Origin of the sequence: Pseudomonas sp. R11-23-07 (genome assembly GCF_003852295.1) — a bacterium.
Classification (GTDB): Bacteria; Pseudomonadota; Gammaproteobacteria; order Pseudomonadales; family Pseudomonadaceae; genus Aquipseudomonas.
Map to the genome: position 1 here is coordinate 3,136,141 of NZ_CP027761.1, position 56,325 is coordinate 3,192,465.

Below are 56,325 nucleotides of genomic sequence, written 5' to 3' on the forward strand. Positions count from 1 at the left end.
GGACAACCTGGAGGTGGGACGCTTCGCCAGCCAGATCCTCAAGGATCTGGGTTACCAGACCACCTGGGCCACCAACGCCGAACAGGCGCTGACGCTGGCCGGCAACGACGCCCAGGCCTTCGACGCGGTGTTCTCGGATGTGGTGATGCCTGGGATGACTGGCGTCGCCATGGCCAAGCTGATGCGCCAGCGCCGGGCGGACCTGCCGGTGGTGCTGGTCTCCGGATACAGCGAAGAACTGGCGGACAGTGGCTATGAAGGCTTTGAATTCCTCGCCAAACCCTACTCCGCCGAACAGGTTGCGCGCGCGTTGGCCAAGGCCATGGCCAAGGATCAGCCCGCCACGGCCACCTGATTGCGGCCCAGCGCCTTGGCCCGGTACAGCGCCTTGTCGGCGCTGTCCATCAAGCCATACAAGTCCAGCGCCTGGGTATGGGTCGAAGCCAGGCCCAGGCTGGCACTCAACCCCTGCACCGGGTCGGCCCGCAAATCGCCAATGGCCTGGACCAGTTGCTCGGCGATGCTGCGCGCGGTCTCCAGGGAGGTATTGGGCAGCAATATTGCGAACTCTTCACCCCCCAGGCGACCGTACACATCGACCTGGCGAAACGAGGTGCTGATCACACTGCCAATCTGGCGCAACACCTGATCACCGGCCTGGTGACCGTAGGTGTCATTGATGTTTTTGAAGTGATCCATGTCCAGCATCAGCACACACAGCGGCTGCTGCTCACGACGGCACTGGGCATAGAGCGCCTGGGCCTGTTCGAAAAAGGCCCGACGGTTCATCAACCCGGTCAGCTCATCGGTCTGGGAGGCGTGGGTTGAAATGGTGTGGGCGCGCTCCATTTGCCGGGTCAGGCGAAAAGCTTTTTCCAGGGCGTCGGACAGTTTGTGCGTGGCGGCTACCACAAAGGACGAGAACACCAATACCGCCAGCGCCACACCCACCTGCATCGGCGACGGCTGGAACAGCAGCCACAGGGCACAGGGCAACAGCACCAGGCCCATGGACCCCAGCGACATGTAGCGATACGCCGAATAGCAGGACACCGCGCCGACCGACATGCCCACGGCGAACAGCATGACCAGCACCTGGGACACACGGTCATCGACCGGCATCACCGCCAGCGCCCCGCCCCCCCAGATGCCCGCCGACAACATCAGTGTCACCCAGTAACGCCGCTCCCACCGCGCCGGCGTGCGCTCGCTGTCGGGGCAGCGGAACCATTCAAGGAACAATTGCAGGCGCAGCAGTGAGGAACCGGCCAGCAGCACCAGCCATATCAGGATCAGCTGCTGGTCGAAGCGCTCCCAGCACAGCCAGCACAGCATGAGAGCGGCCAGGTAGCTGCCAAACAGCGCCGGGAAGGACTGGCGAAACAGCTGGTGCAAACGGTCGGTGCGCACCTGCTGTTCGATAACACGGTCCGGGTCTTGCCCAAGCCCATGGCTATTCATGCGATTCGCCTGTCTGAGTGCTACGACAAAGGTGCCATTGTGGCACCCTGCCAGTAGCCCGGACAACAGCATCCGTCGCGCCAGGCGCGTTTAACTCTCCTGTGGTCGCAGAATCAACACACCCAAGGGTGGCAGGTTCAGCGACAGCGACACCGGCTGCCCGTGGCGGGGCTCATCCAGGGTCTGTACCGCACCGCCATTACCGAAGTTGGACCCGGCATACATGTCGGCGTCACTGTTGATCACTTCGCTCCAGCGTCCGGCGAAAGGAACACCGACCGCATAGGCCTCACGGGGCACCGGGGTGAAGTTGGCGACGACCAGCACTGGTTTGCCGTCCTTGCTCCAGCGCAGCCAGGCATAGACGCTGTTGATCGCATCGTCGCCAATCAGCCACTGGAAGCCCTGGGGCGCGTCATCCTGCTGGTGCAGCGCCGGTTCCTCGCGGTACAGGCGGTTCAAGTCGCCCACCAGCTTTTGCACCCCACGGTGCTCGGGGTATTGCAACAGGTACCAGTCCAGTTGCTGGTCGTGGTTCCACTCGCGCCACTGGCCGAACTCGCAGCCCATGAACAGCAGCTTCTTGCCGGGGTGCATCCACATGAAACTCAGGTAGGCACGCAGGTTGGCGAACTTCTGCCAGCGGTCGCCGGGCATCTTGTCGATCAGCGAGTGCTTGCCGTGCACCACTTCGTCGTGGGAAATCGGCAGGATAAACCGCTCGGACCAAGCATACACCAGGCCGAAACTCAGCTCGTTGTGGTGATGGGCGCGGTACACCGGGTCTTGCTGGATGTAATGCAGCGAGTCGTGCATCCAGCCCATGTTCCATTTGTAGTTGAAGCCCAGGCCACCTTGCTGGGTGCTTTGGCTCACCCCCGGCCACGCGGTGGACTCCTCGGCGATCACCAGGGCGCCCGGCGCCTCCAGCGCCACCACGTCGTTCAAGTGGCGCAGGAAATCGATGGCTTCCAGGTTCTCGCGGCCACCGTGACGGTTGGGCACCCACTCACCGGCTTTGCGCGAATAGTCGCGATACAGCATCGACGCCACCGCATCCACGCGCAGGCCGTCGACGTGGAAGTGCTTGAGCCAATGCAATGCCGAGGCGAGCATGAAACCGTGCACCTCGGTGCGGCCCAGGTTGTAGATCAGCGTGTCCCAGTCCTGGTGGAAACCTTCCAGCGGGTTGGCGTATTCGTACAGGGCGGTGCCGTCGAATTGGGCCAGGCCGTGGGTGTCCGTTGGGAAATGCGCTGGCACCCAGTCGAGGATCACGCCGATGTCCGCCTGGTGGCAGGCGTTGACGAAATACGCGAAATCTTCCGGCGAGCCAAAGCGTGCGCTCGGCGCGAACTGGGACAAGGCCTGATAGCCCCACGAACCGCCGAAGGGATGCTCCATGATCGGCATCAGCTCGATATGGGTGAAGCCCAGTTGCTGCACATAGGGAATCAGCCGCTCGGACAGTTCGCGCCAGCCGTACTGGCGTGACACTTCCCCGGCCTCGTCCAGCTCGCACTGCCAGGAGCCCACGTGCAACTCGTAGATCGACAGCGGCGCGGTGGATTTCTGTTTGTCACCTCTAGCCTGCATCCACTCATGGTCCTGCCAGTCCACCTGCAACGGTGCGGCGACCTTTGAGGCGGTGTCCGGCGGCAGTTGGGTGGCCAGGGCCATCGGGTCAGCCTTGAGCGGCAAAATGCCGTGGGCACCGAGAATCTCGTACTTGTAGGCCGCCCCCGGTTGCAGGCGCGGGATGAAAATCTCCCACACGCCCGACGGATGGCGCAAGCGCATTGGATGCCGGCGACCGTCCCAGATGTTGAAGTCGCCCACCACCGAGACCCGCCGGGCATTCGGCGCCCACACGGAGAAACGTACGCCCTGCACGCCGTCGACCGTGGTCACTTGAGCGCCCAGGCAACTGCCCAGGTCGCGGTGGTTGCCTTCGGCAAACAGGTACAGGTCCATTTCACCGAGCAGCAATTGGTTGAAGCTGTACGGGTCTTCGGTGATCTGCTCGCCACCGGCCCACTGGATCTTGAGCAGGTAAGCCTGGCGCGTGCTGAAGTGCCCGACGAACAGCCCCGGCACCTGGCTGGCGTCGAGGCTGCCGATCGGCTCGCCACTGTCACGTGCCAGTACCTGGACACTCAAGGCTTCGGGCAGGAACGCGCGGATAAATTGCCCGCCCTGCTCATCATCATGCGGCCCAAGGATCGAGAATGGATCGTGGTGCTCGGCGCGTACCAGCGCCTCGACGTCCTTGGACGCCGGCATTGCAGTCAACTTGGGCTGCAGCGGTTCTCTATGCGTAAAACTCATGACGTCTCCCCACCGCGTGCAGTTTTCGATTCAGGTGTAAGCCCGCTGAGCAAACCGTGCAACCCTTGCAAGGGCACCGGCAACCAGCTCGGGCGATTTTCCGCTTCGTAGGCCACTTCATACGCGGCCTTCTCCAGGCTGAACAACGTCAGCGCGGCGTCCTGGCCGTTGGCATCCTGCCAGTCATGCGCCAGTGTAGCCGTCGCCGCCTGATAAGCCTGGGTAAATGCCTGGCGGGCTTCACTCAGGTAACGCTCGGTCACGCGACGACGCGCGGCGTCGGCTTCCGGCGATTGATCAACCCCTTGCACATTCAGGGCCATGGCCGCTGCGTAATCGAAGGAGCGCAACACCCCACTCACGTCCTTGTAGGGGCTGTGCTTGCCGCGTCGTTCATGCAGCGGGCGCGCCGGTTCGCCTTCAAAGTCGATCAAATAGGCATCGCCCTTGACCACCAGCACCTGGCCCAGGTGCAAGTCACCGTGGACGCGAATCCGCAACCCGCCCAGCGTGGCTTTCGCCAGCGCCTGGACATGGCTGCCGATGGCTTTTTTCTGCGCCAGTAATTCACTGACCAACGCCTGATCGGCGGGGTTCAACTGGCTTTGATTTACTTTGAGCAACTGCAGGGCCCGCTCGATCTGCGCCCCCACGTCCTTGGCCCAGGCCTGGGTGTCCTTGACCGAAGTGACTTCGGGCTTGAAGTCCTTGTTCTGGGTAGGCGCGCCCAACACCATGTGCATCTCGCCCAGACGCTGGCCGAGCAGGCCGGCAAAGTCGGCCAGCTCGCCCAGGGCGTTGTAATGCTGCTCCTGTTCGGAAATCGCCTCGGCCAGTTCGTCGCGAATGGCGCGTTCGAGGTTGTTCTGGGTCCAGCTCCAGGCGTCGCCCTGGTTGCTCAGGTAGCCCTGGGCAATCATCAGCAGGTTGTCCTGGCCCTCGGCGTCGCGCCGGCTCATCGAGCCCATCAACGGCGAAATGTTCGGGTATTCGGCCGCGGTCAGGTAGGCGCTCATTTCCAGTTCCGGGTGCACCCCGGCACTGACTTTGCGGATCAGCTTGAGCACCAGGCTCTCGCCGACCACCACCGAACTGTTGGACTGCTCGGCAGACAAGTAGCGCACCGCTGATTCATCCGTCAGTTGCAAGGCTGCCAGGTGCGGTGTGGCTTCAAAGCGCAGGTCACCCTCGCTGCTATTGAGCACGGTACCGGCCTGCAGGCTTTGAATCACGCTGCGCACGAAATGCTCGAGGCTGAACGCGTCGGTGACCAGCCCTACCTGGCGGCTGCGCCGTACGCGGGCCATTGCCAATTGCTGCGGCAAGGCGCTGGTGAGCTGGTCTTCGCCAAGGAAGCCGAACGGCAGTTGATACCGGCTGGTCTGGCCCGCGCTGGTGACGTCGATCTCGCTGAGCAGCACCGGGTGTTGGGCGTCGCCGAAGCGCACGCCGTAGGCGATATGCACGCTGTCGATGGTGGCGTCCTTACCGGCGAACCAGCGGCGCTTGGGCAGCCAGGCCGGCAACGAAGTGTGCTCCAGGGTGGTGCGGCAGGGTTCTTCCAGTAACTCTTCCATACGTTTTTTCAACACCAATGTCGTGAAGTCAGGAATGCTCTGGGCCGGTTCCACATGCCAGCTCGGCATCTGGTTTTCCGCCGCCAGCACGAACCAATAAAAGCCATAGGGCGCCAGGGTCAGCAGGAAATTCAGTTGGCCGATGGGCGGGAACGCGTTACCGCCGAGCATCTCGACCGGCACCATGCCGGCGAACGCCGACAGATCCAGCTCCGCCGCCTGGGCGCTGCGCGAGACGTTGGCCACGCACAGGATGGTTTCAGTGCGGCCGTCCTCCCCGGTGTATTCACGGGTATAGGCCAGGATGCGGCGATTGCTCGGCGACAGCATTTTCAGGCTGCCCCGGCCAAACGCCTTGGATTGCTTGCGCACCGCCAGCATGCGCCGCGTCCAGTTCAGCAGTGAATGCGGGTCCTGGGCCTGGGTTTCGACGTTGACCGACTGATAGCCGTATTGCGCGTCCATGATCGGCGGCAGCACCAGGCTGGCCGGGTCGGCGCGGGAGAAACCGCCATTGCGGTCGATGGACCATTGCATCGGCGTGCGCACGCCATCGCGGTCGCCCAGGTAAATGTTGTCGCCCATGCCGATTTCGTCGCCGTAGTAGAGGGTCGGCGTGCCGGGCATCGACAGCAACAGGCTGTTGAGCAGTTCCACGCGGCGCCGGTCACGCTCCACCAACGGCGCCAGGCGCCGGCGAATGCCCAGGTTGATGCGCGCGCGACGGTCTGCGGCATAGTAGTTCCACAGGTAGTCGCGCTCTTTGTCGGTGACCATCTCCAGGGTCAGTTCATCGTGGTTGCGCAGGAAAATCGCCCACTGGCAATTGGCCGGAATTTCCGGGGTCTGGCGCAGGATGTCGGTAATCGGAAAGCGATCTTCCTGGGCCAGGGCCATGTACATGCGCGGCATCAACGGGAAGTGGAAGGCCATATGGCATTCATCGCCGTCGTCGCCCTTCCTGTCACCGAAATAGAGTTGGGTGTCTTCGGGCCATTGGTTGGCTTCGGCCAGCAGCATGCGGTCTGGGTAATTCGCGTCGATTTCGGCGCGGATCTGTTTGAGCACCCCGTGGGTTTCGGGGAGATTCTCGTTGTTGGTGCCGTCCCGCTCGATCAGGTAGGGAATCGCATCCAGGCGCAGGCCGTCGATGCCCAGGTCGAGCCAGTAGCGCATCACCGACAGCACGGCTTTCATCACCTGGGGGTTGTCGAAGTTAAGGTCGGGCTGGTGCGAGTAGAAACGGTGCCAAAAGTACTGGCCGGCCACCGGGTCCCAGGTCCAGTTGGACTTCTCGGTGTCGAGGAAGATGATCCGCGTACCGTCGTATTTCTGGTCGTCATCCGACCACACGTAGAAGTCCCGCGCCGCCGAACCCGGTTTGGCCTTGCGGGCGCGTTGGAACCAGGGGTGCTGGTCGGACGTGTGGTTAATCACCAGCTCAGTAATCACCCGCAGCCCACGCTTGTGGGCCTCGGCTATGAAGCGCTTGGCGTCGGCCATGGTCCCGTAGTCGCTGTGTACGCCACGGTATTCGGCGATGTCGTAGCCGTCATCGCGGCGTGGCGAAGGGTAGAACGGCAGCAGCCAGATGGTGTTCACGCCTAGGTCGGCAATGTAGTCGAGCTTGGCGATCAGCCCCGGAAAATCGCCGATGCCGTCGTTGTTGGAATCGAAATAGGATTTGACATGCACCTGGTAAATCACCGCGTCCTTGTACCAGAGCGGGTCCTTGATAAAGGTGGCAGCCTTGGGTTTTTTCGCCATTGGAAACTCCTGAAATGCTCAAACTCTTACAGACTGAACGCGTTCAATGTGGGAGGGGGCTTGCTCCCGATGGCGGCGCTTCAGATAGATGTTCAGTGACTGACACACCACCATCGGGAGCAAGCCCCCTCCCACAGTTGATCTGCGCAAGATTCAGGAAGCAGTGATGCGCCAGATCCCGAACGGCATCTGCGGCTCCAGCCGAGTCCATTGGGTCTTGCCATACCAGGTCCAGCGATGGCCGTTCATCAAGTCTTCACCCTGGGTCTGGGAGTCGTCCGGCAAGCCCATCTCCCATAGCGGCAACTCGAAGTGCGCTTCCTGGGCGTTGTGCGGGTCGAGGTTGATGGCCACCAGCACGAAATTGCTGCCGTCCTCGCTGCGCTTGCCGAAGTACAGGATGTTGTCGTTCCAGGCGTTGTAGAGCTTGAGCCCCAGGTGCGTCTGCAACGCCGGGTTTTGCCGGCGGATGCGATTGAGCTGGGCGATCTCGGCAATGATGTTGCCGGGCGCGGTGAAATCGCGCGGGCGGATCTCGTATTTCTCCGAGTCCAGGTATTCCTCTTTACCCGGCACCGGCGCGGACTCGCACAATTCGAACCCGGAGTACATGCCCCACAGGCCCGAGCCCATGGTGGCCAGCGCGGCGCGGATCAGGAAGCCTGGGCGGCCGGACTCGTGCAGGAAGCCAGGGTTGATGTCCGGCGTATTGACGAAGAAATTCGGCCGGTAGCATTCGCGCCACGGCGACTGGTTCAACTGGGTGAAATACTCACTCAGTTCGGCCTTGGTATTGCGCCAGGTGAAGTAGGTGTAGCTTTGGGAATAACCGACTTTACCCAAGCGCGCCATCATTGCCGGGGTGGTAAAGGCTTCGGCCAGGAAGATCACTTCCGGGTATTTGGCCCGCACGTCGCTGATCAACCATTGCCAGAACGGCAGCGGCTTGGTGTGTGGGTTGTCCACGCGGAAGGTCTTCACGCCCTCTTCCACCCAGCCCACCACGACGTCGCGCAGTTCGGTCCACAGGCCGGGAATCGCATCCGCCGCGTAAAAGTCGACGTTGACGATATCCTGATACTTTTTCGGTGGGTTTTCCGCGTATTTGATCGTGCCGTCCGGACGCCAGTTGAACCAGCCTGGATGCTGCTTGAGCCACGGGTGGTCCTGGGAACACTGGATAGCGAAGTCGAGGGCGATTTCCAGGCCGTGGTCGGCAGCGGCCTTGACCAGACGGCGGAAATCCTCGCGGCTGCCCAGTTGCGGGTGGATCGCCTCGTGCCCGCCCTCTTCGCTGCCGATTGCGTAGGGGCTGCCGGGATCATCGGGGCCGGCGTTCAGGGAGTTGTTCTTGCCCTTGCGATGGCTGCGGCCGATGGGATGGATCGGCGGGAAGTACAGCACGTCAAAGCCCATGTCATGGATCATCGACAAGCGTGAATGCACATCGTTGAAGGTGCCATGGCGGGCCGGATCGTCGGTGATCGAGCGGGGAAACAGCTCATACCAGCTGGCGAACTGGGCGCGCTCGCGCTCCACGTCGATCGGGTACACGCGACTGATGCTCAAATAGGCACGGTGGTCGGCCTGGGTCATCAGGTGTGCACTGTCTTCGTGCAGGAACTGCGCGACCTGCTCGGTTTCCAGCAGGCCGGAGAGTTCGTGATGCAGCAGCATCAAGCGGTCGCGCAGTTCGTTGTCACTGCGTTCGGCGGCCTGCAGCACCAGGCTGCGGCCTTCCTGCAGTTCCAGGCTGACCGGCACCCCGGCTTCGTGCTTTTTGCGCAATTCATAGCAGAAGCTGGCGAAGGTATCGATCCAGGCCTCGATGCAGTATTCATGGGGCCCCTGGGTGGTGACGGTGAATGCACCTTCCCAGCCGTTGTTGCCCACATCGCTCATGACCACGCTGTGCCAGTTTTCCTGCCCGCGCGGGCGCCAGCGCACCAGCACCGCCAGCTGGTCATGGCCATCGGCGAATACTTTACTGGTCACGTTGACGCGCTGGCCAACGACCGCCTTGACGGCAAACTCGCCACCATCGATCACCGGCATGGTGCTTTCAATCGCAATTCTGGGTAATAGCAGCGCCTGGGACAACGGCAATAAAGACTCTTCTGGAACCAGTGTTTCAGCAGTCATCGAGCATATTCCCCTTACGCCCTGTGGACGCTCTGTGCTTGATCCGAATTCTTGAGATGGCGGCGCGCTCGCTGAGCAGGCCCGTATTAGGTCCGAGCCTGGGCTTCGGGCAAAAGTTCAGGTGAATATGCCGCCACCCGGCGGGGAATCAATTCCCACCGACGGCTGTCCACCCATAGAGCAAAGCACAAAGGAGGCCACACCGATGAATATCCCCATCCCGGCTGAAACCCCGGACCCGAACATCGACAACCCGACGCTGCCCCCCACGGAGCCAGAACCGATTCCGGAAAAAGAACCGCCGGAGAACGAGCCGCCACCGGTGCAGGAACCGCCGACCACGATGCCGCCTGTGATCGTCAGTCCTTCTCGAAACGCTTGACGATTTTCGGCATCACGCTGAACACCGCCAGGGCCAGCAAGGTACTGAGTACCGCTGTCGATTCCCGGCCCAGACCGGCCGAGACCCCAATCGCAGCGGTCATCCACAAACCGGCGGCGGTGGTCAGGCCCTTGACGTGTCCGGCATCGTCATCCTTGCCCTTGATGATGGTGCCGGCCCCCAGGAAGCCAATCCCGGCAATCACACCCTGGACCACCCGGCTCATGGCATCGGCCTGATTGCCGGACATCTGCGGCACCATCACAAACAGTGCTGCGCCCAACGCCACCAGCATATGGGTGCGCACCCCGGCGGCCTTGCCCTTGCTCTCCCGCTCAAACCCGAGAATGCCACCGAGTAGCGCGGCCATCAGCAGGCGCACGGTCATCTGGGTGAGCTGTCTGGCGTCGCCGATATCGGCAAATTCAGCCTGCAATGTTCGCCACGCTTCATGCAACCAAGCGTCCATGGATGCCCTCCTGTGTTTTTTATAGGTAAAGGATGGACAGCGGCGACCGCCAGTCAGTTGCGCGGAACCTGCATACAACCGCAACACCCTAACCTTCATCGCCCATGAACAAAGGAGACCGGCATGTCCCTACGTATCGAAGATCAGCTGTGCTATTTCACGCTCGGTGACAATGCTCAGGAACACAGCGTGCCTGCGACCCGAGTCAATATCGCGACCGACACCGAAAAATCCATGTCGTATGTGGAATTGGCGGCTGAACGGATCTACATCACCGAAGCTGAGGCCGACGCCCTGACCGTTGCGGGGGCCCATGATGGGCGTCAGCATGTGAAGGCTGATGCACCTGGCTCGGTGATTTGACTGAGGTAATTTAACTGAGCTGTGCAGTACCTGTGGGAGGGGGCTTGCTCCCGATAGCGGAGGGTCAGTTATCTGATGTATCAACTGACCCAGCGCTATCGGGAGCAAGCCCCCTCCCACATTTTGAGTCGGTTTCGTCAGTGAGCGCTCGGCTAGTCGAGCCATCTGATCCGCTTTTTGTCGCACTACATGATTCTGTTATGCAATCAGAGGTGCGGGTATAGTCCCCGGGGGAAATCAGCACCAAGGCCCCCATGAAACGCTACGAAAAATTCGCCGAAGACATCGCAGAACTGATCCGCTCCGGCGTGCTCGGCCCCGGCCAGCGCGTGCCTTCGGTGCGTTACGCCAGCCAGACTTACGGCGTCAGCCCGTCCACGGTGTTCCAGGCCTACTACCTGCTGGAGCGCCGTGGCCTGATCCGCGCGCGACCGCGCTCCGGCTACTTCGTCAATACTCATGCGCCCAGCCCGTTTTCCGAACCGGTGGTGAGCGCGCAGGTGCACGAGAGCACCGAAGTCGATGTGAGTGAGCTGGTGTTTTCGGTGCTGGATTCGATCAAAGACCCGAACACCGTGCCCTTCGGCTCGGCCTTCCCCAGCCCGATGCTGTTCCCCTTGCCGCGCCTGGCCCGCTCCCTGGCCAGTGCCAGCCGTGCGATGGACCCGCGCCTGGTGGTCACCGACATGTCTCCCGGCAATCCGCAACTGCGCCGTCAGATTGCGCTGCGCTACATGGTCGGCGGGCTGATGCTGCCCATGGAAGAACTGCTGATCACCAACGGCGCCCTGGAAGCGCTGAACCTGTGCCTGCAGGCCGTCACCGAGCCGGGCGACCTGGTGGCGATTGAAGCCCCGGCGTTTTACGCCTGCCTGCAAGTGCTGGAGCGCCTGAAGCTCAAAGCCGTGGAAATTCCGGTGCACCCGCGCGACGGCATCGACCTTGACGCCCTGGCGCAGAGCCTTGCGCGTTACCCGATCAAAGCCTGCTGGAGCATGACCAGCTTCCAGAACCCCATGGGCGCCACGGTGCCGGAAGAAAAAAAGCGCGCCTTGGTCGAGCTACTGCGCAGCCACCAGGTGCCACTGATCGAAGATGACGTGTATGCCGAGCTGTATTACGGGCAGCATGCGCCGAAACCGGCCAAGGCTTTCGATACCGAGGGGCTGGTGCTGCACTGCGGCTCCTTTGCCAAGAGCCTGGCGCCGGGTTATCGCGTTGGCTGGGTGGCGGCTGGTCGCTTCGCGCAGAAGGTCGAGCGCTTGAAACTGATGACCTCGCTGTGCCCGTCGATGCCGGCCCAGGCCGCGATTGCCGATTACCTGCAACACGGCGGCTATGACCGGCACCTGCGCAAACTGCGCTATGCCCTGGAAGAACAGCAAAGCGCGATGCTCGCGGCGATCGGCCGTTACTTCCCGGCGCAGACCCGGGTCAGCCAACCGGCCGGCGGGTATTTCCTATGGCTGGAATTGCCGGAGCACACCGATTCATTGAAGTTGTTTCAGATGGCCCTGGCGCAAGGCATCAGCATCGCACCGGGGCCGATCTTTTCGGCAACCCGGCGCTTTCGCAACTGCATCCGGTTGAACTACGGCAGCCCGTGGACCGAAGCGTCGGAGCAGGCGATGGAGACCCTGGGCCGGATCGTACGCTCGTTTTGAGTTGCACAATGGCGCTCCGGCCAGTCAAGGCTCTTTGTAGGAGCGAGCTTGCTCGCGAAGAACGTCTAGGCAACGCATTCATTCTGAATAACCGCGGGGGCCCTGAGTTCTTCGCGAGCAAGCTCGCTCCTACAGTCGGCATGCATCGGTTGGGGAAACGCGCGATCAGCGTCCGCCGCCCAAGTCGATAAACGTGCCGGTAGCATACGAGGCCTTGTCCGACAGCAACCAGATAATCGCCTCTGCCACTTCATCCGGGCGCCCGCCACGGGCCATGGGAATGCCGGACTCCAGCTTGCTGACCCGGTCCGGGTCGCCACTGAGGGCGTGGAAGTCGGTGAAGATATAGCCGGGGCGCACCGCGTTGACGCGAATGCCCTCGCCGGCGACTTCCTTGGACAGGCCAAGGGTGAAGGTGTCGAGCGCGCCCTTGGACGCGGCATAGTCGACGTATTCCCCCGGCGAGCCCAGGCGCGCCGCCACCGAAGAGACGTTGACAATACTGCCGCCCTGCCCGCCATGCCTGGGCGACATACGCAGCAGCGCATGCTTGGCGCAGAGGATCGGGCCCAGTACGTTGGTCTTGAGGATTTTCAGGATACGGAATTCGGACATTTCATCGACCCGCGACTTATGGCCGACAGTGCCCGCATTATTCACCAGCGCCGTGACACGGCCCAGCTCGGTATCGACACGGTTGAACAGGGCGATCACTTCATCTTCGCTGCTGACGTCCGCGCGTACCGCAATTGCCTGTGCACCAAGGCCGCGCACCTGTTCCAGTACACGCTGGGCGGCGTTTTCGTCGGACTGGTAGTTGATGCAGATGCGATAGCCCTGGCGAGCGGCCAGCAAGGCTGTTTCGGCGCCAATCCCGCGACTGCCTCCGGTAATGATGACGACTCTGTCCATGTGCAGTCTCCTGACTCAACCTGATGTTTGGGGTTGAGTTGAAGAATACCCGTCACGCAGGGCTTTTGTCAGGCGCGTGCGCGTGTTGGGATCGTTCCCACGAGAAGCGTGGCAACGATATTAAAACACCGACCACCCAATCCGCTCACTCAACAATTCCAACGCCTTCATCCCCGCCAGTGAATTCCCCGCCGCGTTCAATTCCGGCGACCACACGCACACCGTAAACTGCCCCGGCACCACCGCGACAATCCCGCCGCCTACCCCGCTCTTGCCCGGTAGCCCGACCCGATAGGCAAAATTGCCGGCCTCGTCATACAGTCCACTGGTGGCCATGATCGAGTTCACCTGCTTGGTCTGGCGCGCCGTCAGAATCTGCTCGCCACTGTGGGCGCTCACGCCCTCGTTGGCCAGGAAGCTGAACGCCCTGGCCAGGTCCAGGCAGCTCATTTGCAACGCGCAGTAATTGAAGTAGCTGTGCAGCACCGCGTCCACATCGTTGTGGAAGTTACCGAAAGCCTTCATCAGGTAAGCCATGGCCGCGTTGCGCGCACCGTGCTGCGCTTCCGAATCGGCGACAACGCTGTTGACCAGAATCTGCGGGTTACCCGACAGGCGTCGTACGAAATCGCGCATCGACAGAATCGGCACGGCGAAGCGTGATTGGTTGATGTCGCAGATCACCAGCGCGCCGGCGTTGATAAACGGATTGCGCGGTCGGCCGCGTTCGAACTCCAGTTGCACCATGGAGTTGAACGGTTGCCCCGACGGTTCGTGGCCCAGGCGCTCCCAAATGGTTTCGCCGCCGTGGTCGATGGCCTGCACCAGGCTGAACACCTTGGAAATGCTTTGCACCGAGAACAGCGTGTCGGCATCACCGGCGCAGTAGGCCGCGCCGTCGTTGCCGTAGACCGCGATGCCCAACTGGTTGGCGGGCACGTCGGCCAGGGCGGGGATGTAGTCGGCGACTTTGCCGAGGCCGATCAGGGGGCGCACTTCGTCGAGGATCGACTCCAGCAGCGCCTGCATGTCTTGTCCTGTCATCTTCTTTGGATCAGTGGTGAGCGAGGCGCGGAGGATACTTCAATGGGCGCGATAGCCCCACACAATCTCCACGACCCGCTCGGCAACCATCCGATAAATCAGTATCAGCAACTCGCAGCGCCAAGTGAAAGCGTACGAGGGACCGCCGGATAAATGCAATCTACTGATAATAATAAAAACTATAATTCCATAATTTAATAATTAGGTTAGAACTAATCGGCCTTTTACAGACGCGCCCGTGCGCCCTACTTTCACGCTACGGACCGACCCCTTGCCCGGTGGAGGCTTGTTTATCGACTTCAACAAGGACCTGACCATGAGCATCGAATTCATCGGCTACATCGGCGGCCACCATGCCTCCGAAATCCACCCGCGCAGCGGCCCGACGCTGCAGCCAGACTACGTTGAGCGTGTGGCACGCGCCCATGAAGAGGCCGGCTTCGACCGCGCCCTGGTGGCGTTCCACTCCACCAGCCCGGACAGCACGCTGATTGCCGCCCATGCTGCCAGCGTGACTCAGCGCCTGAAATTCCTGATCGCCCACCGCCCAGGCTTTGCCCAACCCACCTTGGCCGCGCGCCAGTTCGCCACGCTGGATGTGTTCAACGGTGGGCGTACCGCCGTGCATATCATCACCGGCGGCGACGACCGCGAACTGCGCGCCGATGGCAGCCATATCGGCAAGGACGAGCGCTACGCGCGCACCGACGAATATTTGAGCGTGGTGCGCCAGGAATGGACGAGCGACAAGCCCTTCGACTTCGCCGGCACCTACTATCAGGTCGAAGGCGCGCACTCCACGGTGAAGTCGCCGCAACAGCCGCATATCCCGCTGTACTTCGGCGGTTCGTCGGCGGCGGCGATCGCGGTGGCGGGCAAGCATGCGGATGTGTATGCGCTGTGGGGCGAAACCTATGAGCAAGTGCGCGAGGTGGTGACCCAGGTGCGTGCCGAGGCGGCCCGGCATGGGCGTACGATTCGCTTCAGCTTGTCATTGCGCCCGATCCTGGCCGAGACCGAGGAACTGGCGTGGCAGCGGGCAGACACTATTTTGCAGCAAGCCACGGCGCTGGCCGAACAGAGCGGCTTTGTGCGGCGCGAACCGCCCAATGAGGGCTCGCGCCGATTGCTGGCGGCGGCAGCGCAAGGCTCACGGCTGGATAAGCGCCTGTGGACCGGGATTGCCGCCTTGCTCGGCGCACAGGGCAATTCCACAGCGCTGGTGGGCACGGCCGAGCAAGTCGCGCAGGCGTTGCTCGATTACTACGATCTGGGTATCACTACGTTCCTGATTCGTGGGTTCGATCCGCTCAATGACGCGATCGACTATGGCAAGGCGCTGATACCGCTGACCCGCCAGTTGGTCGCTGAGCGCGAGCGGGCCAGGCAAGTCGCTTGAGAAAAGCTGGGAGGACGTTCGCGCCTCCCACATTTCTGGCGACTAACCTGGCGACTAACTCAATCTCAATTCCCGCGCCAGGAACGGCGCCGTGCGGCTGGTTTTGCTGCTGGCAACTTTTTGCGGCGTACCACTGGCAACCACCTTGCCGCCCGCGTCCCCGGCACCCGGGCCGATGTCGATCACCCAGTCACTCTGCGCCACCACGCGCATCTCATGCTCGACCACCACCACCGTATGCCCCGCCTCGACCAATTGGTTGAGCTGGCTGAGCAAGCGGTCGACATCCCTGGGGTGCAGGCCGGTGGTGGGTTCGTCCAGCACGTACAGCGTGGCGCCCCGCGCATTGCGTTGCAGCTCGGTCGCCAGCTTGATGCGCTGCGCTTCACCGCCCGACAACTCAGTGGCCGGTTGGCCCAGGCGCAGATAGCCCAGGCCGATATCGCGCAGCACCTGCAGAGCGCGCAGCACACCCGGTTGTTCGGCAAATACGTCGACGGCCTGCTCCACCGTCAAGCCTAGCACTTGGGCGATGTTCAAGCCTTGCCATGTGATCGCCAGGGTCTCGGGGTTGTAGCGCGCACCGTGGCAGGTCGGGCATGGCGCATACACGCTGGGCATGAACAGCAATTCGACGCTGACAAAGCCCTCGCCTTCGCAGTTCGGGCAACGGCCCTTGGCCACGTTGAAGGAGAACTGCCCCGCGTCGTAACCGCGCTTCTTCGCGGCAGGCGTGGCGGCGAACAGTTTGCGCACGTTGTCGAACAGCCCGGTATAGGTCGCCAGGTTGGAACGCGGCGTACGGCCGATGGGTTTCTGGTCCACCTGCACCAGACGGCGGATATGCTCCAGCCCGGCGCTGATACGGCCCTCGCTGGCGGACGGCGCAGCGTCTTCCAGGCTGGGCTCTTCGACGTTTTCCAACACGCGCCCGAGGCCGCTGCTGACCAGTTCCAACAGCGCCTGGCTGACCAGGCTGGACTTGCCCGAACCGGAAATCCCGGTCACTGCCGTGAAGCAGCCCAGCGGGAAATCCACCGCAAGATCCTTCAAGTTATTGCGCGTCACGCCTTGCAGCTTCAGCCAGCCGCTGGGTTGACGCCGCGCCGGGTTCGCCGGGCGCGGCTCGGCAAACAGGTATTCGCGGGTCTGCGACGCGGCAATATCCGCCAACCCCGCTGGCGGGCCGCTGTACAGCACTTGCCCACCGTGTTCGCCAGCGGCCGGGCCGACGTCGATCAGCCAGTCGGCGCGGCGCATGGTTTCCAGGTCATGCTCCACCACAAACAGCGAATTGCCGGCCGCTTTCAACCGCGCCAGTGCACTGAACAAAGCCTCGCCGTCAGCCGGATGCAAGCCTGCGGACGGTTCGTCGAGCACGTAGATCACACCGAACAACTGCGAGCCCAGTTGCGTGGCCAGGCGCAAGCGCTGCAACTCTCCGGACGACAGCGTCGGCGTGCTGCGCTCCAGGGCCAGATAGCCCAGCCCCAGCTCGATCAACGTACTCACACGTTCGAGCAGGTCCGCGGCGATGCGTTGGGCGGCCAGGCGTTTTTCCACTGACAACTTCATCTTGTCCTGCCCCGCCGCCACCGGCCGCAGCAACTCGGCCAGGCGGGTCAGGGACAGTTGCGACAACTCACCGATATCCACCCCGGCAAACTTAACCGACAGCGCCGCCTTGGTCAGGCGCTTGCCCTCGCACAACGGGCAGGCACTGCCTTGCATGAACTGCGACACGCGCTTTTTCATCAGCGCACTTTGGGTGTGGGCGAAGGTGTGCAGGATGTAGCGCCGCGCGCCGCTGAAAGTGCCCTGGTAACTGGGCTCCAGCTTGCGTTTCAAGGCATCGCGGGTCTGCGCCGGGGTGAAGCCGGCGTACACCGGTACGGTGGGGGTTTCTTCGGTGAACAGGATCCAGTCGCGCTGTTTTTTCGGCAGGTCGCGCCACGGGATATCCACGTCGTAGCCCAGGGTCACGAGAATGTCGCGCAGGTTTTGCCCCTGCCAGGCCAGCGGCCAGGCTGCCACCGCGCGCTGGCGAATGGTCAGCGACGGGTCGGGCACCATCAGCGCTTCGGTCACTTCATACACGCGGCCCAGGCCATGGCATTGCGGGCATGCGCCCTGGGGCAGGTTCGGCGAAAAGTCCTCGGCATACAGCATCGCCTGCCCCGGCGGGTAACTGCCGGCGCGGGAATACAGCATGCGGATCAGGCTCGACAGAGTGGTCACACTGCCCACCGATGAGCGTGCACTCGGCGTGCCACGCTGCTGTTGCAGGGCCACGGCGGGTGGCAAGCCTTCGATGCTGTCGACATCCGGCACGCCGACCTGGTCGATCAAGCGCCGCGCATAGGGCGCCACCGACTCGAAATAGCGGCGCTGGGCCTCGGCGTAGACGGTGGAAAACGCCAGGGACGATTTGCCGGAACCGGACACGCCCGTGAACACCACCAGGGCGTCCCGGGGAATATCCACATCGACGTTACGCAAGTTGTGTTCGCGGGCGCCGCGCACCCGCACGAAGCCGGTGTGCTGGGCGGTCGGTGCGGGGGTGTTGCGTTGTGAAGTCATGGACAACCTTGTCTGGCGGTGAGAACGCTGCGCACCCGTTGCGTGAGGGCATCGGGACTGTAGGGCTTGCTCAGGAGGTGAATATCAGCGCTCAGCAGATGATTGGAGGAAAGAATGTCGCGGGTGTGGCCGGAGGTGAACAGCACCGGGATCGGCGGCACCTGCTCACGCGCCCAGTTGGCCAGGTCGATGCTCTTGATGCGGCCGGGCATCACCACGTCGGTAAAAATCAATTCCGGCTGCAGGCCGGCCTGCAGCTTAGCCATGGCCTGGTCGCCGTCTTCGGCCGTCAGCACCGTGTAGCCCGATTGTTGCAGCAGCTCCACCACGGCCAGGCGCACGCCTTCATTGTCTTCCACCACCAGGATGGTTTCCTGGCCGGTGCAAGGGCTCTCCTGGCCAATGTCCGGCTCCAGATGCTCCGGTTCCAGGCTGCGCGGGAAATACATCTGCACCACCGAACCTTTGTTTTCCTCGCTCCAGATGTCCACATGCCCGCCGCTTTGCCGGACAAAGCCAAACACCATGCTCAGCCCAAGGCCAGTGCCCTGCCCTTCGCGCTTGGTGGTAAAAAACGGCTCGAACGCACGCTTGAGCACGGTCGGCGGCATTCCAGTGCCCGTGTCGGTGACAGCCAGGCGCACGTACTCGCCGGGCTTGATGCTTTTGCCCGCGCATTCGGCCGGGTTGAGAATGATGTTTTCGCCGGTGATACGAATCACGCCCTCGCCGTGCATAGCATCGCGGGCATTGATCGCCAGGTTGAGCAGCGCGTTTTCCAGCTGGTTGCGGTCGACGTTGATGCACCAGGAATCCTGCGGCAATTGCACGTCGATATGAATGGTTTCGCCCAGCGCGCGTTGCAGCAGTTCACCGAGACCGGCGTAGATACGTTGCGGGTTGTACACCGCCGGCGACAAGGGCTGACGCCGGGCAAACGCCAGCAGTTGCGAGGACAGGGTGGCCCCGCGTTCCACCGCAGCAATCGCGGCAGAAACACGCCGCTGCACCTGCGCGTTGTCCGGCTCATGACGGGCCAGCAGGTGCAGGTTGCCGGCGATCACTTGCAGCAGGTTGTTGAAGTCGTGGGCCACGCCGCCGGTCAGGCCGCCAATCGCTTCCAGCTTCTGCGACTGGCGCAACTGCTCTTCGGCGGCGGAACGCGCCTGCACTTCGGCCGCTACGCGCTGCTCCAGATTGTGGGTCAGCTCCTGGCGCACGCGCTCGGACTGCACCAGTTCAGTGGTCTCAACCACGATCGCCAGCACCCCGGCCGGCTGCTGGTTGTCCCCGGCCACGGGGCTGTAATAGAGGTCCATCCACAAGGTTTCCGGCTTGCCGTTGCGCGACAACACCAGTTCCTTGTTGTTGAACGACAAGGTGCCGCCCGCCAGGCATGTATCCACTACATGCCGGTTGAACTCGGCCACTTCCGGCCACCCCAGTTCCACCGGCGTGCCCAGCAAGTACGGATGGCGTCCACCGGCGAACTTCGAGTAGCTGTCGTTGTAGATCATGTAACCCGCCCGCCCCCACAACATCACCATGGGTACGGGCGAGGCGAGCATCATCTGCACGGTGCAGGCCAGGCTGGTGGACCAGCGATCAATCGGGCCGAGGTCGGTCGTTGACCAGTCAAACCCGCGAATCCGCTGGGCCATTTCACCGGACCAGCCTTCACAGCCGTGGGGGTTGGATAAGAATTGCATGTTCGGGCTCTGGGCAGTGAGAGGACAGTCGCAAGTTTTGGAGCGCAGCGGCGACGGATGGTTTCATCTTGTCCAACTTAGGCCGAAGAAACCACTGGCCTCAGTGAAAATCCCGGCTGCGCACCACAATGCCGTCCAGCAGCGGCGTCAGGTCGGTCAGGCGTCCAGCGATCAAATGCCGCACCTCGCCCACCGCCTCCCAGCGCCCGTCCACCTTGAGCAGGCGCGACCCGACCAGGGCCTGGCGCTGACGTTCGGCCAGGTCGCGCCAGACCACCACATTGAGGTTGCCGAATTCATCTTCCAGGGTGACAAAGGTCACGCCGCTGGCGGTGCCCGGGCGTTGGCGCCCGGTGACCAGGCCGGCGACGCTGACATTGCGCCCATGTTCCACAGTCAGCAGCTCCTGGGAACTGCGACAGCGGCGCCTGCGCAGTTCCGCGCGCAGCAGCGTCAGGGGATGCGGCCCAAGCGTGGTGCCGAGCGTGGCGTAATCGGCGTGCAAGTCCTCGCCGACCGTGGGCTGGGGCAACGCCACCGGTGCTTCATCGGGGCTCGGCAGGCCGACAAACAGGCCCAGTTGCGTGTGCACGCCGGCCACTTCCCAGCGCGCCTGGTGGCGGTTACCGGCTAACCCGCGCAAGGCGCCGGCATCCGCCAGCAGCGCTTGGGCGCGCGCATCCAGACCGGCGCGGGCGTCGAGGTCGGCGATGTCGCTGAAGGCGCGGCGCTGGCGCACGGCCTCGATGCGCCGGCCATCTTCTTCGCGAAACCCGCTGATCATGCGCAGGCCCATGCGGATCGCCGGCTGCTGGCCGTCGATGGGTTCCAGGCTGCAATCCCAGTCACTGGCCTGCACGTCCACCGGGCGGATCTGCAGACGATGGCGGCGCGCGTCCTGCAGGATCTGGTCCGGGCTGTAGAAGCCCATCGGCCAGCTGTTGATCAGCGCGCAGGCAAAGGCCGCCGGCTCATGGCATTTGAGCCAGCTACTGGCGTAGGTCAGCAAGGCAAAACTGGCCGCGTGGGACTCGGGAAAACCATAGCTGCCAAAGCCTTTGATCTGCTCGAAAATCTGCGCGGCAAAGGCTTCGGTGTAGCCGTTTTTCAGCATGCCCTCGCGCAGGCGTTTCTGATGTGGTTCCAGGCCGCCGTGACGTTTCCAGGCGGCCATGGAGCGGCGCAACTGGTCGGCCTCGCCAGGGCTGTAGTCGGCGGCGACCATGGCGATCTGCATCACCTGCTCCTGGAACAAGGGGATGCCCAGGGTGCGCTTCAACACCACTTCCAATGCCGGCGACGGATAGGTTTCTTCCTCCTCTTTATTCCTGCGACGCAAATACGGGTGCACCATGCCGCCCTGGATCGGCCCCGGCCGCACGATGGCGACTTCGATCACCAGGTCATAGAAGGTTTGCGGCTTGAGCCTGGGCAGCATCGACATCTGCGCCCGCGATTCGATCTGGAATACGCCGATGGTGTCGGCCTTGCTGATCATCGCATAGGTGGCCGCATCCTCCTTGGGAATGCCTGCCAGGCTCAAGTCCAGGTTGCGATGGCGGCGCAGCAGATCGAAACAGCGGCGGATCGCGCTGAGCATGCCCAGGGCGAGGATATCCACCTTGAGCAGGCCGACGGCGTCGAGGTCGTCCTTGTCCCACTGAATGATGGTGCGCTCGGCCATGGCGGCGTTCTCCACCGGCACCAGGGTGTCCAGCGGCTGTTCGGAAATCACGAAGCCGCCGGGGTGCTGGGACAAATGCCGAGGAAAGCCGATCAACTGCTGGGTCAGGGTCAATACGCGGCGCAGCAGTGGGCTGTCCGGGTCGAAGCCGCTTTCGCGCAGGCGCTCCAACGGCGGCGCGTCGTCACTCCAACGTCCGCAGCATTCGGCCAATGCGTTGACCTGGTCCGCTGGCAGGCCGAGGGCCTTGGCCACATCCCGCACCGCGCCGGTCGCGTGGTAACTGCTGACCACCGCCGTCAACGCCGCACGCGTGCGGCCATAGCGCTGGAACACGTATTGCAGTACTTCTTCGCGGCGCTCGTGTTCAAAATCCACATCGATATCCGGCGGCTCGTTGCGTTCCCTGGACAGGAAACGTTCGAACAGCACGTTGCTCAGGCTCGGGTTGATTTCGGTGATACCCAGGGCAAAACACACCGCCGAGTTGGCCGCCGAGCCACGGCCCTGGCACAGGATCGAACGGCTGCGGGCAAAGCGCACAATGTCGTGCACCGTGAGGAAATAGCTTTCGTAGCCCAACTCGCTGATCAGCTCCAGCTCGGTGTTGATCTGCTTCAGGGTTTTGGCATCGATGCCGTCGGGCCAGCGCTGGTCGATGCCTTCCTTAGTGAGGGTGCGCAGCCAGGATTCGGCGTCATGGCCTGCGGGCACCAGCTCGCGTGGGTAGTGGTAACGCAACTGGCCGAGGTCGAAGCTGCAGCGCCGCGCGATGACGAGGGTTTCATCGAGCAAGGCTTGCGGGTACAGCGCGGCCAGGGCGTCGAGACTGCGCAGGTGCCGCTCGCCATTGGAATGCAAATGCAGGCCGGCTTCGGCCACCGGTACGTGATGGCGGATGGCGGTCATGGTGTCTTGCAGGGCGCGGCGCCCGCGCGCATGCATGTGCACATCACCGCAGGCGACGGCCGGGATTTTCAGGCTGGCCGCCAGCTGCAGGCGTTGCTCCAGATGGCGTGCATCGTCCTGCCCGCAGTGCAAGTGCACCGCCAGCCACAGGCGCTCGGCGAAGGTACGGCGCAGCCACTGGATGCTGGCCTGGGTGTCGCTGTCCTGCGCCACCCACAGCGCCAGCAGGCCGGGCAGCGGTTGTTCGAAGTCTTCCTGCAGCAGGCGATAGTTGCCCTTTTCGGCGCGGCGGCGGGCCAGGGTGATCAACCGGCACAGGTGCTGGTAACCGCTCAGGTTTTCCACCAGCAGCACCAGTTTCGGCCCGTTCTCGATGCGCACTTCGCTGCCGATAATCAGCGGCAACTCCAGCGCCTTCGCCGCCTGCCAGGCACGCACGATACCCGACAGGGTGCATTCGTCGGTGATCGCCAGGGCACTGTAGCCTTGGCGTTTAGCCCGCTCGAAGAGTTCCAGCGCGCTGGAGGCACCGCGCTGGAAGCTGAAGTTGGTCAGGCAATGCAGCTCGGCGTACTTCATGCCTGCCCCGCCCCTGTAGGAGCGAGCTTGCTCGCGAAGGGGGTTAACGATAACGCGGGACACCAGAATGAATGCGGTGCCCTGGAGTTTTTCGCGAGCAAGCTCGCTCCTACAGAGGGTGGCGACCTATGGGCTTTCATGCGAACCAGCCTTGCAGCCACAGGCCATCCTGTTGCCCCACCGTGCGGTAGGCCCAGCCTTGCTGGCCGGCGCGGGTCTGGATGAGGTAATAGTCGCGGCGAATATCGGCGCCATCCCACCAGCCGGATTCGATGCGCTCCGGGCCCATCAGGATCTGTACGCCCTGCTCGGCCAGCAAGGTCGGTTGGTTCAACAACCAGCCAGGGCGCCGGACCTTGCTCAAGCTCGGGCATGGGTGGTTGTCGACGGCGGCTTGCCAGGCGCATTCAGGGCGATGGTCGGCGTGAAAACGCAGACCCTGCACCGCCTCATCGCCCAGGCGCGCGCGCAGGCGTTCGCGCAACTGCTCCCAGGGCAGGGACTGTTGCGGGCGGTCGTCGAACAGGTCCTGGCGCTGCGGCACGAATACCGGCAAGTCCTGGGCCACCAGGCGAAACCCGCGCACCGGTGCAGTGACTTGCACCTGCTCCAATCGCCCCCGGGCCAGTTCGAACAGCATCGAAGGCTCGCGCTCGGCGCTCAGCAGGCCGACCTTGATCACACTGTCCGCTGCCTGAGCATGTTCCAGGTGCAGGTCGAAACGCTGCACGCCGCTGTCTCGCCCGCACAGGAAGGCGGACAGGTCGGCGGTCAACCGGCGCAAGGGAAACAGCAGCGCCTGGTGGGATTGCACATCGAAATTCAACTCGATGCGTACATCGAACTGGTCCGGCGGCTGATAGAAACCCAGGGCCAACGGCCGCTGCCCGCTCAGGGCGTCGAGTTGCTTGAGCAGACTGGCGTCAAAGCGCCGCGCCAGGGTGTGCCGGGGCAGCGCTTGCACTTGGGCCAACGTGCGCAGGCCCATGCGCGACAACGCGGTGGCGGCCTGCGGATCAATCCCGGCGCGGTCGACCGGCAGCGGCGCCAGGGCCTGCATCAAGGCGCTGTCGTCGGCCACCGCCAGGCCATCGTAACGGTTGGCCAACACCCGTGCCGCCGCCGGGTTGGGCGCGGCAACGATGCGGTGACGGAAGCCCAGCTCGGTCAACTCTTTGCGCAAACGCGCCTCGAACTGCGGCCAGGGCCCGAACAGGCCCAGGCTCGACTCGATCTCGAACAGCAAGGCGCGTGGGTAATACACGCTGACCTGGGAACTGAAGCGGTAGGCCCAGGCGGCGAGAAACTGCTGCCAGCGCTCGATTTCCAGCGGGTCGTACTCGGCACAGGCGAAGGTCTTGGCCAGCGCATGCGCCGCCGTCAGCGACTGGCCGGGGCGCAACCCCAGGGCGCGGGCGGCGGCATTGACGGTTTGCAGCACGCGCCGCTGCGGCGTACCGGCCAGCAGTGCCAGCGGTTGGTCGGGCTCGGGATGGGCCCGCAGCACCCCGTCCAGCGCCAATTGCGGGAAGACAATACAGACCCAGCGCATGGCAACCTCAATGCCCCGCCAGGGCAATCGGCGCCGGGTGGGCCAGGCCGCCCCGGCATTTGAGCACGCGCACTTGCGCAGGCCTTGCCTCGACCGCCAGGCGCAAGGCGGCCGGCGATGGGTTGATCGCTTCACTCAAGGCGCGCCAGGCAAACGCCAGGGTCTGCCCGGTTTCGGCGGCCACCTGCAAACGGCGCAAGGCACGGTCATCAGCCTTGCGCGGCCAGCACAACACCGCGCCACAACTGCCGGAGCGCAGGCATTGCTCCACCGCCCACAGCGCGTCACGCTCCTGGGCCTGGATCACCGCGAGCTGGCCCACATCCACCCCGGCGTTCTGCCAGGCATGGGGATACGGCGTGTAGGGCGGTGCCACCAGCACAATACGTTCGCCCATCGCCGACAAGCGCGCCAGGGTTGGCAGCACCAGTTGCAGCTCGCCCACACCGTCCTTGGCCATCAGGATTTCACTCAAGGCCGCCTCCGGCCAGCCGCCGCTGGGCAGCACCGCATCCAGCGCCGCAAGCCCGGTGGGATGCACACTGGCCGGTGGCGCGGCGGGCCGGCCCTTCCAGACTCGCCCGCCATTGAACAGCGAGTCCAGGGCAACCACGGCGCCCATCAGCCTTGCCTCACCAGGCCGCAGAACACCCCTTCGATGGCCAGGTCCTGATCGGCCCCGACCACGATGGGTTGATACGCCGGGTTGCGCGGCAGCAGGCGCACCTTGTCGCCATGGCGCTCGAAACGCTTGATGGTGACTTCACCGTCCAGGCGCGCCACCACAATTTGCCCGTTCAAGGCCTCGGCACTGCGCCGCACGCCCACCAGGTCGCCATCGAGAATGCCGTCTTCGATCATCGAATCGCCCTGCACGCGCAGCAGGTAGTCCGGGGTCCTGGCGAAGGTGGCGGGGTCGAGCTGCAGGCGATTGTGCACTTCGGCATCCGCGCCGATGGGCAGGCCTGCGGCTACACGGCCGAGCACCGGGATGTCCAGCCATTCCGGGCGCGGCGGTTGGTTGAGCAGGCGAATACCCCGGGCCTGGTTGGGGTTGACCTCGATAAAGCCGGCTTCGGTCAGGGCCACCACATGCTTGCGGGCGACGCTGCGCGAGGCAAAGCCGAACGCCTCGGCGATCTCGGCGAGGCTCGGGGGCTGACCTTGCTGCGCGATGCGCTCGCGGATGAAGGTCAGGATGGCGGTACGGCGGGGGGTCAGGGTCGTCATGGAGTACATTTGTACTCTTGTGGGAAATTTCTGACAATAGCCGTCAGTCGGGGCTGGGGATTGACTTGGAAATCAGAAGCAAAGCACGCCGACCTTGAGCAAACTCGGTCCAAATGTGGGAGGGGGCTTGCCCCCGATGTCGCAGTGTCAGTCATGCACTTTTAACTGACCCACCGCTATCGGGGCATAGGTATCTACACAACTTTGTAGCAGCCTACGGTAACCACGATGCGAAGCGAGTCGCTCTTGATCTTGATCTCAGGCGCCCCGTTAAACCACGCTGGCCGGTCGACAGTGATTGGGGGCCCGCCGTCAGGGCCGAACCCTAAGCCGCCGTTACCGTAGCAACGGATATGTACTCGCTCTTATCCAACATCCTGGTCGGCTGACAGGCCGCCATCGGGGGCAAGCCCCCTCCCACATTTGGAACGCGGGGCATCAGTTAGAGAGGCTTCGGCTCCCGAGCCGCCACAGGTTCGTCAGTCGGCAGTTATCCCTCCCACCTTTTGATCTTCATGCTTGATCGAGCTACCACCGCTCTTTCAACATTCGCAGTTCCAAATGCTGCAGCAGCATGATGGTCTTGCCATCCACGATTTCCCCACTGGCCACCATCTCCAGCGCCTGCTCGAACCCCAGCTCCAGCACTTCGATATCCTCGCCCTCCTCCGCCAGGCCGCCGCCAGCCCCAACCCGGTCGCCCGGTTGGTATTCACCAATAAAAAAGTGAATCCGCTCGGTCACCGACCCCGGGCTCATGAACGCCGCATAGATTTTCTCGACATGCCCCACGCGGTAGCCGGTTTCTTCCTCGGCCTCCAGGCGAATGCGCTCTTCGGGGCTGGCGTTGTCAAGCAACCCGGCCGCCGCTTCGATCAGGTAGCCGGCGTAATCGTTGACAAACGTGGGCATGCGGAACTGGCGGATCAGCAGCACCGTGCGCTGCTCGCGGTTGTACAACAGGATGGTCGCACCGTTGCCCCGATCGTACACCTCGCGGGTCTGGGCTTGCCAACTGCCGTCACGGCGGCGCAGCTCGAAGCTGTATTTCTTCAGGAGGTACCAGTTGTCCGAAAGGGTTTCTTCGGCGGTGATGCGCACGGGGCTGTTGTCCATGGTCGGGCCTTTGCTCAAAGAAACGGAGCATCGCGTGCAGGTCATGCAGCGTCAAGCCGGTCGCCCCGCTGCATCGCTGCAACACTTTGCAAGCAATCCTGGGTCACGGCCGTCGCATTAATTTCTCCCCCGCCCGGGCCATCTGGTACAACCCGTGCTTCGCCCTTTGTAATGGAACCTTCATGTCATCTCGTTCTATGCCCCGCCGGGGCCTGCGCTGGCTGGCGCTGCTGTGCATGGCCGTGTTGATCGTCGGCCTGCCGGTGGGCTGCGCCGTGCTGCAACACAAGGAGCGCGAGCTGGTGTTTCGTATCGAGCCGGGCACCGCAGGCTGGTACACCGGGCTGCCCAATGCCGTCCAGGAGTTCGATATCAAGCCCGCCGCCTTCAAAGCCGGCCAGAATATCCACGGCTGGTGGTACCCGGCCGCGCAGAAAGATGCGCCCGCCATCCTCTACCTGCACGGCGTACGCTGGAACCTCACCGGCCAGCTGTTTCGCATCGAACAATTGCACGCCATGGGCTTTTCGGTGTTGGCCATCGACTATCGCGGTTTTGGCAAAAGCCAGGGCGACCTGCCTTCGGAAACCACGGTGTATGAAGATGCACGCATCGCCTGGGAGCGCTTCCAGACCTTGCAACCCGACCCCGGCAAACGCCTGCTCTACGGGCATTCCCTGGGTGGCGCAGTGGCCATCGACCTCGCCGCAGAGTTGAGTAAGCAGGTACCGCTGCCGGTGCGCGGGCTGGTGATCGAATCCACGTTCACTTCCCTGGGAGATGTTGCCACGGCGGTTGCCAATACCTCGTTGCCGGTACGCTGGTTGCTCTCGCAGAAATTCGATTCCATCGACAAGATGGCCGATATTCATATGCCCTTGCTGGTGGTGCATGGCCTCGATGACCGCTACGTGCCACCGCGTTTCAGCCAGCAATTATTTGAAGCCGCCCAGGAGCCCAAGCGGCTGTTACTGGTGCCGGGTGCCAGTCATAACAACAGCATGAGCCTGGCCGGGCGCGACTATGGCCAAGCGCTGCACAAGCTGATGCAAACGAGCATGCCTTCACCGCTGGTCACGCACTCCACAGGCCGCGTGGGCGACTCATAAATGCGCTTTTCGGCACTGGGTTCGCTCAGGCCTGTCAAGCGCAAACCCTGGCCATATTGGCCCACATTGAAAGTTGATCAAATATTGACCGCAGGTTAAATCGCCAACGCTGCCGGGCCCTTGCAAAGTTATCCACAGAGATACCCACGGTTTTCGTGGACAACTCTTTTTACTTTTTCAGGTTTTTTTTTCGCATCACGCGCTGTCAGGAAACGTGCCAGGCAGCAAGATCTCGCGATTCACCTCGCGTATATCGTTATAGCCACACAGTGCCATCGACACATCCAACTCACGGGCGATGATCTCGAGCGCTTTTGTCACGCCCGCTTCGCCCATCGCCCCCAAGCCATACAGGTGCGGGCGCCCGATCATGGTGCCCTTGGCGCCCAGCGCCATGGCCTTGAGTACATCCTGGCCGGAGCGGATACCCCCGTCGAGCCACACTTCAATCCGCTTGCCCACCGCCTCGACAATCGCCGGCAGCTGGCTGATGCTCGACGGCGCGCCATCCAGCTGGCGGCCGCCGTGGTTGCTGACCACCAACGCATCGGCGCCGGTATTGGCCGCCAGGCGCGCGTCCTCCACATCGAGGATGCCCTTGATGATCAGCTTGCCGCCCCAGCACTTCTTGATCCACTCCACATCGTCCCAGCTCAGGCGCGGGTCGAACTGCTGGGCGGTCCACGCCGACAGCGAACTCATATCGGCCACCCCCGTCACATGCCCGACGATATTGCCGAAGCCCCGTCGCTGGGTGCCCAGCATGCCCATCACCCAGCGCGGCTTGGTCATCATGTTGAGGATGTTCGGCAGGGTCAGCCTGGGCGGTGCGGACAGGCCGTTGATCAGGTCCTTGTGGCGCTGCCCGAGGATCTGCAGGTCCAGCGTCAACACCAACGCATCAACGCCAGCCGCCTTGGCCCGCTCGATCAAACGCTCGATAAACCCACGGTCGCGCATCACATACAACTGGAACCAGAAGGGCTGGCCGACGTGCTCAGCGATGTCTTCCAGCGAACAGATGCTCATGGTCGACAAGGTATAGCGCAGGCCAAACGCCGCAGCGGCGCGGGCGGTGAGAATCTCACCATCGGCGTGCTGCATGCCCGCCAGGCCGGTGGGTGCCAGGGCTACCGGCATGGCCATGTCCTGGCCAATCATGCTGGCGCGAATCGAACGTTCATCGATATTGCGTGCCACGCGCTGACGGAATTTGATCCGGGCAAAGTCGCTTTCATTGGCCCGGTAGGTGCTCTCAGTCCAGGAGCCGGAATCGGCGTAGTCGTAGAACATCCGCGGGACACGTTTCTGCGCAAGCTTGCGTAAGTCTTCGATGGTTGTGATCAACGACATCGGGTCACCTCTCCCTGAACTGTGAACAGACTGAACTGAGAACAGACTGCACTGAAAACAAAGAGTACCCGGCCCTCGCCCAGCTAACCAGCCGTTGCGTTTATAAGCCTTGCCGAGTGTCGAGGTGCGGGTAGACGTCGAGCAGGTCGAGGGCATCGGCGACCGCATGGCCGCTGGCGGTATTGTCGAAAATGCACCAGGTGGGAATGCCCTCTTCAATCGACTGGCGCAGCAACCGCGCATACGCCTGCACCCGCTCGTGCCCATAGGCGCTGTGATAAATCCGCGGCGAGCCATGCAGACGCCAATAACCCACGCCGTGCCAGGCATCACCGGCAGCGATCACCGCAGGGTCGGCGCTGACCCAACCGATTTCGAGCGACTGCAACAAAGTTCCGGCCGCGAGCCAACTGGCATGGCGCGGTTCCAGCACCACGGTACCGGCAAACCGTTGGCGCAGCGCCTCGAAAAAAGCGCCGGCAACCAACGGCTCATACCTCAGGGACGGCGGCAGCTGCACCAACAGGCACCCCAGCTTCTCGTCCAGTTGCAGGCATTGCGCGAGAAACTCGTCCAAGGCGGTGCCACACTGCTGCAAGCGCAGTTCGTGGGTGATCCGCTTGGGCACCTTGACTGAAAAACGGAAACCCGCAGGCACCGACTCACGCCAACGCTCATAGGTTTTTGCCAGGTGAGGTCGGTAAAACGAACTGTTGATTTCCACCGCGTTGAAACGCGAGGCATAGCGTTGTAAATGCGTGCCCTGCTCAGCGAACGCCGGCCAATGCTCGCGGGGCAAGCTCCAGCCGGCGCAGCCCACATACAGAGGTGCTGTCAAAACAACACCGTGGCGGCATCGCGCATGAAAATCTCGATGGTCTTGGGGCCGACACCCTCGAACTCACCCAAGCGTTTTTCGAACGCCTGGCGGTTATCGCTGGCCTCGAGCATGCGGGTGATCTTGCCGCTGTACTCGGCGTTGAGCTTCGCGCTCAGGTCCAACAGGCGTTGCGCCGTGGTTTCGTCGTAGCGCACGTAATGCGCGCGCCCCAACATCGCCACCAGCTCCCGCGATGTGCAGTGCTGCAATTTGCGCGGCGTGTCGCGGCCCTCCTCTTCAACGATCACCTTGTAGGCTTGCGCGGCAATGGGCGCCTGAATGCGCTTGCCCATCAGGAAACTGGCGATAAACCACTTGAACAGGCCGGTGTCATCGCCGGGCTTGAGCGCGATGCCCAACTCGGCCGCGCTGATGGAACGGGCCATGCTCACTGCCCCTTGCTGAGCTTCTCGTTGATCGCATCCGTCTGGCGCTCGAGGTCCTTGATCGAGGTCGGCGTCACGACTTTGTCGATGGTTTCGGTCTTGGGGTTCGGACGTTCCAGGGTTTGCCCCTTGGCGCCGTCGGCATGGCCTTTTTGCGCGTCTTCGGAACTGATGGGTGCGGGGGTTTTATCGGCGGGCGTGTGATCGGTCACAGTGCTATCTCCTGGCAATGGCAGGCCACCCACAGCGGCGGCCCTATGCAGCAGAACCTTGGAAATTTGGATTAGTTCAAGGAAATTGCCCGCTTGGCCGCTGGGTCAATTCACGCAAAAAAAATTTAAACCTTTTGCACAGGGCGCGGCTCAACACTGATGTAACGGCATCACGCCATTTCCCAAGGAGAGACACCATGACGACTCGACTGATGAAACAAATGGGCCTGACATTCGCGCTGGTTGCGGGCTCGATTTCCACCGCGATGGCCGCCACGTCCAACGACTTTGTCGACAATGCGGCCGAAGGTGGTATCACCGAAGTGGAAGCCGGCAAGCTGGCCCTGGAAAAAAGCAGCTCGGCAGACGTGAAAACTTTTGCCCAACACATGATTACTGACCACACCAAGGCCAATCAGGAACTGATGGCCCTGGCGAAAAAACTCGACATCGAAGTACCGGATGACGCCGCCCTGACCGACAAGGCGAAGAAAGCCATCCTGGAAATGCGCGATGAATCGTTCGACAAGGCGTACGCCAACAACCAAGTCGACGCCCATCAAAAAACCGTCGACCTGTTCAAGAAGGAAGCTGAGTCCTCGGACAATGCCGAGTTGAAGGCCTTCGCGACCAAGACTCTGCCAACCCTGGAAGCACACCTGAAAATGGCCAAGGAGCTGCAAGCCAAACACGCCCATTAATCCTTCCATGACCCAAGGAGACACTCGACCATGAGTTCGCAACTCAACGGCAAGCACATCCTCGTCATCACCTCCAACACCGGCATCGAGCGTGACGAACTGCTCAAGCCCCTGCAAACCCTGCGTAGCTACGGCGCGACGGTAACGCACGCGTCCAGCAAAGGCGGCACCACCCAGACCTTTGTCGGCGATACGGAAAAGGACCAGACCGTGGAGTCCGACGTGCAACTGTCGGACGTGGTCGGCGGCAACTTCGATGCGCTGGTCATTCCCGGCGGCACCGTGAATGCCGACACCCTGCGCCAGGACGCCGCCGCGCTGCGCTTGATCAATGAGTTCGCCCAGGCCGGCAAGACCATCGCGGCGATCTGCCACGGCCCGTGGGCGTTGATCGACGCCGGCGTGGTCAAAGGCAAAACCCTCACCGCGTATAAAAGCGTGCGTATCGACCTGGAAAACGCCGGTGCCGCCGGCGTGGTCGATGCCCAGGTGCAGGAATGCAAAGCCAATGACTGGACCTTGATCACTTCGCGCACGCCGGACGATCTGCCGGCGTTCAATGAAGCGATTGCCAAGGCAGTCGCGGGCTGATCTTCAGGTCGCAACCAAAACAGGCGCCCCATGGGCGCCTGTTTTTTTATCGCTGAATGTTTTTAGTTTTTGCGCTCTTGCGCCATCTCACGCTTGGGCCCGAACATCGCCCAGGCGATCAGCCCCAGCAGCGGTACGAAGACCAGCACCACCACCCACAAGCCCTTGGTTTCCCAACCCCCGGTGCTGCGCAATACGATATTGATCGCCCACAATTCCAAGAGCAGCAGAATCACCGCCAGTACGATCCAGATATAGTTTATTTCCATGTTTCACCTCCTGAGGTCTAAGGCTTAGGTCAAGCAGAAGCGCCAAGGGTTCCATTGGATTTTTTCAACCGGAACCTGGGCCAACGCGGTAAATGTGCGTTGTGCAATCCCGGCAACGACCGATCATGCAACCTGCACGACAGCGAAACGCTAGCTTGACTCTATCTATATGATTTTTAAGACAATTTTTTTTGCGTAAAAGTTGGTACGCGTCATGCAATCTTCTGACTCACGAGGCGTGCGTTTCGACATGCCCGACTACTACCCGTGAGGTTCCACATGAATGCCATCGACCTTCTCAAAGCCGACCATGAACGCGTCAAGACCCTGCTGACCCAACTGAGCGAATCCACCGAGCGCGGGGTGAAAAAACGCACCGAGTTGCTGGCCAAGCTGGAGATGGAAATTACCCTGCATACCAAGCTGGAAGAAGAAATCCTCTACCCGGCTTTCAGGGAAGCCGGCGGCAAGGAACAGGACATCATGTACCACGAAGCCAAGGAGGAGCACCGCACTGTCGATTCACTGGTGCTGCCTGACCTGAAGCAGACCGATCCGTCTTCCACCGAGTTTTCCGGCCGCGTCAAAGTGGTCAAGGAGCTGCTGGAACACCATATCGAAGAAGAAGAAACCGAGATGTTTCCCCAGGCCAAGAAACTGCTGGGCAAGGCGAAGCTGGACGAGCTGGGCGCGCAAATGGAAGCGATGAAAGCAACTTACAAGAAGTCTCTGGCGAGTAAGCCATTGGCCGCGTGATCCCTGTTTTCAAGCCCTTCCCTGATTTTGCGGTAGCGACAGGCCTGCTCACAGGCCCTGTCGCGTTCCATCGCGACTGAAAATCATGAATATGCTCGCGACAGTGACAGCGCTGCACACCGGGCAGGCAAAGTAGTTCGGGATGTTACTGGAACACCGGTCAGCCAAGCCTTAATCGGAAACCGAGACGCCCCTTTTCATGCGCCGCCGCTACCACCGAACCCGCAAAAGGACGCAGCGCAATGCTGCCCTGTGGCAGAACGTCGCAGATTACGCGCGGTGGCCAAGGTTGGTAGACTCTGCACCCTTCTCGTTACTCCTTTTCAAAGCCGGGTGGGCCGCTGCACAGCCATTCAGGCGTTTCACAGGACGCACAGTTGATGAGTACGTTATTCACCCGTCGCAAAGTGCTGACCGGCATGGGCCTGTTAGGCCTGGGCAGCCTGCTGGGCGGCTGTGACTACAGCCCCAAGCTGAATTTCAAGTACGGCAAAGACCTCAGTGACAAGATCATGGGGCGCACTTTCAAGCTCAAGAACACCGACGGCGAAACCGTCACCCTCAGCTCGTACCGTGGCCTGATGCCCGTGGTGTTCTTCGGCTTTACCCAATGCCCGGCGGTCTGCCCGACCACCCTGGCACGTGCCGCCCAGGCCAAGAAGCTGATGGGCCGCGACGGTGAAATCATGCAGGTGGTGTTCATCACCCTGGACCCCGAGCGCGACACCCCGGAGATTCTCGACAAATACGTCAAGGCCTTCGATCCGAGTTTCGAAGCCCTCTACGGCACCCCGCAGGAAATCGCCGTGGCCGCCAAGGAGTTCGGGATCTTTTATGAAAAGATCCCCGCCGGCGACACCTACACGCTGTCCCACACCGCCACCAGCTTCGTGTTCGACACCCGTGGCAACCTGCGCCTTGGCTTGCAGGCGTCCCTTACTGCTAAAGAGTGCGCAGAAGACCTGCTCACCGTCATGGAGGTCTGCTAATGACTGCCGTTCAACACCTCAAGCGTCTCACCCTCGGCCTCACCCTGCTCGGCCTCGCCGCCCACGCCAGCGCCCAGGTGCAAGTGACCGACGCCTGGGTCCGCGCCACCGTGCCGGGCCAGCCCTCCAGCGGCGCGTTCATGACCGTCACCGCCGACAGCGACAGCCAGTTGCTGCGCGTGGCGTCGCCCGTGGCCAAGGACGTGCAGATCCATGAAATGAGCATGAAGGACGACGTAATGCGCATGGGCCCGGTGGACTCGGTGGCCCTGCCCGCCGGCAAAGCCGTGACCCTCGACCCGAATGGCTACCACGTGATGCTGATGGGCCTGACCGGCCAGATCAAGGAAGGCGACCAGGTGCCGCTGACCCTTACGGTAAAAGATGCCAAGGGCGCTGAGCAAAGCATTGAAGTGAAGGCTGCTGCGCGGGGTGTTGACGGGATGGACCATAGCCAGATGGACCACAGCAAGATGCATTGAGGCTCGAACCCGGTCAGAAATGTGGGAGGGGCGGTGCGACGATTCGACTTGCCCCCGGTGGCGGTGGGTCAGTCACAGATGCAGTGACTGATACTTCCTCATCGGGGGCAAGCCCCCTCCCACATTTGGATTGCGGCGTATCAGTTACATAGCCGTCGATGGTCAGGCTCCCACAGATTCGAAACCACGCCCATTTCGGGGATCTTTGTTATCCTGGCGCTCCAGCCACATGGACGCGCGCCCATGCCAATCGACCCCGCCTTCATCCTGCACCAGACCGAACACTGGCTGCTCAACCATCATCAATCTTCAAAACTGCCGGGCTACCTGATGCTGGGTGCCAAGGCACCGATTGCCTCCCTCGCTGACATGCCCGACGCCGCACTGGCCGAACTGGGCGGTCTGCTTGCCCGAACCCAACGGATAATGGAAACGCAGCTGCAGCCCAAGTGGCTCTACATCAGCCGCTACGGGCATATGCCGGGATTTGCGCTGCACTTTCATTTCATCCCCGTCTATGACTGGATAGAGCAAGCGTTCTGGCAGGACGAACGCTATCGCACGCTGCACAATTTCGGCTCGCAAGCACTCGCCAACAACGTAACCGACGGGGCTGAACTGACGCTGTTTGTATGGCGTGAATTTGGCGAGAGCCTCACACCGCCGCTGATTCAAGGGCCTGGGGTGGAGCAGGTGATTGAGCGATTGCGCACTGATTTCGCGGGCCGATAGGGTTCGGTAACGGTATATCCACGCGAGGTTACAAGTCTTCCTGGCAGCTTTCCAACGGTTGGATACAGTTCAGAAAAGACCTTTGGATATGGCCGCATGAAACGCAAGGTTCGAATTCTGATTCTGTGTAAGACCTACCCTTCACCCAGCGCGAAATACGCCGAAACGTCCTGCGTCGCAGGGATGGACGAGCACGGCAATCTCATCCGACTTTATCCGGTACCTTTTCGCCTGATCACCGGTGAACAACGGTTCGCCAAATGGCAATGGATCGAAGCCTATATTGAGCGAAGCCCGGCAGACCGCAGGCCGGAAAGCCATAAGATCGGCGTAGACAGTATCTGCGTGGGTAATATCTTGCCCGCTGGAGACTGGCACGAACGGCGGCGGCTCCTGGAAAAGCTGACGGTTTATGAAAGCTTCGACGCGCTGGAACGGGCAAGGATCGATCACAACATCACGCTAGGCCTGGTCAAACCTGCACGGATTGTCGCGTTGCGCATCCGAAAGTCAGCCTCCACAGACTGGACACTCGACGAGATAGAAAAGCTGCAGTCAATGCAACGCCAACACAGTCTGTTTGAAGAATGGGAACACACGGGCATAAAGCGCCTGGAAAAAGTGCCTTTTGACTTTCATTACGTCTACGAATGCATGGTTGATGGCGTATTGAAATCTCATACCCACAAAATCGTCGATTGGGAAGCCAGCCAGCTCTATAGAAACGTGCATCGCAAATATGGCGCTTCAGGATGGGAAGCTCCATTGCGTCACAAGCTGGAAACCGATCTACCCGCCAGGGACCTGATGTTTCTAATGGGCACGATCCATCGTTTTCCCGGCCAGTGGCTTATCGTCAGCTTGATCTACCCGCCAAAGCGAGGCAATGCGGGGCATCAGCAGATAGCGTTGTTCTGAGCGAGATGCTGAGTCTGCAGCGAGCCGGCTACTTCCTGGGCTGCTTCGGCGATCAGGCTGCGATGGCAGAAATTTGCGTCGGCTTCATAGCAGACCATGCAAATTCGTTGGACGGCGGCATTGGAAATCAGTGAATTCAATACATCGCCCTGCGTTCGGATGTAAGCCCGAAAATCCCGTGCATAGGTCGACCAATTGCCGTCCTCCTTGTACTGCTTGCGTATGGGTTTCGGGCACCCGAGTGGCCGGCTGTGTTCATAGGTAATTCCATGCACAGCCAGGCACTGGGCAAGAGCATTTTTAGAAAAACCTTTTTTACGCGACAACGGGTATTCACGTACATCAAGCACCTTGTCGATACCGGCGTGTTTGAGCTGTGCGATGAACGCGTCAATGGACAGCCCTTCGTAGCCAGCGGTGTAGAGATTCATGCGGATTCTCCTGGAGCCTCCCGGCGCAATCAAACAGTAAAAAGCGCCGGGACTATAACACCGGCACTGGTTTCAAGGCTCTGTGGCTGACCGGCGGGGAGGCAATTACGTAACAAAGCACTCGCTTTCGCTGCCCGCTACGCCGGAGTCAGCCGCAAGCTTTTTCACCATCGGCACACACGCCAACACCAGTCCCGCTGGAGAGCGATACACCGTCTGCTCATGCCCCACATACCCGCACGCTTTATAAAAGCTCACCGCGTTCAACGTCGAGTCAAGCACCACCTCTGCAACCGCCCGCTGCCGCGCAACGTCTTCCAGGTGGTCAAGCATCGCCTTGCCATAACCGCGCCCGGTGAATGCGGACCTTACGAACAACGCCCCGAGTTCATTGTTGGCCAGGTCAAGCATGCCCGTGACGACGGCTTCACCGTTCACCCACCCCAGGTAGAACAGTTTTCCCATCAGGATGCTGTAACCGTCGCTTGCGCGGCCTCGGGTCCAGAGCGCCATTTGCTCAGCGCTGTAGGCGCCAATGCACTGACTGCGAATGGCCTCGCGACGAATATCAAACGCCCTGTCAGCGTCGTCTGGTGTGGCTCGTTTTATCTCCAGCACAGCGCTCCCCTTCTCCAGAATTCAAACTGCCATTAGCCCATTTGTGCTAATCGACCCACTCCTCCCCCAGCGCTATATTCCTCGCCACTTCCAACGCCCAACCAACACCACGTATTCAGCGCGTGAGGCGCCGTTGCGCATTGGAAAAACCATAACAACCCAAGGAAGAAGCACCATGAAACTCCATTCCCCCGTTACTCGTCTCGCCCTGCTTGGCGCACTGATCATCGGCGTCGCCGGTTGCAGCAATATCAAACCCACCGAAGACCATCTCAAGACGCTGTCGGAGACCAACTTGGGTGAACCCGTGAAGCGTATTGCCAATGTGCGCAGCGACTCCATGACAACCTATTACATCGCGAGCACCGCGTCCGGTGACTATAACTGCGTGCTCTCAACCGGCGTGGGTGGCGCACTGCATGCAGTCGGCAGCTTTGGCCTGATAAAGCCTGCCGCTTTCTGCCAACCCAAAGGGGCACGTGGCAACGCGCTGACCCCATTTATGCAGTAATTTGTTCCCGACTGAGCTCACGCAGGGTGCCACGCAATTGCGCAGGTCGCACCGGTTTGGACAGGATCGCGATCTGACGATCGTGCAACGCGGCCTGGATTTTCTCCACGTCGTGCCCGGTGAGGATCAGCGCCGGCACCGCCCAACCGCGTTGCCGGCGCAGATGGTCGATGCATTCGATGCCGGTAGCATGATTGCCCAGGTCATAGTCGGCGACGATGATGTCGCAGTCGCTGACCAGGTCATGCCCTAATGACTCTGCCTGCACCTGGCAGCCCCAGCGCTCCAGCAAGGCCTGGGTAGCGAGCAGTACGTTGTGGTCATCTTCCACCAGACAGACTTTCAAACCCGTCAACAGCCCGGCCTGGCGTGCCTCATCGCGCGGTGCCGGCTGACGTGGCGCGGAGACTGGCGTCAGGCCGTACAGGCTGACCGAAGTGCCATGTCCCACCCGCGAGCGCAGACTTACCTGCAGGTCCATCAAGCGTCCCAGGCGCTTGACGATCGACAGCCCCAGGCCCACGCCTTCGACGTCTTTGTCGCGCACGTGGCGCACCCGATAAAATTCTTCGAAGACCTTTGACAGATGCTCCTCGGCAATTCCCCGCCCACGGTCATGAATCTCCACCGCCAAACCACCGCCACGCCTGCGTACGCCAATCAACACCGGCCGTTGCGCACCGTATTTGAAGCAATTGGACAGCACGTTTTGCACCATGGTCGCCAACAACGCCGGATCCACCTGCACCCAGTGCGCGCACGGGCGCAGCTGCAAGTGCACCCCGGCCCAGCGCGCCGCTTCGGCGTTCTGGCGCACCAGGTCAGCAAGGAACTCCCCCAGATCGATCACCTGGTACTTGGGCAGCAGCCGACCGTTATCGAGGGTGTAGAGGTCAAGAATCGAGCGGAACAGTTGCGACACGTTGAGCAACGAACGGTCGATATTGTCCACCAATCGCCGCTCTTCATCGCCCAGCCGGGCTTCGCGCAGGCAGGCGGTGAACAGGCCGATGGAGTGGATCGGCTGACGCAGGTCATGACTGGCCTGGGCCAGGAAGCGGGATTTTTCCAGGTTGGCGGCGATGGCTTCTTCGGAGGCCTTGCGCGTGCGCTCCAGCAGTATGTGCGCGTAGACCGGGATCACCGTGCTGGTGATCATCAGCATCAGCACCATGAACGGCTGCGCCTGCCACCACGGCGTAAGCCGGTACACCACCAGCAGCGCCAGCAACGCCAGCCCGGTGGCAATCGCCAGGTAACGCGAGCCGTAACGCATGCCATTGCCCAAGTTGACCCACACCATCACCGCATACAGCGGCAACGCCGCTTCACCACCCACTACCAGGCCGAATGAGGTGCCAGTGTAATCATGCAGCATGCCGAAAATCCGCCGCGCCGGGTAATGCCCTGGCCAGCGCGCAATCACCTGGCGCAGAGCGATGGACGCGAGCAGGAACACGAAAATGTACAGAATCACCGGCAGATAGGTGTCCAGCGAATGCCCGGGCAAAAAACCCAGCACGCCGATATACACAATGGCGATCGCGGCCACCATGATGCGCAGGTTGGCCTGGTCGAGTTCGGAGTTGGTCTCAAGACTCATAGTCATATCCTTGACATGCCCTTTGCGGGCGCGGTGGTAAAGTAACATGCCTCAGCACAGCCATGCCCCAGGAAGGAGCCCATCATGACCGGCCGGATCATCATCGCCGACGACCATCCGATGTTTCGCGAAGGCATGGCGCGTACCGTACAGCGCCTGCTACCCGAGGCCGTGGTACAGGAAGCCGGCACCCTGGAGGATGTGCATGGATTGCTGCTTGACCCCAACGACATCGACACACTGATCCTCGACCTGCGCTTCCCCGGGCTGACTTGCATGAGCCAGCTCGCCGACCTGCGCCGACAACTGCGGCGCACTACGCTGGTGGTCGTGTCGATGGTGGATGACCCGGCGCTGATCGAACAGGTGATGAACCTGGGCGTCGACGGTTTTATCGGCAAGAACATCGCCCCCGACGAGATCGGCCAGGCGCTGTTGGCGATCCGTGAAGGTGAAGTTTTGGTCAAGTTCGCCCCCTCGGGCCTGTTGCCCCTCGACATTCACACGCTTACCGCCCGCCAGCGAGAAGTGCTGCGCCTGATCGCCCAGGGCAAGACCAACAAGGAAATCGCCAAGGCCCTGGCGATCTCGCCGTTTACCGTGCGCATTCATGTGTCGTCGTTGCTGCGCAGTTTGAAGGTACCGTCGCGGGCTGCGGCGGCGGTGAAATATTACGGCGAACTCTGACGCTGCATCCGATATTTATGCTCACTCCCAAGCTTAATAATATTTTATTAAAAACCACCCTCCCCCTAGCCTTGAAGCCATGCCCACGTTGAATCCAACTGCATGACGCAAGGACAGACAGATGACTGAATCAATAACAAAAACCGACACCCTGGTGGTCGGCGCCGGCCAGGCCGGTGTGGCCATGAGCGAGCATTTGAGCAAGCACGGCGTGCCGCACCTGGTGCTGGAGCGCAGTCGTATCGCCGAGCGCTGGCGCACCGGGCGCTGGGATTCACTGGTGGCCAACGGGCCGGCCTGGCATGACCGTTTTCCCGGCCTGGAATTCGATGATGTGGCCCCCGATGGCTTTGCGCCGAAGGAGCGCGTGGCGGATTACTTTGAAGCCTATGCGCGCAAGTTCAATGCGCCGATTCGTACGGGCGTGGAGGTGACGGCGGTGGTGCGCAATGAAGGCCGTCCAGGCTTTACCGTACACACCAGCCAAGGCGTGATCGAAGCCAACCGCGTGGTGGCCGCCACCGGGCCGTTTCAGAAGCCGGTAATTCCGGCGATCGCGCCGACAGATACCGCGCTGCATCAGCTGCATTCCGCCGATTATCGCAACCCGGCGCAACTGCCGGCGGGCGCCGTGCTGGTGGTGGGTGCGGGCTCTTCCGGCGTACAAATCGCCGATGAACTGCAACGTTCCGGTCGTCAGGTGTACCTGTCGGTCGGCGCCCATGACCGTCCGCCTCGGGCTTATCGCAACCGGGATTTCTGCTGGTGGCTGGGGGTGCTGGGCGAGTGGGACCAGGCCGCGATGAAACCCGGCCGCGAGCACGTGACCATCGCGGTGAGCGGCGCCCACGGCGGCAAGACCATCGACTTTCGGGAACTGGCCCAGCAAGGCATGACCCTGGTCGGCCTGACCCAAGGGTTTAATGGCAGCGTCGCCACGTTCCAACCGAACCTGGTAGAGAATCTGGCCCGTGGCGATGAGAACTACCTGGCCCTGCTGGATGCGGCCGATGCCTACATCGAGCGCAACGGCCTCGACCTGCCGCTTGAGCCCGACGCCCGCCGCGTATTCCCGGATGCCGACTGCATCAAGCATCCGATCCTGGAACTAGACCTTGCCCAATCCGGCATCACTTCGATCATCTGGGCCACCGGGTTTGCCGTGGACTACAGCTGGCTCAAGGTCGACGCATTCGACGCAGCCGGCAAGCCCCGGCACCAGCGCGGCGTAGCCAGCGAAGCCGGGATTTATTTCCTGGGGTTGCCGTGGCAGTCGCGCCGTGGCTCGTCATTTATCTGGGGCGTGTGGCACGACGCCAAGTACGTCGCCGACCATATCGCCATCCAGCGTCAATACCTTGAGTACCGCGAAGCCGCCCCGCTGGCTCGCCCCTCCCCTGTCAGCGCCTGATCCCTTTGCCGGAGTTTTTTTGATGCCTACTCATACTCGCATCCGCATGTTCAACACCCAGGAAACCTACCCCAACCAAAGCCTGGACAACGACCTGTGCCAAGCCGTACGTGCCGGTAATACCGTGTATGTGCGCGGCCAGGTGGGCACCGATTTCGACGGCAACCTGATCGGCCTGGGCAACCCGCGTGCCCAGGCCGAACAAGCCATGCGCAACGTCAAGCAACTGCTTGAGGAAGCGGGCTCCGATCTGTCGCATATCGTCAAGACCACCACCTACCTGATCGACCCGCGCTACCGCGAACCGGTGTATCAGGAAATCGGCAAGTGGCTCAAGGGCGTGTTCCCGATCTCCACCGGGCTGGTGGTTTCAGCGCTGGGCCAGCCGCAGTGGCTGATGGAAATCGATGTGATCGCGGTTATTCCAGAGTAAGGAGACTAGCCATGACCTTTTCAATCGTGGGTCGCTGCGCGGAGACCGGCCAGCTGGGCATCGCCATCAGCTCCTCGAGCATCGCCGTGGGCGCGCGTTGCCCATGGCTGCGGCCGGGTGTAGGTGCGGTCGCCACCCAGAACATCACGCTGCCGGCCCTTGGCCCGGAAGTGCTCGACTGCCTGGAGCAAGGCCTCACGCCGGCGGATGCCGTCGACACAGCCCTGACGCGCAACGGCTACAGCCAATACCGCCAATTAACCGCAATCGATCACTTGGGCCGCAGCGTGCATTTCAGCGGCAGCGAAACCCTCGGCACCCACAATGCCGTGTCGGGCGAGCAATGTGTGGCGGCGGGGAATATGCTCGCCGACCGAGGGGTGATCGAGGCAATGGTCAGCGCCTTCGAACACGGCGAAGGCCAGTTGGCGGACCGCTTGCTCGCGGCAATGCATGCCGCCATCGGCGCCGGTGGCGAAGCCGGCCCGGTGCATTCCGCCGCGCTGGTGGTGGTGGGTGAGCTGACCTGGCCGATCATCAACCTGCGCGTGGACTGGGCCGATGAAGCCCCCATCAGTCAATTGCAAACACTGTGGGACGCCTACCGTCCGCAAGTGCAGGACTACATCGACCGCGCCCTCGCCCCGGATCGCTCCCCAGGCTATGGCGTGGCCGGAGACGAGCGATGAGCCGCAGCCGCGAGTTGTTGCAGACGCTGGTGGGGTTCGATACCACCAGCCGCGAGTCCAACCTGCAGTTGATCGAGTTCGTGCGCGACTACCTGGAGGGGTTCGGCGTGGCCAGCGAGCTGATCTACAACGCGTCGCGCAGCAAGGCTAACCTGTTTGCCAGCATCGGCCCGGTGGAATTACCCGGCATTGTGTTGTCGGGGCATACCGATGTGGTGCCGGTGGATGGGCAGCCCTGGACGCTGCCGCCGTTTCAACTGACCGAGCATGACGGCAAGCTATACGGGCGTGGCACCGCCGACATGAAAGGCTACATCGCCTGCGTGCTGGCGCTGGTGCCGGAGTTGGTCAAGGCGCGGCTGCGCCTGCCGGTACACATCGCCCTGTCGTATGACGAAGAAGTCGGCTGCCTCGGGGTACGCTCGCTGCTCGACGTGTTGGCGCAACGTCCGGTGAAGCCGATGCTGTGCATTATTGGCGAGCCGACCGAGCTCAAACCGGTGCTCGGCCATAAGGGCAAGCTGGCGATGCGCTGCGATGTACAGGGCGAGGCGTGCCACTCGGCGTATGCACCGTCCGGAGTGAATGCGATCGAGCATGCCGCCGAGTTGATCGGCGAACTGGGGCGCATTGGCCAACGCTTGCGTGCACACCAGGACCCTCGCTTCGATCCGCCGTTCAGCACCGTGCAAACCGGCGTGATCAGCGGCGGCAAGGCCCTGAATATCGTGCCCGCCGACTGCCGGTTTGATTTCGAAGTACGCGCCCTGCCCTCGACGGATCCCGCTGAAGTGGCGCACGAACTGCACACCTACGCCATGCAGCAAGTACTGCCGCGCATGCAGGCCGTGAGCAAGCAGAGTTCGATTCGGTTCACCGAGCTGTCGGCTTACCCGGGTCTGGTCACCGATGAGCACAGCCAGGCCGCGCAATTGATTGCGGCGTTTTGCGGTTCCAGTGCGTTTGGCACCGTGGCGTTTGGCACTGAGGGTGGGCTGTTTGATGCGGTGGGCATTCCCACCGTGGTGTGCGGGCCTGGCAGTATGGACCAGGGGCACAAGCCGGATGAGTTTGTGCGCGTGGAGCAGCTCAGCGGCTGCGACGCAATGCTGAAGCGGATGCTGGACTCGCTACGCATGTGAATACACCACAAATCAAATGTGGGAGGGGCAAGCCCTAAGTTAAGGCTTTTTGTAGGAGCGAGCTTGCTCGCGAAAAACTCACAGGCACCGCGTTTATTCAGGAAGCACGCGTTATCGTTGACATTTTTCGCGAGCAAGCTCGCTCCTACAGAGGGCGGTGTACGCTTAACTGACTGGCATTAGGGCAAGCCCCCTCCCACATTGGGCTCTGTGTTTATCCGAGCAATCGGGCGAGTTCTTCGCGACAGTAATCGACGAACAACTGCACCGGCTTGGTCAGCGGTGCGCGCTTGAGCCACACCGCCGACAACCCCGAGCCTGTGACGGTTTCCGCCAGCGGGATACACACCACCTTCTGCCCATCATAGGTGTACTCGCTGAACGGCTTGGTCACCAGGATCGAAAACCCGAACCCGCGCCCCACCATGCCCCGTACCATCTCGATCGACGGCGAGCTGAACACGATATTCGGCGTCAACCCCCGCTCATCAAAGATGCTCACGAAGTAAGTCCGGCTCGGCAGCACATCCAGCAGAATCATCGGCTCCAGCACCAGGTCGACCAACGACACCTTGGCCTGCCGTGCAAAGCGGTGATCGGCCGGCAACAACGCGTATGGCTGCTGCGGCGGCATCAACGGCGTGGTTTCGATGGCGCCGCCCAGGTCGTGCTCGAACAGCATCGCCACATCGATGGTGCCCGCCGTCAGCGCCTGCACCAGCTCCTGCTGCTCGCCGTCACGCAGGCGGATTTCCACCCCCGGCCAGCGTGTCTTGAACCCGGCGATCAGGCGCGGCAGGTACAACGGCGCCACGGTTTCAAAGCAGCCGATATCGATCTGCCCGGCCACCACATCATTGTCGGCCAAGGCGTTCTGTTCGAACTCATGGGCCACCCGCAGCAGCTCCAGCGCCTTGCGATAAAACCGCGCGCCGCTGGGGGTCAGCGACACACCCTGGGCGTGATGGCGGATAAACAACTGCACACCAAAACTGTCTTCCAGCTGCTTGATGGCGGTGGACACCGACGGCTGGGCGATATACAGCTTGCGCGACGCCTCGGCGACGCTGCCGCATTCGGCGGTGGTGACGAAATATCTGAGTTGGCGCAGGTTGTAGGCAGCCATCGGGGCCTCCGAAAACGGGGGTTTTCGCCCCAAAAACGTGCAAGAAAAACCGGCTTATTTCATCGATTCAAGCCCATGCAACATACCGGAGCAAAAACCGCCGCGAGATACTTTTTTTAAGGTCTATAGCAACAAACTTACTAATTTACCTCCCCGTGCCCATTGCAGATGATCACTCCAACAACAAAGCGCCGCCGTTGCTGCGCACAGCGAAGTACGTCCACGTACTCACCTTGCCTTGGAGCTCGTCATGGTTACCACTGCAACATCCTCCGCCCCGCTTATCGAAAAACACACGATTGGATACGTGCCCCCGGAAGATCGCCATGGAAAGGTAAGAGACCTGTTCACCCTGTGGTTCGGCGGCAACATCGCGCCGCTGCCGATCGTCACCGGCGCATTGGGGGTGCAGTTGTTCCACCTCAACCTGGTATGGGGCATCGTTGCCATTCTGGTCGGCCATCTGGTCGGCGGTGTGTTGATGGCACTGCACTCGGCCCAGGGCCCGCAAATGGGCATTCCGCAAATGATCCAGAGCCGTGCCCAGTTCGGCTCCCTCGGCGCGTTGCTGGTGGTGGTGATTGCCGGCGTGATGTATATCGGCTTCTTCGCCTCCAACATCGTGCTGGCCGGCAAATCCTTGCATGGCGTGGTCGATGCAGTACCGGTACCCGTCGGCATCGTGATCGGCGCCATCGGTTCGGGCATCATCGGCATCATCGGCTATCGCTTCATCCATGTGCTCAACCGCATCGGCACCTGGGTACTTGGCGCCGGCATCGTGCTGGGCTTCGGCTACATTTTCACCCATGTGCAGACCACGGATTTCCTGACCCGCGGCAGCTTCAACATTTCCGGTTGGCTGGCCACCGTTTCCCTGGCTGCGCTGTGGCAGATCGCCTTTGCGCCGTACGTTTCGGATTATTCCCGCTACCTGCCGGCCGATGTGCCCGTCGCGTCCACCTTCTGGACCACCTATCTGGGCTCCGTACTGGGGTCGAGCCTGGCCTTCATCTTCGGTGCCGTCGCCGTGCTCGCCACCCCCGAGGGCATGGACACCATGGACGCCGTCAAACTCGCCACCGGCGCCATTGGCCCGCTGATGCTGGTGCTGTTCCTGCTCAGCGTGATCAGCCATAACGCCCTCAACCTGTACGGCGCGGTGCTGTCGATCATCACCCTGGTGCAGACCTTTGCCTACCGCTGGATCCCTACGGCGAAAAGCCGCGCGGTGATCTCGGTGGTGGTACTGGCCGCCTGCGCGATTGCGGCGGTATTCGCCTCAAAGGACTTCATCGGCCACTTCGTCGACATGGTGCTGGTGCTGCTGGTGGTCCTGGTGCCCTGGACAGCGATCAACCTGATCGACTTCTACGCGATCCACAAAGGCCAATATGACATCGCCTCGATCTTTCGCGTGGATGGCGGGATCTATGGCAAGTACAACCCACAAGCGCTGCTGGCGTATGCGGTGGGGATCGCGGTGCAGATTCCGTTCATGAATACGCCGCTGTACGTTGGGCCGATTTCCGAACACATCAACGGGGCGGATCTGTCCTGGGTGGTGGGGTTGGTGGTGACATCGCCGTTGTACTTCTGGTTGGCGAGCCGGGACAGTGCGTATAAGCGCCGGATGGAGGGGGGCAAGTTGGCGGCGGGGGTCTGATACAAACGCTCGGTTGCGCCTGTACGAAGGTCACCTTCTAGTTCATCCCGTCGCTGGCTTTGGTCGGCGATGGGGTTTCGCAAGGTTCAAGCCTAACGATTGGTCGTGTCGATTCGGTCAAAACCGCGCAGATCTTTTGTAGGAGCGAGCTTGCTCGCGAAAGACTCATAGGCGCCGCGTTCATTCAGAAAGCACGCGTTATCGTTAACGTAAACATACTTACTTTTTACCAAACTAAGAATCACTCTTTCGAGACTACACAAACTTGCAAAAATAACCGTCCAAGAGGAGAGACTTTTACTGCGCCACGTATAATCCTCGCTTTCATCTCTTCCTCGTAGGAAATTTCGGAAATGGCCTGCACAACGCCGTTACTCTCTTCAAGAACTTCATAACCAGCCGCGTCGTGCAGTCCGTGCTCCCGCAATAGCTCGACCAAGCCCAATCGACGTAGGTTATCAAGAAAATAGGGGGTCATAGCTGGGCTCTCACAAATCGCTAACGAACCCAAATCACTTACTAACAGGGTATGATCGTACCCTGAATTACTTTCTTTAAATTCTGCACGAATTGTGAGCGTAGGAAACGCATCCCGCTTGAGAAAAAGCTTCATAATCTTCGCCTCATCAGATGTCATTTGTTTTATTGATTCAACAAATGACGGATGTGAATGATTAGCGGTAGATACGTCCATCGCAGACGCGAGTAAGTTGGCGTACATATCGCTCAACTCATCTTCATGCCCTGTATATCTAAGAGCCTCCAAAATTGGGCCACCAACATTTGGTCTTGGAGCAATTACGTCCTCTTCTGGAACATTTCTGAGCTTTTGAGTAACTTTAGTGACTACAAAATCTTTAATTTCGTCTACACCCCAAACCAAGGCGCTGACAGGCAACAAAGCTAAGCTTACCGTTTTAGACAACGTGTGCAAGCCTTTTCCCAACTCTTGAACCGCTGGCTGAAGAAAATCTTGATATATGGGAATCTCTTTCGTCAATCCGGCAACAGCATCTATAACGTCTTTTGTATTATTTGAGTCAGACATACGCCCTCCAAGCAAAAAATCAAAAATAGAAAATCCTACACAACCCGATTAATATAAAAATTAATCAGCACTAAAGCGTTATTCTTACAATGACAAAACTATTTACTTTCTATTGTAGCTCACATTCAATTTACTACCTAGACTATAAGTACCATTACCCAGCAAAACCCTGCCACATCTAAGCCGTGGATCACCAACTATCTAATTGATATCAACCGGCCTTCGCTCCAGATACACAAACCTTGGAACTTAGACATATTTTTCTCCTGAGAGAATGGCACAATAACACCTTCCCATGCAACGCAAAATTCAGACTCTGTATGAAAGCGCTCTTAAGTCACATGAACAAACTGAACGTCATCGCATTATAGATACGTGAATAAGTACTGACGTCCAATCTGGGTTTATTGCGCAAATAGCAGGATATGCCTTCTATATCCGCACGGGCTACATTAGCGTGAGACCTAGTCATCGGATTACGGCGGGATAACTTGGCGTGAGATGGTGAAAAGACTCCGACCACGAGAGTTCGTAATGACCGCCCCATATCGTCGCCCGAGACAGCAGGGCACCACAGCCCCCGTCAATGCGCCTTATAACAAGAGTTTTCTGAGCGCCGCATATTCGCGCTTGATCAATTGATGAAGGTCGTGCCTGTTCGGTGGTAGCTTGTCAGATCGTGCTTTTTTTTGTTCACCGATTTTTAAAAGTGCGTCAGCACATCCGTGCGCCTCGAAATATTCCTCTGTATTGATCAGCGGTAAAGGAATAAGACCTCCACGGCGATTATCAAACACCACGCCCTTTACTTGGTAAGCGTTCATAAGTTGCTTCAATCCGCCGTCAAAACTGATAAACATGGGGATAAAAAAATCACCCTCACCTTGAGACATTATCAGCGTCTCCATATACCGTGGCGCGGCCATATCCCATGCAATATTGTCCAACTTTTTTAGGAGCCGTCTAGGTATTTTCGGACCTCTCTTTATTTTTTCCAACATCTTGATCAAACGCGGCTCAACGAAATACTTGTGTGCGACAATCGCCTCGCGATCCAAGTAAACACCAACCACATCATTAACGTAATCAAAAAACTCAGATATTTTATATTTTGCCGACTTGTTAGATGAAAGCTGGATTTTTACTATTCCAATCACTTGCAGCAAAATAACACGCTGCATCAATACGAAACTCAACGCCCGCTCGCGCCCCTCTTTGGAGGCGTAGTAGCTATGACTAAAGGTAATAGCTCTGCGTGCAGCTTCCCAGTGAGTGAATCTCGGTTTGGGATTAGAGCTGCGCCGATATTCAGCACAATCAATACTTCTAAAAAGTTGCAGACTTACCAAGTTACGCCGGAACGCTTTACTCAGCGTTCTCCAAAAGGCCAACGGCGACGCCGTCGGGCATTGGTGAATATTTTTCACCTCTTTTACATTCTCCGCCATATAGTAAAAATAATCAAAATTCAAGTCGTCACTCAAAATATCATCGACAAAAGAAATCACCCTGTTATGCATACTTTTTAATGGGCGCCCCCGCATCAGCGCGTCGACGTAAGATGCCATATTAGTATCGAACATCAAGCTATAATCGATTTTAAAATCCGCCCGCCCCCGTTCAAAGTACGATAACAGGATGGCGCTATTTAAAAAATAGACTTCACCACCAGAAAAATACGGAACCAGCACCGAATCTTTGCCTTTTGCGTACTTTTTTACAGCAGTAGGAATATTTGCTCGTTTATATTCTTCCAGCGCGATGATAACTGTCATGTTTTCTTTCAAGCCAGCCAACATCCAAATTTGATCCACCTCTGAAGCGCTTTGCGCCTTAGACAATAGATACGCAACTTCCTGTAACCCTGGCAACTCACTCATGAGACAAACCCTTAAACCACCTGAATAAACGCCACTAAGGTATTATCAGTTCCCAGAAAATTTCTGTCGCTAGATGAAGCTCAATACGCCGCGCTAGAACGCATTGCGCAGTCGGCAAACGGCCCCAGCCATTGCACCGATCATTTCACCAACTCCCCGACGCCCCACCGCCGCCACTGGAACCACCGCCACCGGACGAGCTGCTACTGGAATTGGAACTGGAACTGCTGGAACTCGAACCCGACCCACCGCCAGACCCCGATCCCGAGCCCTCGCCGAGCTTGCCGAAAATAATCAGCGCCACGAACGAAGCAATAGGAAACGCCAGCAGCCAACCGTCGCGACCGTCATCCAGCATCCACCCGGCCACCCCATAGACGGCGACCGCCGCCAGCAGCCGCACGACAAAGCCTGTGCGGCTGGTCCTCCAGGTGTGCCTCATGATCATCAACAGCAGCAGATACAACCCCAGCACCACCAACACAGCGAGCGGCCACGCCAGCCAATGGATAAAACTGACGTTCACATACCGATCCGCCACCCCCAACGCGGCGCTGTAGACCAGCAGCCCGACCACGCCGTAAAACAGCGGCCGTAGCTGCCACAACGCGCCGAAGGTGGCGCCGCCAATCAACAGGGTCAGCGGCATTACGAACAGAAACATCGGCCATTCCCGACCACCGCCCAGCAGCGCCAGCAATAACGTGGCCGCCACGGCGATGATCAAGGCCTTGCGCCAATGCACCTTGCCGGCGGCGAGCAGCACCCCAATGAGGCCGCCCAGCACAAACGCCGCCAGTACCGCGATGATTTGTGGATTGATCCCAGGCCCGGCCACTTTGGGCAGGTCGCCGCCGTCCACCAGCACGGTCAGGGCGTCCACACCCTGTTGAACGCCGCCGGCAAAGTCGCCCTGGCGAAATGCCGGGGTGATGCGCTCTTCGATGATGCGATGGGCCAGCAGGTCGGTGACCGTACCTTCCAGGCCATAGCCCACTTCAATGCGCACGGTGCGGTCCTCCTTGGCCACCACCAGCAGGATGCCGTCGTCGACGTCCTTGCGCCCCAGCTTCCAGGCGCGGAACAGTTGGTTGGCATAGTCTTCGATGCCGGTGTCGCCGGTGCTGGGCACCAGCAATACGGCAAGCTGAGCGCCCTTGCGCTGCTCAAGGTCGGCCAGTTGCTGCTTGAGGCGCAAGACGCTGCCCGCGTCGAGGGTGTTTGTCAGGTCTATGACCCGTTGATCGAGCGCAACGCCAATGGGCGATGTGTCGGCTTGGGCGGTCATCAACAAACTGGCAAACATCAGGACCAGCACGCTCAAGACGGATTGCCGCAGAATCACCATCATCTACTGTTACCTGAAGTTTCTTCCTGAAGGCGCCGACTGTACCTTATCTACGCGCAAACGCGTGACCCAGGCCCTGCGACTCTCTAAACTGCCGCCACGTTGTATAGCAACAAGCCCTCTACGAGAACGCCATGGACCTACGTCACCGCAACAACGTTAATGTGATGGGCCGCGGCGCGGCGACCCTGGTGTTTTCCCACGGCTTCGGCTGCAACCAGGCGATGTGGAATTACCTGGCACCGCATTTTCTCGAACGCTTTCGTGTTGTGCTGTATGACTTGGTCGGCGCCGGCCTGTCGGACCTTGGCGCCTTCGACAAAGCCAAGTACGGCACCCTGGAAGGTTACGCCCACGACCTCGACGAGTTGATCGACGCCTACGCCGAAGGCCCGGTGATTCTGGTGGGGCACTCGGTCAGCGCCATGATCGGCACCCTCGCTGACCGTCTCGCGCCGGGGCGGGTCGCGGCGCACGTGATGATTGGCCCATCGCCGCGCTATATCGACGCCGACGGCTATGTCGGCGGTTTCAAGCGCGACGACATCGAAGACCTGCTCGACACCCTCGACAGCAACTACCTCGGCTGGTCCAGCAGCATGGCCCCAGTGATCATGGGTGCCCCTGGGCAACCCGAGCTGAGCACCGCACTGACCGAGAGTTTCTGCCGCACCGAACCCGACATCGCCAAGCAATTTGCCCGGGTGACCTTTCTCTCGGACAACCGCGACGATGTGATCGGCCTGACCACGCCGGTATTGATCCTGCAGTCGAGCGACGACTTGATCGCCCCCGTGGCCGTCGGCGAATACCTGCACGCTGTGCTGCCCAACAGCACCTATCACCTGGTAGACAACATCGGCCATTGCCCGCACATGAGTGCGCCCCAGGCGTGCGCGGCGGCGATGGATGAGTTCCTGGCGCCATGGGCCAGCGTCAGTGCCGGCTGAGTCGCTGTTCGACAGCGCCGCCTGCGCCCTGGCGGTGACCCAGCAAGACGGCACGATTCTGCACGCCAACCAGCGCTTGGGTGAGTGGCTCGGGCTCAGCGCGGCCCATCTGCTCGGCCAACGTTTTCAAGACCTGCTGACCATGGGCGGGCGGATTTTCTACCAGACCCACCTGGCGCCGATGCTGCGCATGCATGGCAGCGTCAACGAGGTGAAGCTCGACATTCGCCATCGTGACGGGCACAAAGTCACCGTGCTGCTCAATGCCAGCCAACGCCAGCAGGCCGAGGGCGTGGTGTATGACCTGGCGCTGTTCGGCACCACCGACCGCGACAAGTACGAGCGCGAGCTGCTCAACGCACGCAAGCTGGCCGAAGCGCTGCTTCAGGAAAAAACCGCCGCCGAACAGGCACTGCACCAGGCCCAGGCAGAATTGAGCGAAGCCTATGCCATTGCCCAGCAACGTGCGTTGTTTGCCGAGCAGATGGTGGCGATTGTCAGCCACGACTTGAAAAACCCCCTCGCCGCGATCCGCATGGCGTCGGACTTTCTTCGCCGCGGCGAGCGCACACCCAAGGAGCACCAGTTGCTCGGGCATATCGCCCAATCGTCCGAACGCGCCCAGCGCATGATCGCCGACCTGCTGGACTTCACCCAGGCCCGGGTCGGCCAGGGCATCACTATCAGGGCCCGGCCACTGGATTTGCACCGGGTGATTCATCACGCCGTGGACGAACTGCGTGTGGCCTTCCCCAGGGCCACGCTGGTGCATCAGGCCGAGGGCCATGGCGACGCGTGCCTGGATGCCGACCGTGTGCAGCAGATGGTCGGCAACCTCGTCGCCAACAGCGTGGCCTATGGCGATCTGCAACGGCCGATCACCGTCACCTCGCGCCTGGGCGCCAGGGGCGGTGAGGTTGCGGTGCATAACTACGGCGCGGCGATTCCCCAAGCGTTGCTGGCCGGGCTGTTCGAACCCATGACCCGAGGCACTCACCAGGGCAGCGATGTGCGCAGCGTGGGTTTGGGCCTGTACATCGTGCGCGAACTGGCCAGGGTGCATGGCGGCGATGTGGCGGTGAACTCCTGCGCGACGCGCGGCACCACGTTCAGCGTGACGTTCCAGGCAGGTACGCCGCACCCTGCATGATCGGCTCGACGCTGCCCGTCAACACCACCCCGCCCTGCCCGTCCCATTGCACCGTCAGGGTTCCGCCATCGCATTCGACCTCCACTTTGTCATCCAGCAGCCCGCGTCGAACGCCATTGACCACCGCCGCGCAGCAACAGGACCCGGAACCCAGCGGCACGCCGCCGCCACGCTCCCAGATCCGCAGGCGGATACGGTTACGCTCGAGCACCTGCACGAAATGCACATTGGTCCTGGCCGGGAACAGCGGGTGATATTCCAGGGCCGGGCCCACCGCTTCGACATCCACTGCAGCGATGTCTTCCACGAAGAACGTACAGTGCGGATTGCCCATGCCGCAGGCGGCCGGTTCACCGTCGATGGGCAGCACGCGGGTGTCCATCGCCCGCGCCAGCGGCACCGCCTCCCACGCCAACGAAGGTTCGCCCATGTCCACCGACACCCGCTGCCCGTCCACGCGCACGCAGGTGAGCAAGCCACGGTCGGTACGCAGCACCACGGCATGGGTGCCGGCCTCATGCATCAAACGGTCGGCCACGCCCCTTGTGGCGCTGCCACAGGTTTGCAGCGGCGTGCCGTCGCAGTTCCAGAACTGAATGCGGGCAGCGGCGTCGTCACAGTCGAGCATGACCGCGAGTTGATTGAAACCGATGCGGTGTGCCGGTCGCCCAGGCGTCGGGCGATCTGCGCCGTGATAGGGTTATCCTGGCCACGGCGGTCGATGATGATGAAGTCGTCGCCGTGGGCGTGCATCTTGACGAAGGGCAAGGTCATGAACGGTCCTGTAGTCGAACGAAACAGCCCCACTCTAACACCCCCGTAGCAGCGAGGAGATGGACCATGCTTATCGTATTCAGCGGCCTGCCCGGCACCGGCAAGACCACGATTGCCCGGGAGCTGGCCCGGCAGATGGGCGCGGTTTACCTGCGCATCGACGTGATCGAGCAATCGTTGCGGGAGGCTGGCGCGTTGGCGGGCGATGTGGGTACGAGCGGGTATGGCGTGGCGAATGCGTTGGCACTGAGTAATGTGCGCCTGGGGCAACGAGTGATCGCTGACTGTGTGAACCCGGTGAGGGAGAGCCGCGAGGCCTGGCGAGGCGTGGCGCGGGCGGCGGGCGTTGAGCTGGTCGATATCCAGGTGATTTGTTCTGATCAGCAGGAGCATCGGCGCAGGGTCGAGAGCCGTGAAAGCGATATTCCAGGGTTGCTGCCGCCGACTTGGCAGTCGGTGCTGGCACATGAATACGAAGCCTGGGATGAGCCGCCGTTCCTGCTCGATACGGCACGGCTCACCCCCGCACAGGCCATCGCGTCGACCCACGCACTGCTTGATCGTCCCCACGCCCCGCGTGGGCATGCAGCCCGTGACGCTCTGCGTCACCTGCGCAAGGGGACGGGGAGCTTCCCAGCAGGCATTCCCACGCGGGAGCATGGGAACGAGCCCTGACAGAGGGTTGGCGTCAGCCGGGGAAGTTGGCGCGCAACGCCTCCAGACCATCGTTGTACACGCCGGCAAACAACGTCTCCGCCGCTGCATCCGTGGTGCCCTCGGCCGGCGTGAACACGCCGGACCAGGTTACTTTGGCAGACGATTCGGTCAGCGCTTCAACCTGCACGGTCGCCAAGTAAGCGCTCACCGGAAACGGCGACTGCTCAATGGTGTAGCTGTAGGTGCGCGCCACGTTGTCGAAGGTCTGCAACCGCTCGACAATCTGGCCGCCATCAGCAGTATGCAGATGACGCACGCGGCCACCGTCGCTCGGCTCGCTTTTGGCGATGAAGGGCAGCCAGTCAGGCAGGCTGTTGAAGCCACCGATGAGTTTCCAGACCTGGTCAGCCGACGCAGGGATTTCGATCACAGAAGACGCTGTTGCCACGATAAATACTCCAGAGCGTTAAAAATCAGATCGCCATGCTGTCGACAACACCACCGTCGACCCGCAACGCGGCGCCGGTAGTGGCAGACGACAGCGGTGAAGCAATGTACGCCACCAGGTTGGCCACTTCATCCACATTCGCCGCGCGCTGGATGATCGAAGTCGGCCGCGCGTTGCGCACGAACACATCGGCCTCGTCCCGCGCGGTGCGCCCGGATTGTTGCGTGGCGTCCTTGAGCATGTGCTCGAGGCCATCGGTGAACGTCGGCCCCGGCAGGATCGCGTTGACCGTCACACCGGTACCTGCCAGGCGCTTGGCCAGGCCATGGGACACCGCCAGATTGGCGCTTTTGGTCACGCCATAATTGATCATGTCTGCCGGGGTCGCCACGCCGGATTCAGACGACACAAAGATCACCCGCCCCCAGCCCTGCTCGACCATGCCCGGTACGTAATGCCGCGCCAGCCGCACGCCGGAGATCACGTTGACTTCATAGAAACGCGTCCACTCGCTGTCCGGTGCCTCGAAGAAATCCACATCATTGAAGATGCCCAGGTTGTTGACCAGGATATCGGCGCGGGGTTCGGCGGCGAACAGTGTCTCGGCGCCTTCGACCGTGCCCAGGTCGGCCACGCACCCGCGCAGATCGGCGCCTGGCACCGCCTGGCGGATGCTCGCCAGTGCAGCGTCGACTTTGCCGCTGTCACGCCCGATCACCACCACGGTGGCACCGGATTGCGCCAGGGCCTGGCTGATGCCCAGGCCGATCCCGGCCGTGCTGCCGCTGACGATGGCTACTTTGCCGCTCACATCGATTTTCATGGTTGAACTCCTGAAGTTAAAGCGGCAGAGGCGCGCGAAGCGAGATCAACTGCGCATCGCGCAACGCCTGCCAGAAGGCTGCTGGAATCTGCTCTGACAACGCCGCCACGTCTTCGGCAATACGCCCCGGACGACTGGCACCGGGAATCACCGCGGCCACGGCCGGGTGAGCCAGGGAAAACTGTAGCGCAGCGGCCTTGACGCTGACGCCAAACGCTTGGGCAATCGCCTTGATCTGCTCGACTTTGCTGATGATCGCCGGGCTGGCCTGCTGGTATTCAAAGTGCGCGCCGCCGGCAAGGATGCCGGAGCTGTAGGGGCCACCGACCACGATCTCAACGTGCTGTGCGAGGGCCGCGTCCATCAGGCGCTGCAAGGCACGCTCGTGGTCGAGCAGGGTGTAGCGGCCGGCCAGCAGAAAGCCGTCGGGTTGGGCTTCGGCCAGGTCCAGTGTCAGCTCGCACGGTTCGACACGGTTCACACCCAGGCCCCAGGCCTTGATCACGCCTTCTTCGCGCAAGCGCGTCAGCACCTTGAACGCACCGGTACGCGCCTGGTTGAAGTACTCCAGCCACTGATCGCCGTAGAAATCCTGGGCAATGTCGTGAATCCACACGATGTCCAGGCGGTCGGTGCGCAGGCGCTCAAGGCTGTCTTCGATCGAGCGCAAGGTGGCGTCGGCGCT

At 61.2% G+C, this 56,325-nt stretch carries 52 protein-coding genes and 2 pseudogenes (2 of these 54 cut by a window edge); 23 read left to right on the plus strand and 31 right to left on the minus strand.

What is annotated here, in order from left to right:
• Positions 1-355, plus strand: partial view of a GAF domain-containing protein gene (locus C4J84_RS14265; RefSeq protein ID WP_124435590.1) — the end only. It extends 1,850 nt beyond the left edge of the window; 355 of the gene's 2,205 nt are visible here — the last part of the coding sequence; the start codon falls outside the window, past its left edge; its stop codon occupies positions 353-355.
• Here the strand turns inward: C4J84_RS14265 and C4J84_RS14270 are convergent.
• From C4J84_RS14270 to C4J84_RS14285, 4 genes are all read right to left on the minus strand, one after another.
• A complete protein-coding gene (locus C4J84_RS14270) occupies positions 334-1,461 on the minus strand; it encodes a diguanylate cyclase (RefSeq protein WP_124435591.1) in 1,128 nt (375 codons plus the stop codon). The two genes, C4J84_RS14265 and C4J84_RS14270, sit on opposite strands and share 22 nt — an antisense overlap.
• 90 nt (positions 1,462-1,551) lie before the next feature.
• The gene (gene glgB, locus C4J84_RS14275; RefSeq protein ID WP_124435592.1) at positions 1,552-3,789 is read right to left on the minus strand and encodes a 1,4-alpha-glucan branching protein GlgB; all 2,238 of its coding nucleotides are present in this window, start codon (positions 3,787-3,789) and stop codon (positions 1,552-1,554) included.
• Complete coding sequence (gene treS, locus C4J84_RS14280; RefSeq protein WP_124435593.1) at positions 3,786-7,133, minus strand: maltose alpha-D-glucosyltransferase; 3,348 nt, start codon at positions 7,131-7,133, stop codon at positions 3,786-3,788. The genes glgB and treS overlap by 4 nt, the downstream gene beginning before the upstream one ends.
• Before the next feature lie 153 nt (positions 7,134-7,286).
• On the minus strand, positions 7,287-9,275 hold the full coding sequence (locus C4J84_RS14285; RefSeq protein WP_124370963.1) for an alpha-1,4-glucan--maltose-1-phosphate maltosyltransferase: 1,989 nt from the start codon (positions 9,273-9,275) through the stop codon (positions 7,287-7,289).
• Positions 9,276-9,480: 205 nt separating this feature from the next.
• Between C4J84_RS14285 and C4J84_RS26285 the strand changes: the two genes are divergently transcribed.
• Positions 9,481-9,657: a hypothetical protein gene (locus C4J84_RS26285; protein WP_164487537.1), complete on the plus strand. Its 177-nt coding sequence runs from the start codon at positions 9,481-9,483 to the stop codon at positions 9,655-9,657.
• Here C4J84_RS26285 and C4J84_RS14290 read toward each other — a convergent pair.
• A complete protein-coding gene (locus C4J84_RS14290) occupies positions 9,635-10,126 on the minus strand; it encodes an MgtC/SapB family protein (RefSeq protein WP_124370964.1) in 492 nt (163 codons plus the stop codon). The genes C4J84_RS26285 and C4J84_RS14290 overlap by 23 nt on opposite strands.
• 123 nt (positions 10,127-10,249) lie before the next feature.
• On the opposite strand from C4J84_RS14290, the gene C4J84_RS14295 reads away from it, so the two are divergent.
• Together C4J84_RS14295 and mapR are read left to right on the plus strand one after the other, a co-directional pair.
• Positions 10,250-10,489, plus strand: a complete 240-nt coding sequence (locus C4J84_RS14295; RefSeq protein WP_124367309.1) for a DUF3203 family protein — start codon at positions 10,250-10,252, stop codon at positions 10,487-10,489.
• Between the two features lie 254 nt (positions 10,490-10,743).
• On the plus strand, positions 10,744-12,153 hold the full coding sequence (gene mapR / locus C4J84_RS14300) for a GntR family transcriptional regulator MpaR (RefSeq protein ID WP_124370965.1): 1,410 nt from the start codon (positions 10,744-10,746) through the stop codon (positions 12,151-12,153).
• 165 nt (positions 12,154-12,318) lie between these two features.
• On the opposite strand, the gene C4J84_RS14310 is transcribed toward mapR, so the two are convergent.
• Entirely contained in the window at positions 12,319-13,065 is a 747-nt protein-coding gene (locus C4J84_RS14310) for an SDR family oxidoreductase (protein WP_124370967.1), read from the minus strand.
• 120 nt (positions 13,066-13,185) lie between these two features.
• On the minus strand, positions 13,186-14,094 hold the full coding sequence (gene glsB / locus C4J84_RS14315; protein WP_124365164.1) for a glutaminase B: 909 nt from the start codon (positions 14,092-14,094) through the stop codon (positions 13,186-13,188).
• Between the two features lie 331 nt (positions 14,095-14,425).
• On the opposite strand from glsB, the gene C4J84_RS14320 reads away from it, so the two are divergent.
• Positions 14,426-15,508 (plus strand): LLM class flavin-dependent oxidoreductase, encoded by a 1,083-nt coding sequence (locus C4J84_RS14320; RefSeq protein WP_124365165.1) that lies wholly within the window; start codon positions 14,426-14,428, stop codon positions 15,506-15,508.
• 54 nt (positions 15,509-15,562) lie between these two features.
• On the opposite strand, the gene uvrA is transcribed toward C4J84_RS14320, so the two are convergent.
• From uvrA to C4J84_RS14365, 7 genes are all read right to left on the minus strand, one after another.
• A complete protein-coding gene (gene uvrA, locus C4J84_RS14325) occupies positions 15,563-18,088 on the minus strand; it encodes an excinuclease ABC subunit UvrA (RefSeq protein ID WP_124370968.1) in 2,526 nt (841 codons plus the stop codon).
• Complete coding sequence (locus tag C4J84_RS14330) at positions 18,085-19,797, minus strand: ATP-binding protein (protein ID WP_124370969.1); 1,713 nt, start codon at positions 19,795-19,797, stop codon at positions 18,085-18,087. Before C4J84_RS14330 ends, uvrA begins: the two co-directional genes overlap by 4 nt.
• 100 nt (positions 19,798-19,897) lie before the next feature.
• A complete protein-coding gene (locus C4J84_RS14335; protein ID WP_124370970.1) occupies positions 19,898-22,969 on the minus strand; it encodes an error-prone DNA polymerase in 3,072 nt (1,023 codons plus the stop codon).
• Between the two features lie 136 nt (positions 22,970-23,105).
• Positions 23,106-24,521 (minus strand): DNA polymerase Y family protein, encoded by a 1,416-nt coding sequence (locus tag C4J84_RS14345; protein ID WP_124370972.1) that lies wholly within the window; start codon positions 24,519-24,521, stop codon positions 23,106-23,108.
• 7 nt (positions 24,522-24,528) lie between these two features.
• Entirely contained in the window at positions 24,529-25,143 is a 615-nt protein-coding gene (gene imuA, locus C4J84_RS14350; protein WP_124370973.1) for a translesion DNA synthesis-associated protein ImuA, read from the minus strand.
• Positions 25,143-25,760 (minus strand): transcriptional repressor LexA, encoded by a 618-nt coding sequence (gene lexA, locus C4J84_RS14355; RefSeq protein WP_124370974.1) that lies wholly within the window; start codon positions 25,758-25,760, stop codon positions 25,143-25,145. Before lexA ends, imuA begins: the two co-directional genes overlap by 1 nt.
• Before the next feature lie 519 nt (positions 25,761-26,279).
• Entirely contained in the window at positions 26,280-26,867 is a 588-nt protein-coding gene (locus C4J84_RS14365; RefSeq protein WP_124367319.1) for an NUDIX domain-containing protein, read from the minus strand.
• Positions 26,868-27,049: 182 nt separating this feature from the next.
• On the opposite strand from C4J84_RS14365, the gene C4J84_RS14370 reads away from it, so the two are divergent.
• The gene (locus C4J84_RS14370; RefSeq protein WP_124363182.1) at positions 27,050-27,976 is read left to right on the plus strand and encodes an alpha/beta hydrolase; all 927 of its coding nucleotides are present in this window, start codon (positions 27,050-27,052) and stop codon (positions 27,974-27,976) included.
• Between the two features lie 195 nt (positions 27,977-28,171).
• Here the strand turns inward: C4J84_RS14370 and C4J84_RS14375 are convergent, their stop codons facing one another.
• The 4 genes from C4J84_RS14375 to C4J84_RS14390 all read right to left on the minus strand — a co-directional run bounded on the left by C4J84_RS14375 (position 28,172) and on the right by C4J84_RS14390 (position 30,807).
• Positions 28,172-29,329: an alpha-hydroxy acid oxidase gene (locus C4J84_RS14375; protein WP_124370976.1), complete on the minus strand. Its 1,158-nt coding sequence runs from the start codon at positions 29,327-29,329 to the stop codon at positions 28,172-28,174.
• A 100-nt stretch (positions 29,330-29,429) separates the two neighbouring features.
• Positions 29,430-30,167 (minus strand): DUF72 domain-containing protein, encoded by a 738-nt coding sequence (locus C4J84_RS14380; RefSeq protein WP_124370977.1) that lies wholly within the window; start codon positions 30,165-30,167, stop codon positions 29,430-29,432.
• A complete protein-coding gene (locus C4J84_RS14385; RefSeq protein WP_124370978.1) occupies positions 30,164-30,595 on the minus strand; it encodes a DNA methylase in 432 nt (143 codons plus the stop codon). The genes C4J84_RS14380 and C4J84_RS14385 overlap by 4 nt, the downstream gene beginning before the upstream one ends.
• Before the next feature lie 2 nt (positions 30,596-30,597).
• Entirely contained in the window at positions 30,598-30,807 is a 210-nt protein-coding gene (locus tag C4J84_RS14390) for a hypothetical protein (protein ID WP_124370979.1), read from the minus strand.
• Positions 30,808-31,004: 197 nt separating this feature from the next.
• On the opposite strand from C4J84_RS14390, the gene C4J84_RS14395 reads away from it, so the two are divergent.
• Together C4J84_RS14395 and C4J84_RS14400 are read left to right on the plus strand one after the other, a co-directional pair.
• Complete coding sequence (locus C4J84_RS14395; protein ID WP_124363187.1) at positions 31,005-31,508, plus strand: DUF4142 domain-containing protein; 504 nt, start codon at positions 31,005-31,007, stop codon at positions 31,506-31,508.
• A gap of 30 nt (positions 31,509-31,538) precedes the next feature.
• Positions 31,539-32,099, plus strand: coding sequence for a type 1 glutamine amidotransferase domain-containing protein (locus tag C4J84_RS14400; protein WP_124370980.1), 561 nt, complete (start codon positions 31,539-31,541; stop codon positions 32,097-32,099).
• A gap of 62 nt (positions 32,100-32,161) precedes the next feature.
• On the opposite strand, the gene C4J84_RS14405 is transcribed toward C4J84_RS14400, so the two are convergent.
• Complete coding sequence (locus C4J84_RS14405; RefSeq protein WP_124363189.1) at positions 32,162-32,368, minus strand: hypothetical protein; 207 nt, start codon at positions 32,366-32,368, stop codon at positions 32,162-32,164.
• A 279-nt stretch (positions 32,369-32,647) separates the two neighbouring features.
• Here C4J84_RS14405 and C4J84_RS14410 point away from each other — a divergent pair, with 279 nt between their 5' ends.
• On the plus strand, positions 32,648-33,124 hold the full coding sequence (locus C4J84_RS14410) for a hemerythrin domain-containing protein (protein WP_124370981.1): 477 nt from the start codon (positions 32,648-32,650) through the stop codon (positions 33,122-33,124).
• Positions 33,125-33,205: 81 nt separating this feature from the next.
• Here C4J84_RS14410 and C4J84_RS26785 read toward each other — a convergent pair.
• A pseudogene (locus C4J84_RS26785) lies at positions 33,206-33,295 on the minus strand (DUF2946 domain-containing protein); the annotation flags it as partial.
• A gap of 209 nt (positions 33,296-33,504) precedes the next feature.
• Between C4J84_RS26785 and C4J84_RS14420 the strand changes: the two are divergent.
• From C4J84_RS14420 to C4J84_RS14435, 4 genes are all read left to right on the plus strand, one after another.
• A complete protein-coding gene (locus C4J84_RS14420) occupies positions 33,505-34,113 on the plus strand; it encodes an SCO family protein (RefSeq protein WP_124363191.1) in 609 nt (202 codons plus the stop codon).
• Positions 34,113-34,595: a copper chaperone PCu(A)C gene (locus C4J84_RS14425; RefSeq protein ID WP_124363192.1), complete on the plus strand. Its 483-nt coding sequence runs from the start codon at positions 34,113-34,115 to the stop codon at positions 34,593-34,595. The genes C4J84_RS14420 and C4J84_RS14425 overlap by 1 nt, the downstream gene beginning before the upstream one ends.
• Before the next feature lie 243 nt (positions 34,596-34,838).
• Positions 34,839-35,327 (plus strand): HIT family protein, encoded by a 489-nt coding sequence (locus C4J84_RS14430; protein ID WP_124435594.1) that lies wholly within the window; start codon positions 34,839-34,841, stop codon positions 35,325-35,327.
• Positions 35,328-35,423: 96 nt separating this feature from the next.
• Positions 35,424-36,245 carry a hypothetical protein gene (locus tag C4J84_RS14435; protein ID WP_124429814.1) on the plus strand — a complete coding sequence of 274 codons (822 nt, stop codon included), beginning with the start codon at positions 35,424-35,426 and terminating at the stop codon, positions 36,243-36,245.
• Here C4J84_RS14435 and C4J84_RS14440 read toward each other — a convergent pair.
• Together C4J84_RS14440 and C4J84_RS14445 are read right to left on the minus strand one after the other, a co-directional pair.
• Positions 36,224-36,676 carry a DUF488 family protein gene (locus C4J84_RS14440; protein ID WP_124370986.1) on the minus strand — a complete coding sequence of 151 codons (453 nt, stop codon included), beginning with the start codon at positions 36,674-36,676 and terminating at the stop codon, positions 36,224-36,226. The two genes, C4J84_RS14435 and C4J84_RS14440, sit on opposite strands and share 22 nt — an antisense overlap.
• Positions 36,677-36,781: 105 nt before the next feature.
• Positions 36,782-37,294 (minus strand): GNAT family N-acetyltransferase, encoded by a 513-nt coding sequence (locus C4J84_RS14445; RefSeq protein WP_124435595.1) that lies wholly within the window; start codon positions 37,292-37,294, stop codon positions 36,782-36,784.
• A gap of 175 nt (positions 37,295-37,469) precedes the next feature.
• Between C4J84_RS14445 and C4J84_RS14450 the strand changes: the two genes are divergently transcribed.
• Positions 37,470-37,805, plus strand: a complete 336-nt coding sequence (locus tag C4J84_RS14450) for a hypothetical protein (protein ID WP_124367328.1) — start codon at positions 37,470-37,472, stop codon at positions 37,803-37,805.
• Here the strand turns inward: C4J84_RS14450 and C4J84_RS14455 are convergent.
• Positions 37,795-39,408, minus strand: coding sequence for a hybrid sensor histidine kinase/response regulator (locus C4J84_RS14455; RefSeq protein WP_124435596.1), 1,614 nt, complete (start codon positions 39,406-39,408; stop codon positions 37,795-37,797). The genes C4J84_RS14450 and C4J84_RS14455 overlap by 11 nt on opposite strands.
• Before the next feature lie 84 nt (positions 39,409-39,492).
• Between C4J84_RS14455 and C4J84_RS14460 the strand changes: the two genes are divergently transcribed.
• From C4J84_RS14460 to argE, 5 genes are all read left to right on the plus strand, one after another.
• The gene (locus tag C4J84_RS14460; protein WP_124435597.1) at positions 39,493-40,095 is read left to right on the plus strand and encodes a response regulator transcription factor; all 603 of its coding nucleotides are present in this window, start codon (positions 39,493-39,495) and stop codon (positions 40,093-40,095) included.
• 121 nt (positions 40,096-40,216) lie between these two features.
• Positions 40,217-41,506 carry an NAD(P)/FAD-dependent oxidoreductase gene (locus C4J84_RS14465; protein ID WP_124435598.1) on the plus strand — a complete coding sequence of 430 codons (1,290 nt, stop codon included), beginning with the start codon at positions 40,217-40,219 and terminating at the stop codon, positions 41,504-41,506.
• Between the two features lie 22 nt (positions 41,507-41,528).
• The gene (locus C4J84_RS14470) at positions 41,529-41,939 is read left to right on the plus strand and encodes a RidA family protein (RefSeq protein ID WP_124370991.1); all 411 of its coding nucleotides are present in this window, start codon (positions 41,529-41,531) and stop codon (positions 41,937-41,939) included.
• Between the two features lie 11 nt (positions 41,940-41,950).
• A complete protein-coding gene (locus tag C4J84_RS14475) occupies positions 41,951-42,628 on the plus strand; it encodes a DUF1028 domain-containing protein (protein WP_124363195.1) in 678 nt (225 codons plus the stop codon).
• The gene (gene argE, locus C4J84_RS14480) at positions 42,625-43,770 is read left to right on the plus strand and encodes an acetylornithine deacetylase (protein ID WP_124370992.1); all 1,146 of its coding nucleotides are present in this window, start codon (positions 42,625-42,627) and stop codon (positions 43,768-43,770) included. The genes C4J84_RS14475 and argE overlap by 4 nt, the downstream gene beginning before the upstream one ends.
• Before the next feature lie 214 nt (positions 43,771-43,984).
• Here argE and C4J84_RS14485 read toward each other — a convergent pair whose 3' ends face one another.
• Positions 43,985-44,896 (minus strand): LysR substrate-binding domain-containing protein, encoded by a 912-nt coding sequence (locus C4J84_RS14485; RefSeq protein WP_124363197.1) that lies wholly within the window; start codon positions 44,894-44,896, stop codon positions 43,985-43,987.
• 250 nt (positions 44,897-45,146) lie between these two features.
• On the opposite strand from C4J84_RS14485, the gene C4J84_RS14490 reads away from it, so the two are divergent.
• Positions 45,147-46,562 carry a cytosine permease gene (locus C4J84_RS14490; RefSeq protein ID WP_124370993.1) on the plus strand — a complete coding sequence of 472 codons (1,416 nt, stop codon included), beginning with the start codon at positions 45,147-45,149 and terminating at the stop codon, positions 46,560-46,562.
• A 241-nt stretch (positions 46,563-46,803) separates the two neighbouring features.
• On the opposite strand, the gene C4J84_RS14495 is transcribed toward C4J84_RS14490, so the two are convergent.
• From C4J84_RS14495 to C4J84_RS14505, 3 genes are all read right to left on the minus strand, one after another.
• Positions 46,804-47,610, minus strand: a complete 807-nt coding sequence (locus C4J84_RS14495) for a DUF4393 domain-containing protein (protein ID WP_124370994.1) — start codon at positions 47,608-47,610, stop codon at positions 46,804-46,806.
• A gap of 593 nt (positions 47,611-48,203) precedes the next feature.
• Positions 48,204-49,490, minus strand: coding sequence for a hypothetical protein (locus tag C4J84_RS14500; protein ID WP_124370995.1), 1,287 nt, complete (start codon positions 49,488-49,490; stop codon positions 48,204-48,206).
• A gap of 145 nt (positions 49,491-49,635) precedes the next feature.
• Positions 49,636-50,841 carry a YgcG family protein gene (locus C4J84_RS14505; RefSeq protein WP_124435599.1) on the minus strand — a complete coding sequence of 402 codons (1,206 nt, stop codon included), beginning with the start codon at positions 50,839-50,841 and terminating at the stop codon, positions 49,636-49,638.
• Positions 50,842-50,972: 131 nt separating this feature from the next.
• Here C4J84_RS14505 and C4J84_RS14510 point away from each other — a divergent pair, with 131 nt between their 5' ends.
• Together C4J84_RS14510 and C4J84_RS14515 are read left to right on the plus strand one after the other, a co-directional pair.
• Positions 50,973-51,788, plus strand: coding sequence for an alpha/beta fold hydrolase (locus C4J84_RS14510; RefSeq protein WP_124429821.1), 816 nt, complete (start codon positions 50,973-50,975; stop codon positions 51,786-51,788).
• Positions 51,748-52,938: an ATP-binding protein gene (locus C4J84_RS14515; protein WP_372238192.1), complete on the plus strand. Its 1,191-nt coding sequence runs from the start codon at positions 51,748-51,750 to the stop codon at positions 52,936-52,938. Before C4J84_RS14510 ends, C4J84_RS14515 begins: the two co-directional genes overlap by 41 nt.
• On the opposite strand, the pseudogene dapF reads toward C4J84_RS14515, so the two are convergent.
• Positions 52,898-53,712, minus strand: a pseudogene (gene dapF / locus C4J84_RS14520) (diaminopimelate epimerase). The gene C4J84_RS14515 and the pseudogene dapF overlap by 41 nt on opposite strands.
• A 66-nt stretch (positions 53,713-53,778) precedes the next feature.
• On the opposite strand from dapF, the gene C4J84_RS14525 reads away from it, so the two are divergent.
• A complete protein-coding gene (locus C4J84_RS14525) occupies positions 53,779-54,387 on the plus strand; it encodes an AAA family ATPase (RefSeq protein ID WP_124435600.1) in 609 nt (202 codons plus the stop codon).
• Positions 54,388-54,400: 13 nt separating this feature from the next.
• Here C4J84_RS14525 and C4J84_RS14530 read toward each other — a convergent pair whose 3' ends face one another.
• The 3 genes in view from C4J84_RS14530 to C4J84_RS14540 are tightly spaced (at most 25 nt apart) and all read right to left on the minus strand, a layout consistent with a single transcriptional unit that may run on beyond the window.
• The gene (locus C4J84_RS14530; protein WP_124371000.1) at positions 54,401-54,817 is read right to left on the minus strand and encodes an SRPBCC family protein; all 417 of its coding nucleotides are present in this window, start codon (positions 54,815-54,817) and stop codon (positions 54,401-54,403) included.
• Between the two features lie 25 nt (positions 54,818-54,842).
• On the minus strand, positions 54,843-55,640 hold the full coding sequence (locus C4J84_RS14535; protein WP_124367338.1) for an SDR family NAD(P)-dependent oxidoreductase: 798 nt from the start codon (positions 55,638-55,640) through the stop codon (positions 54,843-54,845).
• 16 nt (positions 55,641-55,656) lie between these two features.
• On the minus strand, positions 55,657-56,325 hold the 3' portion of the coding sequence (locus tag C4J84_RS14540) for an aldo/keto reductase (protein WP_124435601.1). The gene runs 336 nt beyond the window's last position; the window shows 669 of its 1,005 coding nt (coding positions 337-1,005); its start codon lies off the right edge, out of view; it ends in the stop codon at positions 55,657-55,659.

Bases quoted from the DNA above. Each gene is read 5' to 3' on its own strand.
- C4J84_RS14270 (WP_124435591.1), bottom strand. From the start codon at position 1,461: ATGAATAGCCATGGGCTTGGGCAAGACCCGGACCGTGTTATCGAACAG.
- glgB (WP_124435592.1), bottom strand. From the start codon at position 3,789: ATGAGTTTTACGCATAGAGAACCGCTGCAGCCCAAGTTGACTGCAATG.
- treS (WP_124435593.1), bottom strand. From the start codon at position 7,133: ATGGCGAAAAAACCCAAGGCTGCCACCTTTATCAAGGACCCGCTCTGG.
- C4J84_RS14285 (WP_124370963.1), bottom strand. From the start codon at position 9,275: ATGACTGCTGAAACACTGGTTCCAGAAGAGTCTTTATTGCCGTTGTCC.
- C4J84_RS26285 (WP_164487537.1), top strand. From the start codon at position 9,481: ATGAATATCCCCATCCCGGCTGAAACCCCGGACCCGAACATCGACAAC.
- C4J84_RS14290 (WP_124370964.1), bottom strand. From the start codon at position 10,126: ATGGACGCTTGGTTGCATGAAGCGTGGCGAACATTGCAGGCTGAATTT.
- C4J84_RS14295 (WP_124367309.1), top strand. From the start codon at position 10,250: ATGTCCCTACGTATCGAAGATCAGCTGTGCTATTTCACGCTCGGTGAC.
- mapR (WP_124370965.1), top strand. From the start codon at position 10,744: ATGAAACGCTACGAAAAATTCGCCGAAGACATCGCAGAACTGATCCGC.
- C4J84_RS14310 (WP_124370967.1), bottom strand. From the start codon at position 13,065: ATGGACAGAGTCGTCATCATTACCGGAGGCAGTCGCGGGATTGGCGCC.
- glsB (WP_124365164.1), bottom strand. From the start codon at position 14,094: ATGCAGGCGCTGCTGGAGTCGATCCTCGACGAAGTGCGCCCCCTGATC.
- C4J84_RS14320 (WP_124365165.1), top strand. From the start codon at position 14,426: ATGAGCATCGAATTCATCGGCTACATCGGCGGCCACCATGCCTCCGAA.
- uvrA (WP_124370968.1), bottom strand. From the start codon at position 18,088: ATGACTTCACAACGCAACACCCCCGCACCGACCGCCCAGCACACCGGC.
- C4J84_RS14330 (WP_124370969.1), bottom strand. From the start codon at position 19,797: ATGCAATTCTTATCCAACCCCCACGGCTGTGAAGGCTGGTCCGGTGAA.
- C4J84_RS14335 (WP_124370970.1), bottom strand. From the start codon at position 22,969: ATGAAGTACGCCGAGCTGCATTGCCTGACCAACTTCAGCTTCCAGCGC.
- C4J84_RS14345 (WP_124370972.1), bottom strand. From the start codon at position 24,521: ATGCGCTGGGTCTGTATTGTCTTCCCGCAATTGGCGCTGGACGGGGTG.
- imuA (WP_124370973.1), bottom strand. From the start codon at position 25,143: ATGGGCGCCGTGGTTGCCCTGGACTCGCTGTTCAATGGCGGGCGAGTC.
- lexA (WP_124370974.1), bottom strand. From the start codon at position 25,760: ATGTACTCCATGACGACCCTGACCCCCCGCCGTACCGCCATCCTGACC.
- C4J84_RS14365 (WP_124367319.1), bottom strand. From the start codon at position 26,867: ATGGACAACAGCCCCGTGCGCATCACCGCCGAAGAAACCCTTTCGGAC.
- C4J84_RS14370 (WP_124363182.1), top strand. From the start codon at position 27,050: ATGTCATCTCGTTCTATGCCCCGCCGGGGCCTGCGCTGGCTGGCGCTG.
- C4J84_RS14375 (WP_124370976.1), bottom strand. From the start codon at position 29,329: ATGTCGTTGATCACAACCATCGAAGACTTACGCAAGCTTGCGCAGAAA.
- C4J84_RS14385 (WP_124370978.1), bottom strand. From the start codon at position 30,595: ATGGCCCGTTCCATCAGCGCGGCCGAGTTGGGCATCGCGCTCAAGCCC.
- C4J84_RS14395 (WP_124363187.1), top strand. From the start codon at position 31,005: ATGACGACTCGACTGATGAAACAAATGGGCCTGACATTCGCGCTGGTT.
- C4J84_RS14400 (WP_124370980.1), top strand. From the start codon at position 31,539: ATGAGTTCGCAACTCAACGGCAAGCACATCCTCGTCATCACCTCCAAC.
- C4J84_RS14405 (WP_124363189.1), bottom strand. From the start codon at position 32,368: ATGGAAATAAACTATATCTGGATCGTACTGGCGGTGATTCTGCTGCTC.
- C4J84_RS14410 (WP_124370981.1), top strand. From the start codon at position 32,648: ATGAATGCCATCGACCTTCTCAAAGCCGACCATGAACGCGTCAAGACC.
- C4J84_RS14420 (WP_124363191.1), top strand. From the start codon at position 33,505: ATGAGTACGTTATTCACCCGTCGCAAAGTGCTGACCGGCATGGGCCTG.
- C4J84_RS14425 (WP_124363192.1), top strand. From the start codon at position 34,113: ATGACTGCCGTTCAACACCTCAAGCGTCTCACCCTCGGCCTCACCCTG.
- C4J84_RS14430 (WP_124435594.1), top strand. From the start codon at position 34,839: ATGCCAATCGACCCCGCCTTCATCCTGCACCAGACCGAACACTGGCTG.
- C4J84_RS14435 (WP_124429814.1), top strand. From the start codon at position 35,424: ATGAAACGCAAGGTTCGAATTCTGATTCTGTGTAAGACCTACCCTTCA.
- C4J84_RS14440 (WP_124370986.1), bottom strand. From the start codon at position 36,676: ATGAATCTCTACACCGCTGGCTACGAAGGGCTGTCCATTGACGCGTTC.
- C4J84_RS14450 (WP_124367328.1), top strand. From the start codon at position 37,470: ATGAAACTCCATTCCCCCGTTACTCGTCTCGCCCTGCTTGGCGCACTG.
- C4J84_RS14455 (WP_124435596.1), bottom strand. From the start codon at position 39,408: ATGAGTCTTGAGACCAACTCCGAACTCGACCAGGCCAACCTGCGCATC.
- C4J84_RS14460 (WP_124435597.1), top strand. From the start codon at position 39,493: ATGACCGGCCGGATCATCATCGCCGACGACCATCCGATGTTTCGCGAA.
- C4J84_RS14465 (WP_124435598.1), top strand. From the start codon at position 40,217: ATGACTGAATCAATAACAAAAACCGACACCCTGGTGGTCGGCGCCGGC.
- C4J84_RS14470 (WP_124370991.1), top strand. From the start codon at position 41,529: ATGCCTACTCATACTCGCATCCGCATGTTCAACACCCAGGAAACCTAC.
- C4J84_RS14475 (WP_124363195.1), top strand. From the start codon at position 41,951: ATGACCTTTTCAATCGTGGGTCGCTGCGCGGAGACCGGCCAGCTGGGC.
- argE (WP_124370992.1), top strand. From the start codon at position 42,625: ATGAGCCGCAGCCGCGAGTTGTTGCAGACGCTGGTGGGGTTCGATACC.
- C4J84_RS14485 (WP_124363197.1), bottom strand. From the start codon at position 44,896: ATGGCTGCCTACAACCTGCGCCAACTCAGATATTTCGTCACCACCGCC.
- C4J84_RS14490 (WP_124370993.1), top strand. From the start codon at position 45,147: ATGGTTACCACTGCAACATCCTCCGCCCCGCTTATCGAAAAACACACG.
- C4J84_RS14495 (WP_124370994.1), bottom strand. From the start codon at position 47,610: ATGTCTGACTCAAATAATACAAAAGACGTTATAGATGCTGTTGCCGGA.
- C4J84_RS14500 (WP_124370995.1), bottom strand. From the start codon at position 49,490: ATGAGTGAGTTGCCAGGGTTACAGGAAGTTGCGTATCTATTGTCTAAG.
- C4J84_RS14505 (WP_124435599.1), bottom strand. From the start codon at position 50,841: ATGATGGTGATTCTGCGGCAATCCGTCTTGAGCGTGCTGGTCCTGATG.
- C4J84_RS14510 (WP_124429821.1), top strand. From the start codon at position 50,973: ATGGACCTACGTCACCGCAACAACGTTAATGTGATGGGCCGCGGCGCG.
- C4J84_RS14515 (WP_372238192.1), top strand. From the start codon at position 51,748: ATGAGTTCCTGGCGCCATGGGCCAGCGTCAGTGCCGGCTGAGTCGCTG.
- C4J84_RS14525 (WP_124435600.1), top strand. From the start codon at position 53,779: ATGCTTATCGTATTCAGCGGCCTGCCCGGCACCGGCAAGACCACGATT.
- C4J84_RS14535 (WP_124367338.1), bottom strand. From the start codon at position 55,640: ATGAAAATCGATGTGAGCGGCAAAGTAGCCATCGTCAGCGGCAGCACG.